The organism is Bradyrhizobium sp. 14AA, assembly GCF_054185205.1.
The window spans coordinates 1-56,612 of the sequence record NZ_JAVAYM010000005.1 but is presented as its reverse complement, the minus strand read 5'-3'; the positions used below and the strand labels follow the sequence as shown (position 1 = coordinate 56,612).

Here is a 56,612-nt window from a genome sequence, read left to right as displayed (position 1 = left end):
CGCCGGGAACGAAGAAACCGATCAGGGTCAGCAACGCGATCGACAGGATCAGCGCCGCGGGCACCCGACGCGCCACCAGCACGGGTGTGAGCAGGAGGCCGAACAGCGTCAGCAGCACCGCCGGGCTGCGCAGGGATCCCATGGCGATGTAGGTCGACGGATTCTGGACGACGAATCCGGCGCCTCGCAGCGCAATGAAGACGATGAGGGTCCCGACCGCCGCCTGGATGCCGATCTTCAGCGCTTCCGGCACGTCCTTCGCGACTTTCTCGCGCAGCTTAGACAGGCTGAGGATCAGGAACAGCACACCGGTGAAAGCGACCATGGCAAGCGCGCCCTGCCAGGGCATGCCCATCTGCTTGACGATGACATAGGTGAAGATGACATTCGAACCCATCGCGGGCGCAACCGCGAGCGGCAGATTGGCCCAGAGCCCCATCATCACCGAGCCGAGGATCGCGGCGAGTGCCGTGGCGCTGACGAGATCGGCACGATCCATTCCGGCGTTGGACATGATGGCCGGGTTCACGGCGATGATATAGGCCATCGCCGCGAACGTCGTCGCTCCGGCCATCATCTCGCGGCCGACGCTCGTGCCACGCTCGGTGAGGCGAAAGGTCCGGTCGAGCAGCCCCGTCGCTGCGTGCGGCGCCGGCTCTGTGGAGGCGGCCTGCGGCTTCGTCATCTCGTTCATCCCCAGTCCTCCCCTACCAGACCACCGGGTGCGCTTCGCCGGTCTGCACGTTGATGAAACCGAGCGGCGCCTGCTCGCACGGCGCCACCAGCACCCAGCTCCAGGGCGCGCAAGTCAGCGTTGCAAACATGAGCCGTTCCGGGAATCCCGGATACCAGCGCGGCCGGAACGTCGGCTCGTACATCCAGTCGACCTTGCGGCCTTCTGCATAAAGCGCCTGCATGTCGGCATCGAGCGCTTGCGCCGAGCGACAGCTCATCAGCCCGCCGACCTCGAAGCGCACGGTGGCGACGAGCTCGCCCTCGCGCACCAGCGCCCATCCGCCTTGAAGTTCGATCAGCGCATTCACCGCCTTTGCCATCGCCGCGTCGGACGATCCGACCACCCAGATGTTGTGCTTGTCGTGCGCCACCGAGCAGGCGACCGCCGTCTCCGGCGTGCGCGGTCCACAACCGCGCCAAAACATCTTTGCGACCCGCCCGTCGCCGGAAAAGCGGTCGACGATCGCGAATTTGGTGATGGCCTCGCTCTCGTCGCGCTGCACGGCACCGTCACGGACCGGCAATTCGAGGGTGTAGAACTCAGGATGCCAATGGAAGGGGCGGATCACCGCCGCCTTCATCGTGGCCCGGCCAGGCTCAGCCCCCAGCTCGAAATCCTCAGGCTTGATCGTGCGCTTGACGTTGACCGTCCTGGTCGCCCACTCCGGCCATTCGATCGCCGGCACTTCGCCGAGATAACGCTTGCCGTCGGAGACCTGCGCACCATCGGCCCACACTTCAGCGATCGTGAGCTTGGCAACATCCGACAGCAGCACGACGTCGCCGAAGCGCCCCGGAGACAGACTGCCGACGAACGGCGTGAGGCGCATGTGTCGCGCCGGATTGATGGTGAGACACTGGATTGCGATTTCCGGCGCGAGGCCGGCCTCGATCGCGACCCGCGCGTTGTGATCGCTGGCGCCGAGCTCCAGCGTATGGCTGGCGCTGCGGTCATCCGTGGTGAACGCGATCTGCGACCAGTCCTGAAGGCCCTTCGCGAGCAGCCATTTGACGATCTCGTCCATGGCATAGACGCGAAGCTCGACGAACAAGCCACGCGTGAGCTTGTCCCAGGTTTCCTCCGGAGTCTGCACTTCATGGTCGGATGCGAGCCCGGCCGCGGCAAAGGCGTTGATGGAGGGCAGATCCCGCAAGCCGGAGGCATGGCCTTCGACGACACCGCGCGCCGCGAACGTCGCCTCGATCATGCCCCAGAGCCGCTTGTACGACGGATTGTCGGGATTCCACACTGCCGGCCAGTCCATGACTTCGTCGAGGCCGGTGACCATCAGGCTTTCGCTCATGAAGCGCGCCTGCTCATCGCGGCCATACCAGCCGCCACCCCATTCATACGCGGTCGGCGGCACCGCCGAGCCGGGCTGCGGAAAGATCTTGAGCGGCGAGCCGCGTCGGCGTGCCTCGAACCAGAATTCGAGATTGCGGGCACCATCGACATTGGAGAATTCGTGGCTTGCCTCGCAAGTCCAGGTATTGCCATGCGGCAGCACCAGCGCCGCCTCCCATTCCGGCGTCAGATGCGAGCTTTCGATATGCTTGTGCACCTCGCCGAAGCCGGGGACGGCGGCAAGATCCGGCCGATGCGCACGCTCGCGGACCTCGCCGGGATAGCTTCCGGCCGGCCCTACCCACGCGATACGCCGGCCCTTGAAGACGATTTCCTGATCCTGGCTCCAGGTGCGGCTGTGCACGTCGAGCAACCTGCCGACCCGCAAGGCGCGATCGGCCGGGCGGCGACCGAGCGCCGTCAGCACCAGGTCCTGGCGAATGCGAACCTCGTCCGGCGCGTTGATCAGGAGATCGTCGGGGATCGCATTCATGGCCTGCCTCACCTATGCCGGTACTTTCGCAGCTGCAGTCCGCTTCCGCGGCGATTTACCAGCCTTGTTACCGGCCTTGCCGCTGCGCGCGGCGGCATCGCGCTGCCGAACGTCCTTCAGGAGGGTCGTGAGCGCCCACTCGATGGCATCGGCGATCTCGCTGCTCGTCATGCCGAAATCCTCGCGCATCGCGTTCCAGGCCAGCACGTTGTTGAGGTAGGAGGCCAGCGCCTCCGCCTGGCGGACGTCCTTCGCGGGGAGATGCCGCACCAGCGGCGCCATCGCCTTGCGATGCTGGTCGATCAGGTGTCGGCGGAAGCCGGCGCGCACCCGGCGGCCCGCCCGAGTCATCGCGATGGCGCGCGCCAGATGCGGATGTCGGTCGAACCGCTTGCACAGCTTGCGGAAGATCTCGGGCAGTTCGTCGGGCGAGGTGAAGGGAATGTAGCTGAAGACGTTGTCCTCGATCCATTCGCCGGCCGCCGCGAACAGCTCCGCGCGGGTCTTGAAGTGCCGATAGATGGTTCGCTCAGCCACCTTCGCACGCTTGGCCACCGCGGCCATGGAGATGTCGTCGACCGCCTCGTCCTCCAGAGCCTCGACAAACGCCGCAATGATGCGCTGCCGCGTCATCTCGGCATATTCGTCACGAAGGCTGGCGATATGTCGCTTCGCTGTACTCATGTCATAAGTCTGACATTGGGCGGATTGGAAGGTCAAGCCGAGACTTGAGGCACCCCGCGCCGCAACAATGGGCGTCGCCGTGCTCCTGGACGTCTGGCGAGACTCACGCGCACGGCTTTCGCCGGCCGCCTGAAAAATGGACTTTTGCACATCGCCAAAATCGGATTTGCTCTGCCGAGAACTGCGCGCAACGGCGCCGCGCGGACGGCAAGGGAGCGGATCATGAACGGGCTTGGCGGGCTGAACAAATCGCCTGAGGGCGTGGTCATCGGCCTGGTGCAGTTACAACTGCCCAATGTCGTGACCCGCGCCGATCTAGCCAAGCAGACCGAGCGCATCGTCTGGATGGTCGGCAAGGCCCGCCGCAATCTCTCCACCATGGATCTGGTGGTGTTCCCCGAATATTCGCTGCATGGCCTCTCGATGGACACCAACCCCGAGATCATGTGCCGGCTCGACGGGCCTGAGGTCGCAGCCTTCAAGAAGGCCTGCGCCGACAACAATATCTGGGGCTGTTTCTCCATCATGGAGTTCAACCCGCACGGCAATCCCTATAATTCCGGGCTGATCATCGACGACCACGGCGAGATCAAGCTCTATTACCGGAAACTCCATCCCTGGATTCCGGTCGAGCCGTGGGAGCCCGGCGACGTCGGCATCCCCGTGATCGAGGGGCCCAAGGGCGCCAAGATCGCATTGATCATCTGCCATGACGGCATGTTCCCGGAGATGGCGCGGGAATGCGCCTACAAGGGCGCGGAGATCATGATCCGCACCGCCGGCTACACTGCACCGATCCGCGAGGCATGGCGCTTCACCAACCAGGCCAATTCGTTCCAGAACCTGATGGTGACCGCGAACGTCTGCATGTGCGGCTCGGACGGCTCGTTCGATTCCATGGGCGAGGGCATGATCGTTAATTTCGACGGCACCGTGCTGGCGCATGGCACCACCGGCCGCGCCGACGAGATCATCACCGCCGAGGTCCGGCCGGACCTCGTACGCGAGGCCCGCATCAATTGGGGCGTCGAGAACAACATCTACCAGCTCTGGCACCGCGGCTATGTCGCGGTGAAGGGGGGCGCGATGGACTGCCCCTACACCTTCATGCAGGACATGGTCGCCGGCACCTATCGCCTCCCCTGGGAAGACCAGGTCAAGGTCACCGACGGCACATCGTGCGGCTTCCCGACGCCGACGCGGATGTTCGGCAAGACGGCGAAGGCGGCGGAATAGACCCTTTCCGGCGGGAACCGCGACATTCTGGCACGGTAGTTGCTCCTTTTTGGCGTCCAAGTCGCGTCAAACGGGGGATTCCACCATGTCGACCATCACTGCGGCACCTGCCGCCGAACCGAAGCCACTCTACACCTCGCTGTTCGTCCAGGTCCTGGCCGCGCTGGTGCTTGGCGTCATCCTGGGGATGGCCGCTCCGGACTTCGCCATCGGGCTCAAGATTCTCAGCGACGCCTTCCTCAAGCTGATCTCGATGATCGTGGCGCCGATCGTGTTCTGCGTCGTCGTGCACGGCATTGCCGGTGCCGGCGATCTCAAGAAGGTCGGCCGGGTCGGCGTCAAGGCGCTGCTCTATTTCGAGGTCATGACGACCGTCGCACTCGTCGTCGGACTGCTGCTCGCCTACCTTTTCGGTCCCGGCCATGGCATGAACATCGATCCCTCGACGCTGGATGCCAAGGCGCTCAACACCTACGCCGACAACGCCCACAAGCTGTCGGGCGGCGGCATCGGCGCCTTCCTGATGAACGTGATCCCGACCACCTCCTTCGACGCGCTGTCGCGCAACGACGTACTTCAGGTGCTGTTCTTCGCTGTCCTGTTCGGCGTCGGCCTTGCGCTGGTCGGCGGCGAGAAGGGCAAGCTCGTCACCAGCATGATCGATGCCGCCTCCACCGTGCTGTTCCGCGTCATGGGCCTGATCGTCCGCGTTGCACCGCTCGGCGTGCTCGGCGCGGTCGCCTATACCGTCGGCAAATACGGCGTCGGCTCGCTGAAGCAGCTCGTGTCGCTGGTGATGCTGTTCTACGTCTCGGTCGGCATCTTCGTGCTGGGCGTGCTCGGCGGCGTGATGGCGCTCGCCGGAATCAACATCCTCAAATTCCTTGCTTACCTGCGCGAAGAACTCACGATCGTGCTCGCCACCGCCTCCTCCGACGCCGTGCTGCCGCAGATCATGAAGAAGCTGGAGCGGATGGGCGTCAAGGATTCCGTGGTCGGCCTCGTCATTCCGACCGGCTACTCCTTCAACCTCGACGCCTTCTCGATCTACCTGACGCTCGCCGTCGTCTTCATCGCACAGGCGACCAACACGCCGCTGTCCTTCGGCGACCTCCTGCTCGTCCTCGGCGTCTCGCTGATCACCTCGAAGGGCGCGCATGGCGTGCCCGGTTCGGCGATTGTGATCCTGGCGGCAACGCTCAACGCGGTGCCGAGCATCCCCGCGATCGGCCTCGTGCTGGTGCTGTCGGTCGACTGGTTCATCGGCATGGCCCGCGCACTCGGCAACCTCGTCGGCAACTGCGTGGCGACGGTCGTGGTGGCGGCCTGGGAAGGCGATCTCGACCGCGCCAAGGCGGCCAAGGTGCTCGAAGGCGGCGAACTGGTGGATGTGACCGCGGGATAGCGCGGGTCAGTCGTTCCACTGGAGGAGCGGCGTTCCGTACGCCCTCCTCCAGACCGACAGGAAGCGCGGAAACCAGGAGTGCGCCACGGCGCCCTTGTATGCCCAGGTGCGATATTTCAGGCCCTGCTCCGAGATCAGTTCCTGATAGCCGCCGTGGACCTCGGTCGCGGTGCGAATGTCCTTCAGAATTCCCTGAGCGCAGGCCCGGTAGGTATCGCTCCCTGAGGACTCATCAAAATCCAGCATGCGATCCGCGAACTCGACATTGAACGTCGGCCAGGAAGAGCGTCCCTGATAGGCGGGCGCCGCGATCTTGTGGATCATCTTGTTGCGCGGATTATCCGCGGAGACCAGGAAGTGGAAGGTGCTGGGGATGCGGAAGCGCGGCTCGGCGATGATCAGATCCGCCGTGGCCGCGAACAGCGCGCGTTCGCCGGCATCGGTCATGTCCCAAAAGCCGCGATGCACGCTGACGAAATCCAGCGCGACCGCGGACACCGGCGAGCCCGCCGGGCCGTCCAGCGAATGCCTGATATAGCCGTCCTTGCCGAACAGACGGAGCAGATCCCTCTTGTACTGCGCGAGGTCGCGTCCCAGCAGCAGCTTCAGCTCGTTCTCATCGACCACGCCAAGCTGCACGCCCCACGCGAAGGTCGTGTAGACGCAGGCATTGGTGACGAAACGCCGGCGCTCCGCACGCGTGTCGGTTGCGGCTGAGCGGGGCCCGCTGGCGTCGCACAGCAAATATCCGGTGCCGTCGGCGTCGAACGGCTCCAGCTCGCTCGCGAGCTTGAGGATCGCGCGCTTCAGGTCGCCACCATACTCGGCCAGCAGCAGGCGGCCGGCATGCGCGCATTGCGACATCGCCAGATGGGACGACGCCCGCTCCTCGGCTGAGAGCATCTGCTGGAGACCGGCTAAAATGCCGAGCAGCGTATCCGAGGGGCGCGAGAAATAGTTGACGCCGAGATACCGGCGGCTGCCGGCCGGTACGATGGTCGTGGTGACGACGTCGGCGCGAACCGCCTCCAGCAGCAGGCGGACGCTCTTCTCGAGCAGGCGCACCCGTCGCACCGCGTCCTGCGAATCCATGATGGTCTCGGGGTCGAGGACATCAGGGTAGAACCAGGCGAAGTCACGCGGATAATAGGCGGAGGCGTGCGGCGCGCCCGTGACGAGGAAAGCCTCGGTCACCGAAAAGGCGCTGTCCATCGAGTGCCGGTAAAGGTCCTCGATGGCCGACAACGAATGCTGCGGCTTCCTCAGGAATCGATCACCGAGAAAATTCACTGCCTGAAGAGCGTTGGCGACAAAGGTCGCCGCCATGCCCTGGTAAAACCTGTTTCCGCGATGTGACGGCAAGGAAATATCGCTGCTCATATGCGCCTGGTATCTCGTGATCTCCGGCAATGGCCGGTCACCATTCCAAGCGTGACTGATTCGTGTCTCACCCCGATGACGGGCGGGCCCCTGGCGGTCAGTTCGCGCCGGCACGGCCCTCCCGCGGCCTGAAATTCTCGATCAGCCGCAGCAGCACGCGCGCGCCTGCGTCGGCATCGGCCAGCTCGACATGCTCGTCCGGGTGATGGCTGATGCCGCCGCGGCAGCGGACGAAGATCATGCCGACATCGGCAATGTCGATCATGGCCATGCCATCGTGCCCCGCCCCGCTCGGCAGCTCGAACACGGAAAAGCCCTCTGCCTGGATCGCCTGCGCGATCTGGTCCTTCAGCCAGGGCGCACAAGGCGCGGTGCGGTTCTCGTGGGTGACGTCAAGCTGAAGTGCCAATTGCCGCCGCTTCGCGATGGCCTCGATCTGGCGGACGATGTCGGCGACCGCGCGCTTGCGGTGCATGTCGGTCGGCGCACGCATATCGATGGTGAAGGATACCTCGCCCGGAATGACATTGGTCGCGCCGGGCCGCGCCTGGATGTAGCCGACGGTGCCGACCAGGCCGGCCTCGTCGGTGCGGCAGAACTGCTCGATCGCACCGATGCATTCGGCAGCACCCGTGAGCGCGTCGCGGCGCAGCGCCATCGGCACCGTGCCGGCGTGCCCCGCCATGCCGGTCAGCCGCGCGGCAAGCCGCGTCGCGCCCGCAATCGCCGTGACGACGCCGACGGGCAGGTTCTGGGCCTCCAGCACGGGCCCTTGCTCGATGTGCAGCTCGAGATAGGCAAGCAGCTCGCGCCGCGCCCGCGCCGCCGCGCCGATATGATTGGGATCGAGCCCGAACGTGACGAGCGCATCACGCATCGAAACGCCGTCGCGATCGCGCGTGTTCAGGACGCTCTCGTCGAACGTGCCGGCCACGGCGCGGCTGCCGAGCAGCGTCGAGGCAAAGCGCACGCCTTCTTCATCCGCAAATCCGACGATCTCGACTGCGAACGGCAGGCGCTTGCCGCGGCGATTGAGATCGGCGATGCAGGAGATCGCCGTGATCACGCCCAGCGGCCCATCCCATTTGCCGGCATCGCGCACCGTATCGTAGTGGGAGCCGAGCATCAGGCAGGGCGCCCCCGGCCGCTCGCCCTCATAGCGCCCGCAGACATTGCCGATCGCGTCGAGATGCGCGCTCATGCCGGCGTCACGCATCCAGTCCAGGATGACGTCGGCGGCCTGGCGCAGCTCCTTGCTGAGATAGATTCGGGTGAGTTTGCCTGGCTCCTCCGAGATCGCACCAAGCTCGTTGATGCGGCTCACGATCTCTTCGCCGAGTGATGCATCCTGAACAGCGTGACCAGCACCCATCTCGGCGAGCTTTCTCTTCTCTGGACCGCGGCGGCGGCGGTCCTGGCAACAATCGATACAAGTTCGGTGCCAGCGAAATCACGCTGCCGACCGTCGTTCCAAGCAGCGCGTGGTTAGCATGAATGCAGGCTGCGGCAGACCCGTCCAGGCCTCGTCATACACACGCCGAATCCGGTTAGGACTGCTCAACTCCATTGCATACAATGATAAATTAGTGCTCATAATTTCATCTGCGATTTCCTGACCAAGTCTGCGACATACTAAATAATTTATATTTTTCAATACCTTGAATGGAATTGACCGCCGACTGACCTCTGGCACAAAGCTTGCGACAACTTATCCCGGCGCCGCCAAGACCGGCGGTCGCCGCGCGATCAGGGCGGGGCATCCGCCAAGGGGAGCAAGCAATGGATTTTGGCAGGATTTCACGACGTCATTTGTTGCAGGGCGGCGCGGCCCTCACCCTCGGTGCGGCAGCGGGTCTCCGCCCGGCCTTCGCGGCCGAGACGACCATCGGCTTCATCTATGTCGGCTCGCGCGACGACTACGGCTACAACCAGGCCCACGCGCAGGGCGCCGCGGCGCTGAAGAAGATTCCCGGACTGAAGGTCGTCGAGGAAGAGAAGGTGCCGGAGACAGACGCGGTCGAGAAGACGATCGAGTCCATGATCAATCTCGACGGCGCCACGCTGCTCTTCCCGACGTCGTTCGGCTACTACAATCCGCACATGATCAAGATGGCCAACAAATTCCCGAAGCTGCACTTCGAGCATTGCGGCGGCCTGTGGAGCGACAAGGATCCGAAGAACGCCGGCAGCTACTTTGGCTATATCGACGAAGCCCAGTACATCTCGGGCATCGTCGCCGGCTACACGTCCAAGAGCGGCAAGCTCGGCTTCGTCGCGGCAAAGCCGATCCCGCAGGTGCTGCGCAACATCAATGCGTTCGCGCTCGGCGCCAGGCTCGCCAATCCAAAGGCCACCACCCAGGTGATCTTCACTGGCGACTGGTCGATGCCCGTGAAGGAAGCCGAGGCCACCAACAGCCTGATCGACCAGGGCGTGGACGTGCTCACCTGCCACGTCGATGGTCCGAAGACCATGGTCGAGAACGCGGCGCGCCGCGGCGCCTTCGTTTGCGGCTATCACACCAACCAGTCCCCGCTCGCGCCGAAGGCCTATCTCACGGGCGCCGAGTGGAACTGGGAGGCGCTCTATCCCAAGTTCGTCAAGATGATCGCCGCCGGCGAGAGCATCCCGAACTTCTATCGCGGCGGCCTCAAGGAAGAGATCGTCAAGACCTCACCCTATGGCGAGGCTGTCTCCGCCGAAGCGCGCAAGCATGCCGACGAGGTCAAGGCAAAATTCCTGTCCGCCGACGGCTACGCCATCTTCAAAGGCGGGCTGGTCGACAACAAGGGCAAGACGGTCATCCCGGCCGGCACCGATCGCGGCCAGAAGGATCCTGAGCTCGAGAAGATGGACTATCTCGTCGAAGGCGTGCTCGGAGCGACTTCGTGACGGCGGAAACGGCGGATCCCACTGAGGCGGCCGGGACAATTGCCCCGGCCGCCGATCCCGGCTTCCTCCAGCGCCACGGCGGCACGATCGAATATGTCCTGATCCCGGGCGCGGCGCTCGCCGGCGCGCTCGCGGTCTTCGGCGTCTTCGTCGCGATGTTCGGCAAGAACCCGCTCGACCTCTATTTCTACATGTATTACGGCGCGTTCGGCACCTGGTTCTCCTGGCAGAACACGCTGACGCGCGCGGCGCCATTGATCCTCACCGCACTCTGCACGGCGCTGCCGGCGCAACTCGGCATGGTCATCATCGGCGGCGAAGGCGCGCTGCTGATCGGCGCGCTGTCGGCAACCAGCGCCGCGCTCGCGCTTCAGGGCCTGCCGCCGCTCGTCGTGCAGACCGCCATGGTTTGCGCCGGCGTGATCGGCGGCGGCTTGTGGATCATGCTGTCGGGCGGCTTGCGGCAATACCGCGGCGTCAACGAAACGATTTCGAGCCTCCTGCTCGTCTACATTGGCCTTGCGATCCTCAACCATCTCGTCGAAGGCGCGATGCGCGATCCCGCCAGCCTCAACAAGCCGTCGACCCGCGAAATCGGCGCCGCCAACATGATCGGCTCCATTCCCGGCACCGACGTGCATTGGGGTCTCGTCTTCGGGCTAATCGCCGCGATCGCCTCTTACATCTTAATCTATCACACCGTGTTCGGCTTCGCTGCGCGGGTGGCCGGCGGCAACATCCGCGCGGCGAAGATCGTCGGCCTCGGCGTCAGCAAGCTGATCCTGACCGTGTGCTTTCTCGCCGGCGGCGCGGCCGGGCTTGCCGGCATGGTCGAGGTCGCCGCCGTGCAGGGACGCACCAACGCCAATCTCGCGGCGGGCTACGGCTTCACCGGCATCCTCGTCGCCTTCCTCGCGCGGCAGAATCCGCTCGCCATCATTCCCGTCGCGATCTTGCTCGGCGGCATCAGCGCGAGCGGCGGCCTGCTGCAGCGCCGCCTCGGATTGCCCGATGCATCGGTGCAGGTGTTGCAAGGCATCATCTTCGTCTTCGTGCTGGCCAGCGATGCGCTCTACGGCCGCATCGGCTTCCTGAAGGGAAACTCCTGATGGCAGACGGATCGATCGGACTCTGGACCGTCCCGCTCGCCGTGCTCGGCGGCGCCATCCGCGTCTCCACGCCGTTCCTGTTCGTGAGCCTGGGGGAATGCATCACCGAGCGCTCCGGCCGCATCAATCTCGGCCTTGAAGGCACGCTGGTGATGGGCGCGATGAGCGCCTACGGCATCTCCTATCTCACGGGATCCCCGTGGCTCGGCGTGCTCGCCGCCGGGATCACCGGCGCGCTGCTCGGCGCGCTGCACGCCGGCATCTGCTCGCTGCCGCGCGTCAACGACGTCGCGGTCGGCATCGCCCTGATGCTGTTCGGCACCGGCCTTGCGTTCTATCTCGGCAAGCCGCTGATCGAGCCCACCGCGCCGCGCCTGCCCGCGATCGATTTCGGCTGGTGGAGCGACATCCCGCAGGTGCGCGCCGCATTGCGCATCAACGTGCTGTTCCTGATCGGCGTCGCGCTCGCGCCGATTCTCTATTGGGCCTTCCGCACCACGCGCTGGGGCCTTCTGATCCGGACCGCCGGCGAGAGCTCGGATGCCGCCCGCGCGATGGGCCATTCGGTGCTGTTGATCCGTCTGCGCGCCACCATGGTCGGCGGTTTCCTCGCGGGCATCGGCGGCTCGTTCCTGTCGCTGTTCTATCCCGGAAGCTGGAACGAGGGCCTCTCCTCGGGCCAGGGCATCACCGCCGTCGCACTGGTGATCTTCGCGCGCTGGGATCCCCTGCTCTGCCTGTGGGCCTCGCTCGCCTTCGGCGGCGCCGCGGCGCTGGGACCGGCGCTGCAATCGGTCGGCGTCACCTCCGGCTATCATCTCTTCAACGCCGCGCCCTACATCCTGACGCTGGCGATCATGATCATCACCTGCTCGCCGAAACGCACGCTGACCGGAGCCCCGGCCGAATTGTCGATCACCCGCTAGAGAGCAAAGCCATGCCCGAGCGCACCATCAAGTCCGAGCCCTACGCCTGGCCTTACAACGGCGATCTCCGCCCCGAGAATACCGCGCTCATCATCATCGACATGCAGACCGATTTCTGCGGCATCGGCGGCTATGTCGACAAGATGGGCTATGACCTCTCGCTGACGCGGGCGCCGATCGAGCCGATCAAGCGGCTGCTCGCGGCGATGCGCAGCCAACGCTTTCACATCATCCATACCCGCGAAGGGCATCGCCCCGATCTCTCCGATCTTCCCGCCAACAAGCGCTGGCGCTCGCGCCAGATCGGCGCCGGCATCGGCGATCCCGGCCCCTGCGGCCGTATCCTGGTGCGCGGCGAGCCCGGCTGGGACATCATCCCTGAACTCGCGCCGCTGCCGGGCGAACCCATCATCGACAAGCCCGGCAAGGGCTCGTTCTGCGCGACCGACCTGGAGCTGATCCTGCGCGTGCGCGGCATCGAGAACATCGTGCTGACAGGCATCACCACCGACGTCTGCGTCCACACCACCATGCGCGAGGCCAACGACCGCGGCTTCGAATGCGTGCTGCTGCATGATTGCTGCGGCGCGACCGACAAGAGCAACCACGACCACGCGCTCAAGATGATCAAGATGCAGGGCGGCGTGTTCGGCGCGGTCTCGACCTCCGACGCCTTCATCGGAGCGATTTCGTGATCATCGGCGAAACGCCACCGCCGTCAGGCGCCTTCGGCGTCGACGCCATCGCCATGACCATGCGCTTCGGCGATTTCCTGGCGCTCGACAATGTCGAGCTGAAGGTGCGGCCGGGCTCGTTCCATGCGCTGCTCGGCGAGAACGGCGCCGGCAAGTCGACCCTCGTCAAATGCATCATGGGCTATTACCACGCGACAGAGGGCGACATCATCGTCGGCGGCCGCGAGCAGGCGATCGCCAATCCGAAGGACGCTCACGCGCTCGGCCTCGGCATGGTCTACCAGCACTTTACGCTGGTGCCGGCGATGACGGTTGCGGAAAACCTCGTGCTGGCGCGCGACAATGTGCCGGCCGTGGTGAATTGGCCAAAGGAGATGAAGGAGCTCGAGGCCTTCCTGGCGCGCATGCCCTTCAAGGTGCCGCTCTCAGCAAGGGTCTCCGACATTTCCGCCGGCGAACGGCAAAAGTGCGAAATCCTCAAGCAGCTCTATCTGAAGCGCCGCTTCCTGATCCTGGACGAGCCGACCTCGGTGCTGACGCCGGCGGAAGCCGACGAGGTGCTTGGCATGCTCCGCGGCATGGTGGTCAACGGCGACCTGACCATCCTGATGATCACGCACAAATTCCGCGAGGTCATGGCCTTCGCCGACGACGTCACCATCCTGCGCCGCGGCAAGCTCGCCGGTCATGGCAAGGTCGCCGAGCTCACGCCGGACGCGATGGCGCGCACCATGATCGGCGCCGAGGAGTTGACGGTGCAGCCGCCGCGCACCGGCGAAGCCGGCCAGACCCGGCTCGAGCTCGCAAAGGTGCGTGCGCTCGACGATGCCGGCGCCATCGCCGTGCATGACGTCTCGCTGACCGTGCGTGCCGGCGAGATCGTCGGCATTGCCGGCGTCTCCGGCAACGGCCAGCGCCAGCTCGTCGAGGTGCTGGCCGGACAGCGCGAGGCCGAGAGCGGCGAGATCCGCGTCGCCGGCGATCCCTATCACGCCAGCCGCGAGGAGATGCGGCGCCACAGGATGTCGCTGCTGCCGGAGGAGCCGCTGAAGAACGCCTGCGTCGGCGGCATGAGCGTCGCCGACAACATCGCCTTCCGCGAGTTCGACCGTGCGCCCTTCGCCAGCGGCGGCTGGTGGCTCAACCGCGGCGCCTTCCGCGACGACGCGAAGAAGAAGATCGCCCGGTACAAGATCAAGACCCGCACGCCCGATACGCCGATCTCGGCGCTATCGGGGGGCAACGTCCAGCGTGCCGTACTCGCACGCGAACTTGGCAGCGATGTCGAGGTCCTGATCGTGGCCAATCCCTGCTTCGGCCTCGATTTCGCGGCGGTGGCGCAGATCCATGCCGAGATCATGGCCGCGCGCAACCGCGGCGCGGCGGTGCTGCTCGTCAGCGAGGACCTCGACGAGCTGCTGGAACTGTCCGATCGGCTGGTGGTGATGTTCCACGGCGAATTCGTGTATGAAGCACGGACCAGCGAGGCCGACCTTACCGTCGTCGGCCGGCACATGGCAGGCCATTAGCCGCGGAGCATTGATGGGCAGCACCTCGGAACGCGACGAGCACTTCCTGCGCTTGTCCTTTGCGGTCGCTCGCCGCTCCCTCACCCATGGCAATCATCCCTTCGGCTGCATCGTCGTCGATGCCGACGGCAAGGTGCTGATCGAGAGCGAGAACGGCTACATGCCGGACCATGACGGCACCGCGCATGCCGAGCGCCTCGCAGCCACCCAGGCCTGCCGCACACTCGACCTCGACGTGCTGGCCAAAGCCACGCTCTATTCCTCGGCCGAGCCCTGCGCGATGTGCGCCGGCGCAATCTACTGGGCCGGCATCGGCCGCGTCGTCTATGGCCTCAGCGAGCATCGCCTGCGCGGCGTCACCGGCAACCACCCGGAGAACCCGACGCTCGACCTGCCCTGCCGCGAGGTGTTTGCCAGCGGCCAGCGACCGACGGAGGTCGTGGGACCGCTGCTGGAGGACGAAGCCGAAGCGCTGCACGACGGGGTTTGGGCGAAGTAGGTACTCAGCAAACACTCCCGTAGGGTGGGCAAAGGCGCCCTTGCGCCGTGCCCACGGTTCGCATGCAATAAGCCACAAATGGTGGGCACGCTCCGCTTTGCCCACCCTACGGCACCTAATCCACCCTACGTTCTTTCCTCAAACGAAGATGACGCCGCGGAGGTTTGACGCGGCGCCATCTCCTTCACCTGCAGAGTGCCAGGTGATCAGAACTTCACGGTGATACCCGAGTAGAGCGAGGACTCCGTGCAGGAGCCAGTGCTCACCCTCGCCCCGCCGACCAGCGTGGTACAGGCAACGGCGTTGTTGTGATCGAGGCCGAACTTGTTCTGCCAGTAGCGATAGGCCACCCAGACGTCCACGAAGTGCGAGTACTTGTCACCCCAGAGCGCCTTTGAGGCATCCATCGTCAGACGGATCGGCTCCGAGTTGAACTCGACCTTGGTGGGATAGACGCCGTTGACGACGCTGGCCGGAAGCGGCTCGGTGTCCGTTCCCTTCTTGCCGTACCAGGCCGCGCGACCGCTGATGGAGAAGTACTGCATGTTCGCCGGCAGGAAGCCGAGGTCCATGTAGTAGTTGGTCTCGATCGCCCAGGTCGGCTTGAACGAGGTGTTGCCGTCGGTCAGACACGGGGCCATCCAGCCCGCGCCGCACTGCGAGAAGGAGTTGTGGTTGGCGAACTCCCAGTAAACCAGGGGAGCGACGTTGAAATAGCCCTTGTAGGGAAGGTCGAAGGCAAACTGCAGACCGGCGACGACGTCGCGCTTGGCGGCGCCGAAGTAGCGGTTCTCGGTGTTGGCATCCATGCCAACCTCGAACGAGATGTTGTGCAGCGGGCCCTGCGTGAAGGCCTTGGTGTTGAAGATCTCGTTCCAGCCGAAGGTCGAGCGGAACAGGCCGTAGATTTCAGTCGCGCCGGCGCAGCTCGCCGGCGTGAACGCGAAGCCCGCCGCCGGCGAAACGATACCGCCGGTCTGCGTGCAGGGACCGGCCGGGTCGTTGTGATCCGACTTGAACATCGAGATCGTGAAGAAGTTGGTGCCGTAGGCCCAGGCGTCGAAATGGGTGAAGGAGTAGACCTGCTTGGTGGTCTTGGAGTTGATCACGCCGTTGGTGTTGGTGAACGCGCCGGGCTGGCTGGCGTCGAAGATGTAGGAGAAGGTGACGCGGTCGTCGATCACCAGGAAGAACGGAAGGTCCGGCGCCTTCTTGGCGGCCTTGACCGGCAGGTCCGCAGCCTGAGCCCAGCCACCGGTGGCGAGCGTAGCAAGTGACAGCGCCGTTGCTGCAATTGCCTTGAAACGAAACGACATCCTGAATACCCCCAAGTTTGGACACGTAAAAATGAACGTCCCTTGGGTGCGACACTTGCGCCGATCTCCCGAAGTGAGAAGCCTCAACTTTTTTCAAGGCATGCCGCATGTTTCAGCAGCCACGATTGCTCGCGCGCAGAATTCTGCGGTGTTTTGCGCGCGGCCATCACGCGCGTGCGGCCCCGCTAGAACTCCCCTTGCCGAACATTCCCGACTGATTTTGTTTGGCTTTTTTGTCGGCCGGATAGCGCAGGCCTGATCGTCGGCTGCGAGCCTCGTCTTGATCGGCCATTGCATACTTGCGCTGGCGCGTTTTTGCTCAGTCACGCCAAACCTGCACAGCGGGTTCCGATTTCGTTTGGATCGTCACAAATTTGCAACAGGCGTCACGCGGCGAGAGCGCTCCCGAATACCGGCGACGGATCATCGTCGGCCGGCGGGAGGAGATACTTGCCGACAGCCGGCCGCCTGCCGAAGCGTTGAGCAAGGGATGACGCTTTTTCACACCTTACGCGGCGGTTCAAACTAGCCCACTATTGAGGCACTTCACCCCATGCAAGCGCATCAGCGAATGTTAGATCCAACGCCTAACGGCCTGCATTCCGGCGAGTCCCCGCTGCTTCAGACGGTCGGGCTCACCAAACGCTATGGGGATTTCCTCGCCAACGACTCCATCGATATCGACATCTGGCCGAAGGAGATCCACGCACTGCTCGGGGAGAACGGGGCCGGCAAATCGACGCTGGTGAAGGCGATCTACGGGCTGATCCAGCCCAGCGCCGGCGAGATGCGCTGGCAGGGCGAACGAATCGTACTGTCGGGCCCGTCGGAAGCGCGCAGCCGCGGCATCGGCATGGTGTTCCAGCATTTCTCGCTGTTCGACAATCTCACCGTCGCCGAGAACGTCGCGCTCGGCCTCGACGGCAAGGAATCCTTCAAGGACATGTCGGCGCGGCTGGAGCAGGTCTCGAAGACCTACGGACTGCCTCTCGATCCCAAGCGCGAAGTCTGGCAACTCTCCGTCGGCGAGCGCCAGCGCATCGAGATCGTCCGCGCCCTGATGCAGGATCCGAAATTCCTGATCCTGGACGAACCCACCGCGGTGCTGACGCCGCAGGAGGCCGATCAGCTCTTCATCGTGCTGGAGCGGCTCAAGGCCGAAGGCCGCGCGATCCTCTATATCAGCCATAAGCTGGAGGAGGTGAAGCGCCTCTGCGACACCGCCACGATCCTGCGCGGCGGCAAGAAGGTCGAGACCTGCAATCCCAGGCTCGAGACCGCCGCCTCGCTTGCGCGCATGATGGTCGGCGGCGAGATCAAGGAAGTGAAGGCGGCGGCCGGCCGGAAGACCACCGTACCGCGGCTTGTCGTCAATGATCTTTCGCTGGCGCCGGGCGAGTCGCATGGCGTGCGGCTCGAGCACATCTCATTCGAATTGAAGGGCGGCGAGATCCTCGGCATCGCCGGCGTCGCCGGCAACGGCCAGGACGAGCTCTTCGCCGCGCTGTCCGGCGAACGTCTCGCGAAGGACCCGGGCACGGTGGTGATCGAAGGCATCGCCGCCGGCCACCTGTCGATCACGCAGCGGCGCAAGCTGGGCGCGGCCTTCGTTCCGGAGGAGCGGCTCGGTCATGGCACCGCGCCGCGCATGAAGCTGTCGGAGAACGCGCTGCTCACCGGCCACGCGGCCAGCGGCATGGTCAACCACGGCTTCATCGACACCGCCGCCACGCTGAAGACGGTCGATCGCGCCACCGAGACGTTCGACGTCCGCAAGGCCAAGCGCGATCCGGAAGCAGCATCCCTCTCCGGCGGCAATCTGCAGAAATTCATCGTGGGGCGCGAGATCCTGCGTAACCCCGCGGTGCTGGTGGTGAGCCAGCCGACCTGGGGCGTCGATGCCGGCGCCGCCGCCGTGATCCGTCAGGCCCTGCTCGATCTCGCGACCGCAGGCGCTGCCGTTCTCGTGACCAGCCAGGACCTCGACGAGCTCGCCGAGATCGCCGACCGCATCGCCGTGATGTTCCACGGCCGGCTCTCCGCGCCGCTCGCAACAAGTGAAGCGAGCCGCGAAAAGCTCGGCCTTCTCATGGGCGGCAGCAGCCTCGAGCCAAAGGAGATCGCGCATGCAGTTGGTGCTTGAGAAGCGCGCCGAGCGCTCCAATACGATCGCGCTGGTCTCTCCCTTGATCGCGATCGGCCTCACGATCGTGACCATGGTCATCCTGTTCGCGATCCTCGGCAAGAATCCTCTGCTGGCCCTGCACGCCTATTTCATCGCGCCTCTGACCGACGGTTATTCGCTGCAGGAGATCGCGGTGAAGGCGACGCCGCTGGTGATGATCGCGATCGGCCTGTCGCTCTGCTATCTCGCCAATGCCTGGAACATCGGCGCCGAGGGGCAATTCCTGATCGGCGCAGTCGCCGGCAGCTGGATCGCGGTGAAGACGCAGGGCACCGACGCCGGCGTCTGGGTGCTGCCGGCCATGTTCGTGCTCGCGGCCGCCGCGGGCGCGCTCTATGCAATGATCCCGGCGATCTGCAAGGTGAAGTTCGGTGCCAGCGAGATCCTGACCAGCCTGATGCTGGTCTATGTCGCGGATCTCTTCCTCGACTATCTCGTGCGCGGACCCTGGCGCGACCCACACGGCTTCAATTTCCCGACCACGGCCGAGTTCGATCCAGTGGCGACCGTGCCGCTCTTGATCGAAGGCGGCCGGCTGCACCTCGGCTCGATCATCGCCCTGCTCGTCGTCGCTGCGGCAGCGATCCTGCTCGGGCGAACCATCAAGGGTTTCGAGATCCGCGTGGTCGGCGCCGCGCCGCGCGCGGCACGGTTCGGCGGCTTCAACGCCAACCAGCTGATCATCTTGACCTTTGCGGTCTCAGGTGCGCTCGCGGGCCTTGCCGGCATCATCGAGGTCGCCGGTCCCGTCGGACATCTCCAGCCCGGCATCTCGCCGGGCTACGGCTTTACCGCGATCATCGTCGCCTTCCTCGGCCGACTTAACCCGCTTGGAATATTAATTGCAGGCCTTTTCCTCGCATTGACCTTTATCGGCGGCGAGCAGGCGCAGATCGCGATGAAGATCCCGTTGGATGTCACCAAGGTTTTTCAGGGCATTCTGTTGTTCTACGTGCTCGCCTGCGATTCCCTCATTCTCTACCGCTTCAAGCTGGTCTTCCCGAACCGACAGGTGGCCAGTGGAACTCGTTGAAGCCATCATCCTGGCAGTGCTCGCTGCATCGACGCCGCTGCTGATCGCGGCGACCGGCGAACTCGTGACCGAGCGCTCGGGCGTACTCAATCTCGGCGTCGAGGGCATGATGATCGTCGGCGCGGCCTGCGGCTTTGGCGGCGCATGGCTGACCGGCTCGATCTTCATCGGCGCGCTGTTCGGCATCGTCGCGGGAATGCTGATGTCGCTGGTGTTCGCGTTGATGGCGCTCGGGCTCGCCGTCAACCAGGTCGCAACCGGCCTTGCGCTGACCATCCTCGGCATCGGGCTCTCCGGCCTGATCGGCGCCGGCTTTGTCGGCGAGCGCATCACGCCGGCAGTGCATCTCCACATCCCCGGCCTCACCGATATTCCCCTGATCGGCCGCGTGCTGTTCGGCGAGGATGGCTTCGTCTATTTCTCCATCGCGCTGATCATCGGCGTCTGGTGGTTCCTGTACCGCACAAGGGCGGGGTTGATCCTGCGCGCCTGCGGCGACAACCACGTCTCTGCGCATGCGCTCGGCTATCCCGTGCTGCGCATCCGCACCTTCGCCGTGATGTTCGGCGGCGCCTGCGCCGGGCTTGCGGGCGCCTATCTGCCGCTCGCCTATACGCCGTTCTTCATTCCCGGCATGACCGCGGGCCGCGGCTGGATCGCGCTGGCGCTGGTGGTGTTCTCGTCCTGGCGGCCGGGCCGGCTCGTGGTCGGCGCCTATCTGTTCGGCGCGGTGACGATCCTGCAACTGCACGCGCAAGGCTGGGGCGTCGGCATTCCCTCGCAGTTCATGTCGGCGCTGCCTTACCTTGCGACCGTCATCGTCCTGGTCCTGCTCTCCCGCGCGCGCACCGGCGGATCGACCGCCCCGGCCGCGCTCGGCACCGTGTTCGTGCCTGATCGCTGAGTTTTCATTTCCGCGGCATGCGCGATGGGGCGCGTACGTCGTGGATCGTGGCTTTCCCCTGATGTTTGGAGATTGATGATGAGGAAATCACTTCTTGCGCTGGCTGCCGGCTTTCTGCTTGCCGGGAGCGTCAGCGCAGCCTCCGCCGCCGACAAGCTGAAAGTCGGCTTCATCTATTTGGGTCCGATCGGAGACCTCGGCTGGACCTACCAGCACGACGTCGGCCGACAGGCGCTGGTGAAGGAATTGGGCGACAAGATCGAGACCACCTATCTCGAAAACGTGCCTGAGGGTCCCGACGCCGAGCGCGCCATCGAACAGCTCGTCCGCGCCGGCAACAAGCTGATCTTCACGACCTCGTTCGGCTACATGGATCCGACGCTGAAGGTCGCCAAGAAGTATCCGAACGTGCATTTCGAGCACTCGACCGGCTACAAGCGCGACAAGAACATGTCGACCTATTCGGCCAAATGGTACCAGGGCCGCTACATCCAGGGCCTGATCGCGGCCAAGATGTCGAAGTCCGGCGTGCTCGGCTATATCGGCTCGTTCCCGATTCCGGAGGTCGTCTCCGGCATCAACGCGACGATCCTGGCGGCGCAGACCATCAACCCGAACATCAAGGTCAAGATCATCTGGGCCAACACCTGGTTCGATCCGGGCAAGGAAGCCGACGCCGCCAAGGCGCTGATCGACCAGGGCGCCGACGTCATCATGCAGCACACGGACTCGCCGGCGGCGATGCAGATCGCCAGCGAACGCGGCAAGCTCGCCTTCGGCCAGGATTCCGAGATGATCAAGTTCGGGCCGAAGACCCAGCTGACGTCGATCCTCGACACCTGGGGCCCCTACTACATCGAGCGCGTCAAGGCCGAGCTCGCCGGAACCTGGAAGTCCGAAGACACCTGGGGCGGCCTCGACAGCCACATGTTCGCGATGGCGCCCTACACCAACATGCCCGACGACGTGAAGAAGATGGCCGAGGATGCCCAGGCCGCAATCACCGCGGGCAAGCTGCATCCGTTCAAATGCCCGGTGATTGGGCAGGACGGCAAGGAGGTCGAGTGCAAGGGCGGCGCCAATCTCGCTGACGGCCAGATCCTCGGCATGAATTTCTACGTCAAGGGCATCGACGACAAGCTGCCGGGCAAGTAGCACGCTTCTTGCATTGTCCTAATCACCTGCTCCTCCCGGAGGAGGTTCGGAGGGGGTGGCCAGAAGCACCCGGCACTTGTGGTCGCCCCCTCTTTTTATTTTGCCTGGATTATCCCGCCTGCATCGCCCGCGCCGTGGAGCTATGGCGGCGAATGAGATCGGCGACGTCCAGTCCCGGGATCGCGCCATCGATCACCGCCCATTTTCCCGCCACCATGACCCGGTCGGCCCGGTGCGCCCCGCAGAGGACCACCGCGGCCAGCGGATCGCCGTGGCCTGAGAAGCGCAGCTCGTCCAACTTGAACAGCGCAAGATCGGCCGCCTTGCCGACGGCGATTTCCCCGAGTTCCGGCCGGCCAACACACGCCGCCGATCCCTTGGTGGCCCAGCGTAGCGCGTCCTTGTGGCTGACCTTCGCCACACCGTAGCGTGCCCGTTGCAACAGGAAGGCGGCGCGCACCTCCTGCATCAGGTTCGATCCGTCGTTCGAGGCCGAGCCGTCGACACCGATGCCGATCCCCACGCCGGCCTCCTCCATCTCGCACACCGGGCAACAGCCGGACGCCAGCAGCTGGTTGCTGCACGCGCAATGGCTGATCGTCGTCCTGGCCTTGCCGAGCCGCTTCATCTCGTCCGCGTTGAAGAAGATTCCATGGGCGAGCCAGGTCCGCGCATTGAGCCAGCCGCATTGCTCGAGATAGTCGAGCGGACGGCAGCCATACATCTCTTGGCAGAATTTGTTTTCGTCCTCGGTCTCGGCGAGATGGGTGTGCAGGCGCACGTCGAGCTTTTCGGCGAGATCGGCGGTGGCGCGCATCAACGACGTCGTCACCGAGAACGGCGAGCATGGCGCCAGCGCGATCTGCACCATCGCATCCGCCCCGCGCTGATGATGCTTTGCGACCACGCGCGCGCTGTCGGCGAGGATCGTGTCCTCGTCCTGGACGACGCTGTCCGGCGGCAGGCCGCCGTCGCGCTGCGACAGGTTCATCGAGCCGCGCGTGAGCAGCACCCGCGCGCCAAGTCGCTTTGCGACGCCAACCTCGATATCGACCGACTCTTCAAGTCCCGCCGGAAACACGTAGTGATGATCCGTCGTGGTGGTGCAGCCCGACAGCAGCAGCTCGGACATCGCCACGGTGACGCCGAGCTCGAGCGCTTCCGGCGTCAGCTTCGCCCACACCGGGTAGAGCGCCTGGAGCCAGGGAAACAGCTCGCGGTCCATCGCCGCCGGCAGCGCCCGCGTCAGCGTCTGGTAAAAATGGTGGTGGGTGTTGATGAGGCCGGGCAGCACGACATGTTCTGCCGCATCGAACACCGTAACATCCGCGGTCACAGGCGTTCCGCCGGCCGGCACGAGCTCGATGATCCGGCCATCCTTCACCACGACCCCGCGCTCGGCGCCGTCGGCGAGGATCGCCAGCGGATCCCTGATCCAGATCGGTTTTGCGACGCTCATGATCCCGCTTCTCCTCACATCCGCCGAGGACAGGCCTGCAAGGCAGAGGCCAGCCCGATCGCGTTCTTGCCGCGACTTGTTGTTGCGACTTGTTGTTGCCACTTGGCTCCGGTCTTGCAACACTTTCTCTCGTACGATTCACCCGGCGGAAGCGTTGGCGCAGCCATGGACTTGAATACCATCACAGCGGTCGCCCATCCACAAACGCGCGCGCAGCTGCCCGTTTGGACGCCAGGTGATGCTTGGCTCGCAGGCGGCACCTGGCTGTTCTCGGAACCGCAAACGCACCTGACACGGCTGATCGATCTCGCCGATCTGAAATGGCCGGCGCTGACGATCACCGAAAGCCATCTCGGCATCGCCGCCACCTGCACCATCGCGCAACTCGATGGTCTCGCCTGCCCCTCCGACTGGCTCGCGGCACCGCTGATCAACCAGTGCTGCCGCGCCTTCCTTGCCTCGTTCAAGATCTGGAAGACCGCGACCGTCGGCGGCAATCTCTGCATGTCGCTGCCGGCGGGACCGATGATCTCGCTCACCGCGGCGCTCGATGGCGTCTGCACCATCTGGAAGGCCGGCGGGGGTGAACAGAAGATTCCGGTGATCGACTTCGTCATCGGGAACCAGCGCAACCACCTGACGCCCGGCGACCTGCTGCGGCAGATCGACATCCCGATTGCCGCACTGAAGCGCCGCTCCGCGTTTCGCCAGATCTCGCTGGCGCCGGTCGGCCGCTCGGCGGCGCTTCTGATCGGCAGTCTCGATGCCGATGACACGCTGACGCTCACGGTCACTGCATCGACGGTGCGGCCGATCCGGCTATCCTTTCCCAAGGCCCCGGACGCGAGCGCGCTGCGCGCGGCGATCATGCAGCAGATCAGCGATAATCTGTACCACACCGACATCCACGGCAAGCCGCTCTGGCGCAAGCACATGACGCTGCGGCTCGCCGAAGAGATTCGCGACGAACTCCTGGGAGCGCGGCCGTCATGAGCTTCGAGGTCAACGGCAAGGCGTTTCCGCAGGAGCCGCGCGCCGGGCAATGCCTGCGCACGTTCCTGCGCGAGCTCGGCCATTTCGGCGTGAAGAAGGGTTGCGATGCCGGCGATTGCGGCGCCTGCACCGTGCTGCTCGACGGCGAGCCGGTGCATAGCTGCCTGATCCCGGCGTTCCGCGCCGAGGGACGCGCTGTGACCACGATCGAAGGCCTTGGCCGCGACCACGGCGCGCATCCGATGCAGCAGGCCTTCCTCGACGCACAAGGCTTCCAATGCGGCTTTTGCACCGCCGGCATGATCCTGACCTGCGCCTCGCTGAACCAGGCGCAGCGCACCGATCTCGGCGCGGCACTGAAGGGCAACATCTGCCGCTGCACCGGCTATCGTTCGATCGAGGATGCGCTGCTCGGCAAGTCCAATGTCGAGGAGAGCGTCGAGGCTGGCGCCGCATTCGGCCGCAGCCTGCCGGCGCCCGCCGGCCCCGACGTGGTCCGCGGCAAGGCCCGCTACACGTTCGACACTGAGATCGAGGGCCTGCTGCACATCAAGCTGCTGCGCTCGCCTCACGCCCACGCGAAGATCGTCGCGATCGACAAGTCGGACGCGCTGAACGTTCCGGGCGTGCACGCGGCGCTGACGCATGAAGACGCACCATCGGTCCTGATCTCGACCGCGCGGCATGAGAAGGACTGGATGGACCCGGAGGATACCCGCATCCTCGACGACGTCGTCCGCTTCATCGGCCAGAAGGTCGCCGCCGTCGTCGCCGAGAGCGAAGCCGCCGCCGAGGAGGCCTGCCGCCGGCTGAAGGTGAGCTATGAGGTTCTGCCAGCACTGATCGATCCGGAGCAGGCGATGGCGCCGGGCGCGCCCCTCGTTCATCCAGACCGCACCATCGAAAATCGCGTCGCTGACGCCCAGCGCAACCTCGTCGCGGAGACGCATGGCGAATTCGGCGACGTCGCGGCGGCACTCGCCACGTCCGCCGTCACCTACGAGGCCACCTTCCACAGCCATCGCGTGCAACATGCGGCGCTCGAGACCCATGGCGGCCTTGCCTGGCTCGATGCCGCAGGTGTGCTGAATGTCCGCACCTCGACGCAAGTGCCGTTCCTGACCCGGCGCGCGCTGTCGGACATCTTCGAGCTTCCCATGGACAAGGTCCGCGTGTTCTGCGAGCGAGTCGGAGGCGGCTTTGGCGGCAAGCAGGAGATGTTCGTCGAGGACATCCTGGCGCTCGCCGCGCTGAAGACCGGACGGCCGGTGAAGCTGGAGCTGACCCGCGAGGAGCAGTTCATCGCGACCTCGACGCGGCACCCGATGCGGGTCCACATCAAGGCCGGCGCCGATGCCGATGGCAAGCTCACCGCGCTCCAGCTCGACGTGCTCTCCAACACCGGCGCCTATGGCAATCACGCCGGCCCCGTGATGTTCCACTCGCTGTCGGAGTCGATCGCCGTCTACAATTGCCCGAACAAGCGGGTCGACGGCTACGCCGTCTACACCAACACGGTGCCGGCGGGCGCGTTTCGCGGCTATGGCCTGCCGCAGACACAGATCGCGATCGAGGCCGCGATCGACGAGCTGGCGCGGCAGCTCGGCATCAGCCCTTACGAGATGCGCCGGCGCAACGTCGTCAAGACAGGCGACCCCATGCTGTCGCCGCCGCCGTCCGAATTTCACGACGTGCTCTACGGCTCCTACGGGCTCGACCAATGCCTCGACCTCGTCGAGCGCGCGATGCAGGCCGATGGGCCGCAGCCGGACTTGTCGCCGGAATGGCTGATCGGTGACGGCGTCGCGCTGACCATGATCGACACCGTGCCGCCGGCCGGCCACATCGCCGACGCGATGATCGCGCTCAACGAGGACGGCGGATTCGATCTCACCGTGGGCACGGCGGAGTTCGGCAACGGCACCAGCACCGTGCACCGCCAGATCGCGGCGACGACGCTCGCGACCACCGTCGATCGCATCCATCTGCGCCAGTCCGACACCGCCCATGGCGGCCACGACACCGGCGCGTATGGTAGCGCGGGCACCTTCGTCGCCGGCAAGGCGACGCATGCGGCGGCCATGCAGCTTGAGACCGAATTGAAGGTCGCCGCCGCCGGCGCGTGGCTCTGTGACGTAGGATCCTGCGTGCTCGAAGACAATGCCGTTGTCAGCGGCGTCCGGCGCATGCCGTTTGCCGAGCTGGCAAAGCTCGCGCGCGAACGCGGCGAGCCGTTCGCAGGCCACGGCAATTCCGAGGGAACGCCGCGCTCGGTCGGCTTCAACGTGCAGGGGTTTCGCGTCGCCGTGAACAAGGGCACCGGCGAGCTCAGGATCCTCAAGAGCGTGCAGGCGGCGGACGCTGGCGTCGTCGCCAATCCCATGCAGTGCCGCGGCCAGGTCGAGGGCGGCGTGGCGCAGGCGCTCGGGGCGGCGCTCTACGAGGAGATGGTGATCGATGCGACCGGGCGCGTCACCAACCCGAAATTCCGCGACTACCATTTGCCTTCCTTCGCAGACGTCCCGCGCACCGAGGTGTTCTTCGCCGAGACGTCCGACACGATCGGACCGCTGGGCGCGAAGTCGATGAGCGAGAGTCCGTACAATCCGGTCGCCGCCGCGCTCGGCAACGCGATTGCGGATGCCACCGGCATCCGCTTCACCGCACCGCCCTTCAAGCCGGACCGGCTGTTTCCGGCGCTGTTCGAGAAGTTCGGCTAGGCACATGTCTTGGGGGGCTCCATCCATGACCAGCGAAGTTCATCCCGTCGACGAGGTCTTGCCGGTCCCGCGCCTGTTGGCGCTGGGCCTGCAGCACGTGCTGGTGATGTATGCCGGCGCGGTCGCGGTGCCCCTGATCATCGGGCGGGCGCTGAAGCTGCCGCCGGAGGACGTCGCCTTCCTGATCAGCGCCGATCTGTTCGCCTGCGGACTGGCGACGCTGGTGCAGTGCCTCGGCTTCCCCGGCGTCGGCATCCGCCTGCCGGTGATGATGGGCGTGACGTTCGCCTCCGTCGGTCCGATGCTGTCGATGGCGGCTGCGCCCGACATCGGCCTGCTCGGCATCTATGGCTCCGTCATCGCCGCCGGCTTGTTCGGCATCATCGCAGCGCCGTTCGTCAGTCGGCTGCTGCCGTTGTTTCCGCCCGTCGTCACCGGCAGCATCATTCTCATCATCGGCATCTCCCTGATGCGGGTCGGCATCAACTGGGCCGGCGGCGGCCTGCCGACGCTGACGAAGATGGTCGACGGCATTCCCGGCAGCTTTCCCAATCCGGCCTATGGGCAATTACAAGGCCTCGGCATCTCGCTGTTCGTGCTGCTGTTCATCCTCGGCCTGATCAAATGGGGCTCCGGCTTCCTCGCCAACGTCTCGGTGCTGCTCGGCATCATCGCCGGCGCCGTGCTCGCGAGCATTCTGGGCGTCATGCATTTCGACAAGGTCGCGGCGGCCTCCTGGGGCGCGATCGTGATCCCCTTCCGCTTCGGCATGCCGCAATTCCATCTGGTACCCGTCATCACCATGTGCGTCGTCATGATCGTGGTGATGATCGAGTCGCTCGGCATGTTCCTCGCGCTCGGCGACATCACCGGCAAGGCGGTCGACCGCGAGGCCCTGAGCCGGGGCTTGCGCGCCGACGGCGTCGGCACGCTGCTCGGCGGCATCTTCAATACGTTTCCCTACACTTCGTTCTCGCAGAATGTCGGCCTCGTCTCGGTCACCGGCGTGCGTTCGCGCTGGGTCACCGTGACGGGCGGCTGTATCATGCTGGTGCTCGGCCTCCTGCCCAAGCTCGCCGCGCTGGTCGAGGCGGTGCCGCTGGTCGTGCTCGGCGGCGCGGGCCTCGTGATGTTCGGCATGGTTGCGGCAACGGGCGCGCGCATCCTCACCTCGGTCGACTTTCGCAACAACCGCTACAATCTCTTCATCGTCGCGATCTCGATCGGCTTCGGCCTGATCCCGCTCGCCGCGCCCGGCTTCTTCCGGAATCTGCCGCACGACCTCCAGCCACTGCTGGAATCGGGCATCCTGCTCTGCGCCATTGTCTCGGTGCTGCTCAACGCCTTCTTCAACGGACTGAGCGGCGGCGCTGCGGCGGAGACCGATGCAGCCTCAGCGGCAGCGTCGGCGCAGCATGTTTAGCTGCCGCGATAGGTCGAATAGCTCCACGGCGTGACCAGCAGCGGCACGTGATAGTGGCCTTCCGGCTCGCTGATCGCGAAGCGCAACGGGATCTCGTCGAGGAACGGCGGGTCTGACAGCGGCACGTTGCGCTCGGCGTAATACTTGCCGATGCTGAATCTGAGCTCGTAGCGGCCGATCGGCAGCGGCCGGCCGCCGATCAACGGCTGGTCGGTGCGGCCGTCGTCGTTGGTGACGGCGCGCGCGATCACGCGGCTCTCGCCGAGATTTGCGAGCTCGACAAGCTCGACCGGGATGCCCGCCGCAGGCTTGCCGGCATGGTTGTCCAGCACGTGCGTCGAGAGCCGGCCGTGCACTTTCAGCCTGTCGTCGGCGACGACGAGCTGATCGAGCCGCAGCGCGGAGATGCGGCCGATCTCCTCGATCGCGCGCCGCGTCTCGGTCTTGGCGATATTGCGTAACCGCGTCTCGAAGTCGCGCAGCACGGAATCCTTGGTGTGACGGCGCACGCAGACGATATAGGGGAAGCCGAACTTCTCACGATACGCGTTGTTGACGCGCTCGAAGGTGGCGTATTCGGCGCCCGACAGCCGGTCGAGGCCGGCGCTGTTCTGCTCGTCGGTCGATTCCGCCGTCAGGCCCGCGGCGCGCTGGGTCTTGTTGGCGAGATCCGGATGCGCCCGGATCAGCGCGAGCTGCACGTCGGGCTCGGCACTTTGGATCGCTGCCATCAGCGCGGCATGCAGTTGGTTGACGCCGGCGAATGGCCGCTGGTCCGCGAGTTTCTCAGCAATCCAGGGCGAATATTCGACGACGTTGGCGAGCGCGGCAACGAAATCGGCTTTGCTTGCGGCGTTGAGAGCGGACAGCGAAATCTGCGACATCACACCTTCACCCGATCTCGAATGCACCGGCCGCAAGATGCGCGTGCTTGTCGTGCCAGTGCTGCGCGATCTGAAGCCGCGTCGGCACCCAGACGCGCTCGTGCTTGCCGATATAGTCGAGGAAGCGGATCAGCCCCGCGGCGCGGCCGGGACGGCCGGCGAGACGGCAGTGCAGGCCGACCGACATCATCTTCGGCGCCGTTTCGCCCTCCGCATAGAGCACGTCGAAGGCGTCCTTCAGATAGGTGAAGAACTGCTCGCCTTCGGCAAACCCCTGCGGGTTGATGAAGCGCATGTCGTTGGCATCGAGCGTGTAGGGAATGATCAGCTGCTTGCCGGTCGCGCCCTTGACCCAATAAGGCAGATCGTCGGCATAGGAGTCGCAGAGATAGAGGAAGCCGCCCTCCTCCATCAGCAGACGATTGGTGTTGATCGAGGAGCGCCCGGTGTACCAGCCGAGCGGCCGCGAACCGGTCGCCTCGGTGTGGACGCGGATCGCTTCCGCGATCTCCGTGCGCTCCTGCGCCTCGGTCATGTCCTTGTGCTCGATCCACTTCAGGCTGTGGCTCGCGATGTCCCAGCCCGCCTCCTTCATCGCCGCGACGATGTCGGGATTGCGCTCGAGCGCCGTGGCGACGCCGAACACGGTGGCCGGCCATTTCCGTTCGCCGAACATCCGCCACAGCCGCCAGAAGCCGGCGCGCGAGCCATATTCGAACATGGATTCGATATTGGCGTGACGCTGGCCCGGCCAGGGCTGCGCGCCGAGCACGTCGGACAAGAAGGCTTCGGAGGCGCGATCGCCGTGCAGGATGTTGTTCTCGCCGCCCTCCTCGAAATTGACGACGAACTGCACCGCGACCCGCGCATTATCAGGCCATTGCGGGTGCGGCGGGTTGCGGCCGTAACCGCGGAGATCGCGCGGGTAGCGGGGTTCGGTCACTCAGACTTCCTCGAAGCGGATCGGCAGCGCGCCCTTCCACAGCACGCTCTTGCCCAGCGCCGCCAGATTCTCCAGGCCCGAGGTCAGCGTGATGAAGTGGTTGCCGGCGAGCTGGCCCATCTTGCTCGCGAAGTGCACGCCACCATAGGCCAGCAGGATCTCGGTCTCGCTGATGCCGCCGGGATAGAGGATGATCTGGCCGGGGGCGGGATAGCTGGTGTGGTTCTCGTAGCCGACGCCGAAGTCGAGGTCGCCGAGCGGCATCCACACCGCTTCGCCGCTCCAGCGCACATGGATGATGTGGCTTTCGAACGGCAGGGCCTTGCGGAACGCGGCAACGGTCTTGGGCGCGGCTTGCTCCTCGAAACGGGCATCGAAGGTGAAATCGCCGGCGCGGATAACGAGTTTGCTCATCTCATCTCTCTGGATCGGGGGCCAAAGGCCCCACGGGGAACTTCTGGGGCAAAAAGCATTCCATCGGGCTTCGCGCAAGGGGCGCGGCCGCATCACCTGCGGTCGTAGGACCAGCCGAAAATGCCGCTCCGCCGGGTTTCCGGCTCCGGCTCGGCGGCAGGGGCCGGGGCTTCCTTCAGTTCCGCCTGCGGCGGCGGGGGCGGTGCGGGCAGATTCTCGCACTTCATGGAATAGACCAGCTTGCCGTCCGCGGTGCGCCCGATCGGCGCGCAGGGATCGGGATGCGCCGCCGACGTTTTGGGAGCCAATTTGACCTGCGCCGCAGCCGGCGAGGCCATCAGGAGAAGCACCAGCAGATATCTCGACATCGTTGTCGCCTGAGAAAGCAATTCGCGGCATTGAACCGGATTGCAACGGGCAAGTCCATCGGCGTCGCGGGCGAGAGTGCCGAATATTTAGACGCTCGTGCCATACGATTTTCGGGATCGCGGCCGTGATCAGGACGACCTGGACAAGCACCGCTGCTTCAGGCCGTCATTGCGAGGAGCCCTTGCGACGAAGCAATCCAGAGTGCCTCCGCGGAGGGATTCTGGATTGCTTCGCTTCGCTCGCAATGACGGAGTATGAGGCATGGTCTGGTTCGCCGAATGACGATGTCATTCCCCGCGCAGGCGGGGAAACCAGTAATCACCGCCGTCTCGATTCCATCACAACCGCCGCGGCGTACTGATCGCCCGCCTTCGCGGGCGATGACAGTGAGTATGTGGTTAGCAAACACGCCTTCGCACCCTCGCGGCGCATTTCGCCCGAGCTTTGCTTCATCTCTCACCCTCCAAAACCAAGAGGGCGCAGGGAAGGCCGGGTGCCGGCTGGCACCCGCGGTCCGCTGCGCGAATAATGCGCAAAGGAGACCGCACAGCAGCATACAGGTGTAGCCAATCACTCGGCCTTCCCTGCGCGATGGTCGGACGGCTTATGCCGTGCTCTCCCGGGAGCCGAGTTCCTTCTGGCCTCCCTCGCCCCTGCGAAAGTCGCCGACACCGCGCCGGTTGACGCGACTGCCGCATTCGCCAGGGCTTGACCGTAGCAACGACGGCCAGGACCACACGGTTTTGCCGTACGCGCGACCCGCCATTTCGCCGCAGTTTTCCCGACCCTGTCGACAGAGCCGGAAACTTACAGACGAGACGAACCTGACAGCGCCGCTCATCCGCACGAAGCCTCGGGCTCACGGAGAGCAATCCGCCCTGCCCTTAGCCTCTCGCGCCCGACACTGCCGCGTCCACCGCAAGCCCGGCTCGCGAAAATGACGACCACAAGATCGCCCCTCAAGGATGAGCCGGGATGGGCGACACATACGCCATTTCCGAATTTCGGTAAAGTGGAATATTTTCGAACGGGCGGATTGACACCCTTCGAGGTGTTTTGCCCGTCGGGCAGTCACACCTGTAGCCCGGATGGAGCGAAGCGCAATCCGGGGACTTACCGCAAGCTACGGCGGTCCCGGATTTCGTTTCGCTCCATCCGGGCTACGACACGCCAGTTATCAATAGCGCGGATCGCCCCAGACGCGCGGATCCTGGCGATAGGCCGGGGTCCAGCCGCCGGCATAAGGCTGCCGGTAGCCGCCGCCGTAATACGCGTTGCCGCCATAATACGGGCCGCCGCGATCGTAGTAGTATTGGTTCTCGTAGTAGTCGCGGCGCCGGCTTTCGGCGATGGCTCCGATGGCGAGACCTGTCGCCGCGCCCATGATGGCGAGGGCTGCACCGTTCGGTCCGCGGCGATAGTAGCGGCGCTTGGCGGCGCTGAAGTCGGTGACGCCGGGTACGGCCTGCCCCGCGACGGCCGCCTTCGGGATCGGCGTGGCCGAAGCGGCAGCCGACGGCGATGCGGAGGCCGCGACCAGGGCGAGGCTTGCGAATGCGGCCACCAACGTGGTGCGGCCGGATGCGGAATTCATGGGTCTAACACTCATCTTGACCATCCTCTGTTCTCGCCCAAAAGGACATAAGCAAACGCTCAATAACGCGCAAACCACTGAAAAGGTTTCATGATCGCGGCGATCTGCCACGCTTTGAACGATTGTAAACCGAACGACCTGATCCACCTTGCGCCACTCAACCTGAGCGGTTAATGAACAGCCGCGCCGTTTTTCGGTCGCGTAAGCGTTTGACGTGAACCAACGCATCAACCGACGTCGTCGGGATCGATGCCATTTTAGGGTTCACCGTGATCGACGCGTCCTTTTCCTCGAAAGAAATCAGATGATTGCGGTTCGCAAACTGCCGGCGCGCTACGCGCCGATCGTGATGCCATTCGTGCTGTCCATCCTCATGACGGCCGTGGTGTCGGTCATTTCGACGCTGCGAAGCCTCGGCGCAACGCCGGCGTTTCTGGCGACATGGCCGGGCGCCTGGGCGCTGTCATGGCCGGTCGCGTTTCCAACGCTGCTGATGGTGCTGCCACTGGTCCGCCGGATCGTGGCCTGCCTCGTCGCTTCTCCAGCTCAACCAGGCCGATAGCCGGTGCGGACGGCGGCGCACGGAGCCGCCGCCGTCATGGCTGATCTTACGACAACGCGCCGAGCACGCCGCGCGTCGCCTTGTCGATCTCCTCGACATAGCGGCGGCGGGCGAAGGTCTCGGTGAGGAAGCCGACCACCTTGCGGCTGTCGGTGGAATCGACCACCGCCAGCATCTCGGCTTCCGCCTCGTCGAACACCGCCATCGCCGACTTCACGTTCATTTCCGGGATCAGCACGATGTCGATCAGGCGGGCGAGCTCGATCACCTGGATGTCGTCGGCGATGGTGTCGAGATCGCTGGAGAACAAATCGGGCAGCAGGACGAGGCCTATATATTCGTCCGCATTGTTGACGATGACGATTCCCGGCCGCGATCCCAGCGCGAATTCGCTGCGGACCGCGGCGATCGTCGTGGTCGACGGCACCTTGCCGACGTCGGAGCGCATCAGCCGCTCGACGGTGAGGTTGCGCAGCCAGCCGACGTCGTTGGCGCTGCGGATGGTCTCGCCGCGCAGATGCAGGCGCCAGGTCGAGAAGGAGTGGCCGAACATGAAGCGGACGCAGATCGAGGTGACGATGCAGCCGGCCAGCACCACGGCGGTGACGTCGACATTGCGGGTCATCTCGAGCACGAGGAACGACATCGTCAGGGGGCCGCCGACGATGGCGACGCCGAGCGTCGCCATGCCCGTCAGCATCGACACCAGCGGATCGATCGCGAAGTTCGGGCTGATGAGCAACAGCACCGCGGCAAAGAACTTTCCGATCAGGCTGCCGACGAACAGCGAGGCGAAGAACAGTCCGCCGCGGAAACCCGAGGCGAGCGAGATCAGGCACGCCGTCACCTTCAAGGCGATGATCAGCGCGATCAGGCCGATCGTCATGTCGTGGAAGAGATCGAGCACCATGGCGCCGTGGCCGGCGGCCAGCACCTGCGGCGTGAGAATCGCAAAACCGCCGACGATGAGGCCGCCAAACACCGGGCGGAGCCAGATCGGCAGCCAGGCGAACAGGCGCTCGAACATCGGCGACGACCGCATCACGGCGATGCCGACGCCGCTGGTGACGAGAGCGAGCCCGATCAGGGCCAGGTACTGCTCGACGCCGACGGCGCTGACCTTGGGAATTTCCAGCGAATAAGGCGCGCCGCCGAGCCATTGCGCAGTCAGGGCGCCCGCCAGCGAAGCCGCCAGGATCGGCGCGGCGCTGCCGACCGAATAGACGCCGACGATGAGCTCGCAGGCGTAGAAGGCGCCGGTGATCGGCGCACCGAACGCCGCCGCGATCGCCGCGGCAGCGCCGCAGCCGACCATCAGGCGCAGATCGTTGCGGCGCAGGTTGAAGAACTTGCCGAGCAGCGAGGCGATGCCCGAGCCGATCTGGGTATAGCCGGCCTCGAGGCCGACCGAGGCGCCGCAGCCGTTCGAGATCAGCGTCTGGCTCGACACCACCAAGCTGTCGCGCATCGACAGATTGCCGCCGCGCAGCGCGTTGGCCTCGATCGGATCGACCGCGTTCGAGATCTTCATCCGCCGCCGCGACCATTCCATGATGCCGAGCGCCAGTCCGCCGAGCGCGGGCGCGAGCAGCGCCGCCCAGGGACTGACGCGGGCATTGGCCGACAGGCGAACGTCGACGGGGATGCCGTAGATCACCATATGGGCGATCTGCGCGATCTCGGCCATCAGCGTCACGATGGCGCCGGCCAGCGTGCCGATCACCAGAGCCAGCGGGATCAGGTAGAACTCGTTGCTGCGCAGCAGTGCGCGCAGCCGAACCATGGTGCGGTTCGATCCCTTGCGATCGACGAGATGTCTGATCCGCACGAACACCTTCTGCCCGCCCTATCCGTCCGACAGGCCGTAGCCGGCCATGCGCTGGCGGACCCGTTCGATCTCGTCGCTCGGCAGCAGCGGCGGCTGTCCGATCTGGAGGCAGCCGTGATATTGCCGCGCCAGCGTCTCGACCTCGACGGCGAGCCACATCGCCTTGTCCAGCGTCTTGCCGATCGCGATCATGCCGTGATGGTCGAGCAGGCAGGCAAGCCGACCCTCCAGCGCCCGCACCGCATGTTCGGACAATTCCTCCGTTCCGAAGGTGGCATAGGGCGCGCAGCGGATGCTGTCGCCGCCGGCGGCCGCGATCATGTAATGCACGGGCGGAATTGCCATGCCCATGATCGCCAGGATGGTGCAATAGGCCGGATGGGCGTGCACGACGGCGTTGACGTCGGGCCGCGACTTGAGGATGTCGCGGTGGAAGCGCCATTCGCTGGACGGCCTTTGATGCGGCGCATGCGCGCCGTCCATCGCCATGAACACGATCTGGTCGGGCGTCATGGCGTCATAGGGCACGCTGGTCGGCGTGACCAGGAGCCCGTCATTATGACGCAGGCTGATATTGCCCGAGGTGCCCTGGTTGATGCCGAGCGCATTCATGCGGCGGCAGGCGTCGATGATGGCCTGTCTCTTGGCGAGCTCGTCCGCTGTCATCGACATCTCGATATCACCTCGGCCTTCTGGCGATGGGCGTTTGTTAGACCGGGAGTACGTCAAAGCAACATGGCAGTGCAAGCGAAAGCGACCGGATCATGAGCCGTCTTGCCGGCGGCTCCGCCGAGCCACGAAATATGACCTGAAATCAACAAATTAACAGATTGTCGCAGTCCTACGGCAGGCTCGCCCGGACGGCCGTTATGCCGTTGATCACGAACTGCACCGAATAGGCCGCGAGCAGCATGCCGAGCACACGCGAGAGCACGGCATTTCCGGTGCGCCCGAGGGTGCGCGCGATCAGGCTAGCTGAGACGAAGCACAGCATGCAGAGCAGGCAGACGGAGAGGACGACCGCGATGATGATCGCGAGCCTCGCCCCGTAACCGGCATCGCCCGCCAGCAGCAGCGTGGTCGCGATCGCGCCGGGGCCGGCCATCATCGGGATGGCCAGGGGGAACACCGCAACATCGGAGGCGTGCTCCGAGGTCGCCTTGTCGGCCTCGCGAGCCTCGCGATGCGGACGGTCGCCGAAGATCATCTGGTAGGACACGCCGAACAGCAGCAGCCCACCGGCGATCTGGAAGGCGGGGATGCCGATCCCGAGCTGGCGGAGCAGCCAGTTTCCGACCAGCGCGATCACCACCAGGATCGAAGCCGCGATCAGCGGCGCGCGCAGCGCGATCGTTCGCTTGACCTTGTCGGGCATGCCTCCGGTCGCGGCCAGGAAGGCGGGCGCAAGGCCGACCGGATCGACCACCAGCAGCAGCGTCACGAAGGCGGACAGGGCGAAGTCGAGCATGGAGGGCATCTCGGGCAGGCGTGGTTCAGGCGTTCAGCCATAGCGGCTCGCGAGGGCCTTCGCGAGGAACATTTGCCGCCCCCGACTCTTGTCGCGAGAGGATTGAGGAAGGGCATGCCTTCCCGTGTCGCCTCAAGAGGAGGACCAATGGCCAAACGAGCAAAGAAACGTGCGAACAGGAAAAAGACCTCGGCGCGCCGCGCGCGTCAGGCGCCTAAGATGCTGAGCGACCTGTTCCTGGAGACGCTGAAGGACATCTACTTCGCCGAGAACAAGATCATCAAGACACTGCCGAAGATGGCCAAGGCGGCGCATTCGAAGGATCTGGCGGCAGCCTTCAACAAGCACCTGCGCGAGACGCAGGGCCAGGTCAAACGTCTCGACCAGATTTTCAAGATGCTGGGCAAGCCGGCGCGCGGCAAGCCCTGCGAAGCGATCAACGGCATTACCGACGAGGGCGCCGAGATCATGAAGGATTTCAAGAACGCCCCTGCCCTCGACGCCGGCCTGCTCGCCGCGGCGCAGTCCGTCGAGCACTACGAGATTTCCCGCTACGGCACGCTGCGGACCTGGGCCGAGGAGCTCGGCATGCCGGACGCGGCAAGGCTGCTCCAGGAGACGCTGGACGAGGAAGAGGCAACCGATCACGCGCTGACGGAGCTCGCCGTCTCGGTGATCAATCTCGAAGCGGAGGACGAGTACCGCGCCGCAGCCTGATCGGCGCGTCGCGCCCGACGATTGCCGACGCCGCGGAACTTCTTCGCGGCGTCGAAGCGTTTGACCGCAAGGGTCTCCTCGTGTTCGAGGGGACAGGCATGCTCCGGACGCGCGATGCTGGAATTTTGGGGAACCATCCCCATATCCTCGTTTTCCAATCGCAGCGCCTCCCCGAGTTTTTGCCATGCAACCCAAAAATCCCCTCGACTGGATGCTGTCCGAAGCGCTGGACCAGCTGACCCGCGCCGAACGGCTGCGCCAGCAGTTCGGCCGCCAGGACGCCTGCTGGGAGCCGCCGATCGACGTGCTCGAAACCGAGCATGAACTCCTGATCCTGGTCGCGCTTCCCGGCGTCAACCCGGACAACGTCGAGACGGTGATCCATGACGGCGTGCTCGTCGTCTCCGGCCAGCGCACGCTGCCGCCGGAGCTTCGCAACGCCCGCATCCACCGGCTCGAGCTGCCGCAGGGGCGTTTTGAGCGCCGGATTGCATTGCCCCTTGGCCGCTACGCCATCAGCCGCTTCGTGATGGACGGCTGCGTCGCACTGCGCCTCGCCAAATCCTGAGGTCGATCATGGCCACCGAACAGATGAATAACACCGAGACTAATTCTGACGTGAATATCCCCGAAGACGCACTGATCATCATCGCCGTCCGCGACATGGTGCTGTTCCCCGGCGCTATCGGGCCGATCGCGATCGCGCGGCCGAAATCGATCGCGGCGGCGCAACAGGCGCTCCGCGAGCAGCGGCCGATCGGCATCGTCCTGCAGCGCAATCCCGAGGTCGACGATCCCATGCCGGACGACCTCTATCGGGTCGCGACCATCGCCAATATCGTGCGCTACATCACCGCGCCCGACGGCACGCACCACATCGTCTGCCAGGGCGTGCAGCGCGCGCGCATCCTCGACTTCCTGCCGGGGACGCCGTTCCCGGCTGCGCGCATCCAGCAGATTCCCGAGCCGGCCACGACCTCGCCGGAGATCGAGGCGCGCGCACTGAACCTGCAGCGCCAGGCGATCGAGGCGGTCGAGCTGCTGCCGCAGGCCCCGCCCGAGCTGGTCGCAATGTTCCAGGGCACCACGGCGCCCGGCGCGCTGGCGGATCTCGCAACCTCGTTCATGGACATCAAGCCGCAGGACAAGCAGGAGGTGCTGGAGACCATCGACCTCGCCTTGCGCGTGGAGAAGGTGTCGAAGCATCTGGCCGAACGGCTGGAGGTGCTGCGCATCAGCAATGAAATCGGCCAGAAGACCCGCGCCACGTTCGACGAGCGGCAGCGCGAGGCGATCCTGCGCGAGCAGATGGCGACCATCCAGCGCCAGCTCGGCGAAGGCGACGGCAAGGCGGCCGAGGTCGCCGAGCTGACGGCTGCCATCGCCAAGGCCAACATGCCGCCTGAGGCGGACGCGCACGCCAGGAAGGAGCTGCGTCGCTACGAGCGCATGCCGGAAGCGGCCGGCGAAGCCGGCATGGTCCGCACCTACCTGGACTGGCTGATCGAGCTGCCCTGGGCGCTGCCTGCGGAGAAGCCGATCGACATCAAGGAGGCGCGCCGCATCCTCGACGCCGATCACTTTGGCCTAGAGAAGATCAAGAGCCGGATCATCGAATATCTGGCGGTGCGCAAGCTCGCCCCGCAGGGCAAGGCGCCGATCCTGTGCTTCGTCGGCCCGCCCGGCGTCGGCAAGACCTCGCTCGGCCAATCCATCGCACGCGCGATGGATCGCCCCTTCGTGCGCGTCAGTCTGGGCGGCGTGCATGACGAGGCCGAGATCCGCGGTCACCGCCGCACCTATATCGGCGCGCTGCCCGGCAACATCATCCAGGGCATCAAGAAGGCGGGCAGCCGCAACTGCGTCATGATGCTGGACGAGATCGACAAGATGGGTCGCGGCGTGCAGGGCGATCCCTCGGCTGCCATGCTGGAGGTGCTCGACCCCGAGCAGAACGGGACGTTCCGGGACAATTATCTGGGCGTGCCCTTCGACCTGTCGCGCGTGGTGTTCATCGCGACCGCCAACATGCTGGACCAGATTCCGGGTCCGCTCTTGGACCGCATGGAGCTGATCAGCCTGGCCGGGTACACCGAAGAGGAAAAGCTGGAGATCGCGAAGCGCTATCTGGTGCGGCGGCAGCTGGAGGCCAACGGCCTGACGGCCGAGCAGGCCGAGATCGAGCCGGAGGCGCTGAAGCTGGTCGTCAAGGGCTACACCCGCGAGGCCGGCGTGCGTAACCTCGAGCGCGAGATCGGCAAGGTGTTCCGGCATGCGGCGGTGCAGGTCGCCGAAGGCACGGCTACGAAGGTCGTGGTCGGGGTGAAGGACATCGGCATCGTGCTCGGCCAGCCGCGCTTCGAGGGCGAGATCGCACAGCGCACCAGCATTCCGGGCGTGGCCACCGGCCTTGCCTGGACGCCGGTCGGCGGCGACATCCTGTTCATCGAGGCTTCGCGCGTGCCGGGCCGCGGCGGGATGATCCTGACCGGCCAGCTCGGCGACGTCATGCGCGAGAGCGTGCAGGCGGCGATGACGCTGGTGAAGAGCAGAGCCACGCAGCTCGGCATCGATCCCCAGCTGTTCGAGAAGAGCGACATCCACGTCCACGTCCCCGCGGGCGCAACCCCGAAGGACGGACCGAGCGCGGGCGTCGCGATGTTCACGGCGCTGACGTCCCTGCTCACCCATCGCACGGTGCGCAGCGACACCGCGATGACCGGCGAGATCTCGCTGCGCGGCCTGGTGCTGCCGGTCGGCGGCATCAAGGAGAAGGTGGTGGCGGCGGCCGCAGCCGGGTTGAAGCGGGTGATGCTGCCGGCGCGCAACAAGCGGGACTACGACGACATCCCGCAGAGCGCGCGGGACAACCTCGAGTTCATCTGGCTGGAGCACGTCGACGAAGCCATCGCCGCGGCGCTCGAGCCGGTCGCGGCCAAGGTCGAAGCGGCGGAGTGACGACGATGAAGAAACTGCTGGAAAAAGCCAGGAGATCGCGGAAGACGCAGCGGCTGCGCCAGCTGCTCGATCGCGCCATCGACGGTGTCCGCGATGCGCTCGCAGCACCGGGGCCGCGGCTTCAGCCCGTTACGGTCCGGGTGAAGCGCCGCAAGGGTTGAGCCCTCCGTCTCAAGTCCTCGCGGCTGCCCCAAATAAAAGGCCCCCTCCAATCGAGGGGGCCTTTGCGTTGTTAGCCCACGGCGTCCTTGGCCGCCTTGACCGGGCGGGCGCGGACGATCTTGCGGGCCGGCTTGGCCTTGAACATCATCTCTTCACCCGTGAACGGGTTGGTGCCCTTGCGAGCCTTGGTCGCGGGCTTCTTGATGACCACGAACTTGGCGAAGCCCGGCACCAGGAACAGGCCGTTCTTCTTGAGCTCCTTGTGGCCGACGTCGGTCAGCGTCTCCATGACGTTCTTGACGTCGCGCTTGGAAAGCTCGGTGGTGGTCGCAATCTTTTCGATCAGCTGCGATTTCGACATTTGGGTTGCCATCGTGTCTCCTCTGATTCGTTGACGGCTGCATATTAGACCAACCGGCGAAGGCCTATAGCCTTCTGCACAGTTTTGTCGCGGTTTTACGGGCTTTTTGGCCCCCTGTGGCAAAAAACCCTGCTTTTTAGCTACTTCCTGAGCGGGAGAAGCCTCGGGCAGCGGATTTTGCCTTGTTTCAAAGGCCCGCACGCAACCTTGCTAAAGCTGATTCGCCGCTTTCGACAAGCGACGACCGAACGACCGCACGCGATTCACCCTGAAAAATAAGGGTTGGATCGCACCACAGCCGCTTTTTCTCCCCGTTTTTGCGGGGAGAGGTGAAGAGAAGGCAGCTAGACGCGCTCGATGATGACGGCCGGCGCCATGCCGCCGGCGGCACACATGGTGACGAGGCCGCGCCTCAAGTCGCGGCGTTCGAGCTCGTCGAGCACGGTGCCGATCAGGATCGAGCCGGTCGCGCCGATGGGATGGCCGAGCGCGATCGAGCCGCCATTGACGTTGACCTTGGCGCGGTCGAGCTTGAGATCGCGGATGTATCTTTCCGCAACGACCGCAAAGGCCTCGTTGATCTCGAACAGGTCGATGTCGTCGACAGTCAACCCCGCCTTCGCCAGCACCTTGCGCGTCGCCGGCACCGGCGCGTTCAGCATCAGGGTCGGCGAGTCACCCATGTTCGCCATCGCCACCACGCGGGCGCGCGGCTTCAGGCCATGCGCCCTGGCGTAAGCGGGCGAGGCCAGCAGGATCGCGGCGGCACCGTCGACGACGCCGGAGGAATTGCCGGCGTGGTGCATGAAGTCGATATTCAGGTCCGGATATTTTTGCAGGATCAGGCCGCGATAGGTCGTGCCCTTGTCGTCGAGCGCATAGTCGGCGATGGCGGGAAATGCAGGCTTGAGGGCGCTGAGGCCCTCCATCGTGGTCTGCGGCCGCGGATACTCCTCGTGGTCGAGCGCGAGGCTGCCGTCCTCGCGATGGACGGGCACGAGGCTCTTCTTGAAATGGCCGTTCGCGATCGCATGCGCGGCGCGCTTCTGGCTCTCCAGCCCGAGCGCATCGACGTCCCCACGCGTGATGCCTTCCAGCGTCGCGATCGCGTCGGCGCAGACGCCCTGATGCGACTGCGGATGCCGCGCGCGCAGGCGCAGATTGCCGCCGTCCATCATCATCGGACCGCCGCCGCGGCGTCCCTCCATCGACATCATCTCGCAGCCGCCGGCGATGACGAGGTCCTCGGCGCCCGCCATGATCGAGCTCGCCGCCATGTTGACGCTGGTGATGCCGGAGCCGCAGAAGCGGTCGAGCGTCACGGCGCTGGCGCGCACGTCGTAGCCGGCATCGAGCGCCGACATGCGGCCGAGATCGCCGCTTTGCGTCGCGACCTGCGCGCTGCAGCCCCAGACGATGTCGTCGACGTCGGCGGTATTGATGCCGGTGCGATCAGCGAGTGCGCGCAGCACCGTTGCGCCCAGCTGCTGCGGATGGATGCCCGAGAGTGCTCCCTTGCCGGCCTTGCCGACACCCCGCGGGGTCCGGCAGGCATCGATGATCAGCGCGTCAGCCATTGGCGTTGTCCTCTTGTTATGGGTGTTGAGGACGGTTTTGAATCAGGGGGAGAAGGGAGTCAATCGGTGTGCCGAAAAGCGCTTATCAAAAGGCTCATACTGCCGGCAGCATCATTCCGACCAGGCCGTCAAAGTGTCCCTGGCAGCCGTCGAAATTTCCGTCATACGGATAGTTGGCACGACGAATGACACGACCACTCGGATCTGCGCGGACCAGCCCTTAAGGATAAGGACTGATGCTCCAGCTTCACGAGCAGCAAGTCTGAATTGAAGTCTAAATTGTGGAGCTATGGTGCAGTCCAGCACTGTCACCGCAACGCTGTCACCGTAACGCAAGCAAATATGTCGCGCCATTGTATGACCCTGCCGGGGGCCCCAACTCTAACAGTGCGGCGGCGGGTGCCATCCTCAGCTCTGGCGGAAAAAATCCCACCCATTCTCGGTTGGAATTTTGGGACACCGGGGATTATGTATCACCGTACCCGACCATACCCATGAGACGACAATGCGAACCTTTGGCATCTTATATCGAGAGGTCTGCGCAGGAGCGAGATTTCTGGTCCTGTCGATGACCATACTATGGCCGTCCGGGGCAATTGGGGGGGGGAAATGAGTTTGACGTGTGTCTATGAGATTATGACGTCTGCCCGAGAGGCCATGGTTCTTTGTGAAGACACGCTCGATCGCAAGAGTGAGCATACTTATCAGGAATTCCGCGCGACCTTGAAACGATTCATCAACGAAAACACAAAATTGGACAACGAAAAAATCGCCGCCGACTATGATCAAGTTCGGAGCCTGCGTGCACGAGAGGAAGTCGCGAAGGGGTTTTGTAAGCTGCCAGAGTACCTCGTTTTGAAGGGGATGTTGCAGGAACTCCTGCAGAGAGAAGCAACGTTCCGCGAACGGCTTGAAAGATCTGTGGATCCGACGAAGGGAGAATGCCTCTAGTCTTTCTGACGATCCAGTTGGCGCCCCACGCGGCCCCTCACCCGATCCTCTCCCCGTAAGAAACGGGGAGAGGGAGAATTGTCCGATCACGCCCCTGCCGCGTTCTTCGCGATGACGTTGCGGTAGAAGCTGGCGCTGAGCTTTGGCGTGCGGACCTGGGTGTCGAAATTGACGTGGTAGAGCCCAAAGCGCTTGTTGAGCCCGAACACCCATTCGAAATTGTCCATCAGGCTCCAGAGGAAGTAGCCGCGCACCGGCACGCCCTCGGCGGTGGCGCGCTGGAGCTGTGACAGATAGTTGCGCAAATACATGATGCGGTCGGTGTCGTAGATCTTGCCGTCGGGCGTGACGACGTCGTCGCCGGACGTGCCGTTCTCGCTGATATAGATTGCGTCCGTCTTCCAGATCTTCGCAGCGAGCTTCGGCACCCAGTACATCGTCTCGGGACCGATGCGCAGCCAGTCCGAATTCATGTGCGGGAACGATTTCGGGATCGGCAGCGGCATGAAGCCCGCGCCGTGGTCGGAGGCCACCACGTAGTTCTGCGGCGCGTAGATGTTGAGGCCGAGGAAATCGACCGGCGAGGAGATGATCTTCAACTCCGCATCGGTGTATTTCGGCGCCTTGCTCCCCGCAAATTTCAGGAAGGCGTCGGTGTACTGGCCCGTCATGATGACGTTGAGATAGCCGGCATTCATCTCGCGCAGTGCGATCTCGGCGGCACGGACGTTCTCCGGCGTGTCGATCGCGGGCGCGCAGGCATCGATGTTCTCCGCCGGCCCCACCCTGGTGCCGCGGCGGCCATGGGCGCGCACCGCCTGCACCGCGAGCCCGTGCGCGAGCGCGCTGTTGTGCCTGATCTGGTTGACCTCCGCTTGCGGCAGCGTCACGCCCGGCGCGTCGATGCCGATGCCGTAGCCGAAATGGACGAAGCGGCCGCTCTCGTTCAGCGTGAACACGTTCTTGACGCGATCGGTCAGGCGCTCGGCGACATAGGCCGCATAGTCGCCAAAGATCTTACAGGTCTCCGTCGAGCGCCAGCCACCAAAACGGTCCTGGAGCGATTGCGGCAGGTCCCAGTGATAGAGCGTCAGCCACGGCTCGATGCCATTCTTCAGCAGTTCGTCCACGAGGCGGTTGTAGAAGTCGAGCCCCTTCGGGTTCGGCTTGCCGTCACCATCAGGAAACACCCGCGGCCAGGCCACCGAGAAGCGGTACGCCTTGCAGCCGAGCTCCTTGATGAGTCCGATGTCCTCCTTGTAGCGATGATAATGCTCATTGGCGCGGTCGCCATTGGTGCCGTCCTCGATCTTGCCGGGGATGCGCACGAACTTGTCCCAGATCGAGGCCCCTCGCCCGTCCTCGTTGACCGCGCCCTCGACCTGGTAGGACGAGGTCGCCGTGCCCCAGACAAAGCCCGTGGGAAAGCCGCTTCCGCCGCGCGGCGCCGATACCGGCTTGGCCTCGGCTGCATCGAGCGGCCCCGTCAGCCCGGCTGCGGACAGCCCCGCGAGTTTCGCAAACTGGCGACGCGAGACCTTGTCCGACATTGATGCTTCTCCGCTTCCGGCCCTGTTGCGGGCGCACAATGGCGAGTCGCGGGCCGTTTGAAAAGCGGGCGAGCCGAGGGCTGAGGATGCAGAATTGCCGGAGGCGGCAGCTTTGCGATCGAGACCATGCACCGGCTCGGCCGGCCCGGCCGATGGGCGAACTGCCGGTCCGCGTCACCGACAAGGAAGGCGGCAAGGGGCTGTCGATCGTCTCCAGCCATGCGCTCTCCGAGGATTGCCTCGCACACATGGCAAGGCCGACGCCGGCAGCACGCTGAGTGGCTCGCTGACGTGCCGTGACCACGCTTCACGGAGACGATTCTAGTTTTGATCGATGGCGGAGGTTTGCTGGAATTCGGGACAGAGTTTGATCGCGACAAGTTTCGTTGCATCGCGCGGCGAAACTCGTCATTGCGCAGTCGCAATCGCGATGCCGCCCCCCTGCGGACCTGGAAGGTCTCGGGCGCGGGCCAGGTTCGTCGCCGGCAGGATGCCAGCTCGAGACGAGCGGCGGACCGGCGCCGCTTCCGCGATCAGCGCGAGCGCTTCGGCAACTTTGGCAGCTTTTCGGGATTGAACGCCGGCATCTGCTCGGTCTGTTCCGGCCCTGGCGGCTGCTGTTCCGTCAGAATGAGCGTGCCATAGAGGATCATTCCCGGCACTTGTTGGGCCGTCGCCGTGTAGGTCGCGATCTTGCCGGGGCAGTTTCCCTCGATATCCAGCGTCAGCTCGTCATCGACGCCGAACACCGTTGCACGTCCATCGGTATGACGCTTCGTCGAGACGGTGGCGGTGAAGCGGTCTCCATCGACCTTGCAGGAACCGTGATACGTCATCAGGCTGTCACGGCCCCAGATCTGGCCGTCCGCGACATGGACGATCCCGGTACCTTGGTCGAGCGGCGTGTTGTACCACGCCGCATATGTGCCGTCCTTCAGCATGGGAGCAATCTCCCCTGAGAGTCCCTCGCGAATGATTGGCATCAATAGCGCCAAGAAAGGGTTAATCGCGCGGCCCGTGCCAACCCGGTCTTTCCCTGCGCAATTCGGCCTCGAGTTCCTCGATGATGCTGTGAAGCAGACATGCGGCAAGCGGGTCGGTCACTTCCCGCTCCAAATGCCGATAACGCGCGATCCGGAATTCCTGCTCTCTCAACTGGTGCTCTGTCATCGGACTGGCCCTCCGACAAACCGACGCGCAGAGGGCCAAGCAGTTTCGTTAAAATTTTCGGATCATTTGCTATGGTTGCCGGTCGGTTAAGGAAACGCCGCGCCAAGCTTTGCCCGCGCGCGCAAATGCATCCGCTTGCGGCGAGGCACCCCGGTGCCGCCGATCGCCGTCATCCGCAGACAAGCCTTTTACCGCCGCACGCCAACGCGATTGACACCGCCATTCAGATTGGTCCCGCTCGCCGTGCCGGCCCGGACCGCAGCGCGCGCCACGGGACGTGGGCGGAGCACCACGCCGGCCCTGGCCACGCAACTCGGGGGATAGTCGACGTACTGACAATACACCACCGCCTCGGCCGGGGTCGGGCTGAGCGCGACGCTTGCAAATCCCAGCAGGGCGCTGGCCGCAAGCCCTGCAAATGTCACGGACTTGATTGAAAGACGCATGATGATCCTCCCCATGGCGCTTGCGAGCCGAGAGGCAGCGGAAACCGCCCCAGGCCGCCCCGACATGACGTGATCACCAGAGGATGGCGACGTTGACATAGATCAACGGTGGATACGGACCTCGTTCGCTGTCCCCTCTCATCAGGGACGGCATGTCAGCCTCGCCTCTAAGAGGACAGACGAAGCCAGACGTCCTTGCTCGCCAGCGTGCCGTCCGGGGTCGCAATCTCCATGTCCACGACATGCAGGGAACCGGGCTCCTCTCCATAGATGTATCTGAGGTGCCACATCAGACCGAGGTCGGGAGAGATGACAAAATCGTCCAACCCGTCGGTCATCGCCCGAACGGCCTCGCGATGCGTCATGGGCGCGGAAAACATCGCGTCGATCAGGTTGGCGAGACTCATGCCTTCGACCAGCATCAGTCGCGCGACCTCGTCACCGTAGACGTGCCGAAGCGCCGCAACGATAGAAGCGACTGCGTCCGGATTTTTGAATGACACAGTAAAGCGAGCCTCCGGGGCCATCATGCCGGAGGCGGGATACCTTGTGCAAGGTGTCCGGGATATCGGCGACGCGAACCATTTTACCGGATTCCATTCCTCTCGCGGCCCTCTCCGTTCAGTCGCCCGACAACTCGGCGCGCCCCCGTCGTGCGTTTGTGAAACCGCGCGCCTGCCCGGAGCAGGATCGGGCAAAGCAGAGCCGGTTCAGGCAAGACGCTGCGCCATTGCGCCCGCATAGAACCCGCGCCGGCCCGTACAATCACGGGCAACCCATCTGAAGCTTGAGGCGATCAGAAGGAGCCACGCAATGATCGGGAGCACCGCACTCATGCGCAATCCCTCGCACAAGGGCCTGCCACCCGTCCCTGGCGCACAGCCGGACGACAACATCTCGACCGCCGAGCGGCGCGCCGCCGAAGCGGAGATGGCGCGGGTGCTCAGAACCGAACCTACCCGCTTGGCATTGGATTCCTCCGGCGCAGGGATTGCGCACTGGAACCATGACCCATTGCACGATGTCGTCGAGCCCATGAGCCACCACGTGATCATGGCGTATAACGGCGTCATGCAGCGCATGGAGCGCCGCTCGGGAAAATCGGTTGCGATCGGCACGTTTCGTCGCGGAGTCGTGATCATCATTCCGGAAGGATCGAGCTCCCGATGGGACATTCCGAAGCCTGTCGATGTCGTTCAACTCTATCTTCCGAATGCGACGCTCAAACGCGTTGCTGACGAAGCCGGCACAAGCAAACCGAGCGAGCTCCTGGAGCGGACGGCGCATCCCGACCTCATCACGTCCAGACTGCTCCTGAGCGCGGCGGATACGATGGAGGGCAATGGAGCGCTGGATACGCTGTTCCGGCATCAACTGACAGATTTGCTGGCCACGCGCGTGCTGGCTGCGCACACGGGTTCACCGACCATGTTCCAGCCTACCCTGGGCGGGCTGTCGCCGAAGGTCCTGCTCCGTGCGATCGAACGGTTGCGTTCGGACAGCGATGCGGACGTCTCCCTCGACGCGCTGGCGTCCGACGCCGGCCTGTCGCGCTTCCACTTCTGCCGCGCCTTCAAGGAAAGCACCGGGCTTTCGCCGCATGCCTGGCTGCGCCAGCACCGGCTCGAGCAAGCCATGAAGATGCTGCGCGACGACGATGAGTCGGTCATCTCGATCGCCGTGGCGCTCGGCTATTCCTCGCAGACCGCCTTCGCCGCGGCGTTCAGGAAGCTGACGGGCGAAACGCCGAGCGATTGGCGCAGGCGCATGCGTTAGCAGCAATCTCGCGACAGGGACGGCAATCGCTATGGGGCAGTCGACGATCCGGCTCGCTAAACATCGCAGTGTCACCATACGGACGGAGGCAACGATGAACTGGAAACAGCGTGCAATTGCACCGAGGCGGAAAGCCGTCGCGTCGGCGCTCGTGTACGGGCTCTCACTGACGGTGCGCTTCACCTCGCCGACAGCCGAAGAAGCGCCGGCACAAACCGCGCAAAGCGCGCCCCCCATCACATCAATCCTGATCAGACAGGGTTGGCCCAGGCAACCGACGGTGCCGACGGCCCTGCGCGGCTGGCCATTGGGTCAGAGAAGCTGCCAGACAGCATGTGAGGGCCCCGCGCTGTTGTCCTCGCTGCCGAACTGCACCGCGCCATAAGGCATCGACGGTCTCCGCTTCACCTCTTCGACCCATCGCCAAACCGCAACAGGCTCCGCCGACATCGCGCGGCGACGGCGACGCGCGTGCGTCCCGAACGAGCCGAACCCAAAATCGAACACAGGAGTCAACCACATGCGACTGCTCATCATTGGCGCCGGCTTCGCCGGCATGTACGCCGCCCTCTCCGCCGCCCGCCTGCGCGACATCCAGGGCGTTTCGCCGGAAGAGCTCGAGATCGCGCTCATCGCACCCGAGCCGACGCTGGTGGTCCGCCCTCGGCTCTACGAGCCGAAGCCGGAAACGCTGACCGCGTCGCTGCTCGACGTGCTCAAGGCGATCGACGTCGACTACATCCAGGGCAGCGCCGAGACAATCGACAGCAGGATTCAAACGGTGCAGATCGCTGCGGCGAAGGGCACGCGAAAGACCCTGTCCTACGACCGTCTCGTCGTGGCCACCGGCAGCCGCCTGTTCCGCCCCAACATTCCCGGGCTTGCCGAGCACGGCTTCAGCGTCGATACGCTCGGTGACGCGATCGCGCTCGACAAGCACCTGCATGGCCTCGCCAAACGGCCGCCTTCGAACGGGCGCGACACGGTCGTCGTCGCCGGCGGCGGCTTCACCGGCATCGAGGCGGCCACCGAAATGCCGGCGCGCCTTCGCAAAATCCTCGGCGCCAGTGCCAAGACACGGATCATCATCGTCGAGCGCAACAGCGCGGTCGCGCCCGACATGGGCGCGGGTCCCAGGCCCATCATCGAAAGTGCCCTTCAAAAGCTCGGCGTGGAAACCCGCCTCGGCGCCGGCGTCGCTGCGCTCGACGAATCCGGCGTCACCCTGTCCACCGGTGAACACATTGAAGCCGAGACCGTGGTCTGGGCAGCGGGCATTCGTGCGGCTCCCTTGACGACGCAGATACCCGCCGAGCGCGACAATTTCGGCCGATTGCTGGTCGATCGCTGCCTGCGGGTGCCAGGCATTCAGGGTGTCTTCGCGACCGGCGATGCGGCGCGGGCCGCCTGCGACGACGAGGGCAATTACGCGCTGATGTCGTGCCAGCACGCCACGCGCATGGGCGCCTTTGCCGGCAACAATGCCGCCGCCGACCTGCTCGGCATTCCGACCAGGCCCTATCACCAGAAGGCTTACGTCACCTGCCTCGACCTCGGCGAAGCCGGCGCGCTGTTCACGCGCGGCTGGGAACGCAAGGTCGAGATGGTCGGCGAAACCGCCAAGAAGACCAAGCAGGAGATCAACACGGTCTGGATCTACCCGCCCCGCGCGGAGCGTGCCGCGGCGCTCGCCTCGGCCGATCCGGAACGCGTGACCAGCCTCTGACGCACGGAACGACGACGGCCGCGCGCCGGTTGCGCGGCCCGCTCGAACCAGAACGAACCGGGAGCCTCTGACATGAAACAGGAGACGGACATGAACCTGCACAACACCTCATATCCCGCGACATCGAAACCCGAAGAGCTCGTGCCGTCACGCTACGCCGTGAGGATCGGCGACATCGACGTGCTGGTGGTCAGCGACGGCGTGCTGCCGCTGCCGACCACCATGCTGGCGCACAACGCCGACCCGGCCGTCCGGGCGGCCTGGCTGCATGACATGTTCCTGCCGCCGGACGCTTTCGACTGGGCGCTGAATGCGGTCATGGTCCGCAGCGGCGACAAGACCATCCTCATCGACGCTGGCCTGGGGTCCGACCCGAACCTGCACCTGCCGCGGGCCGGGCAGTTGAGCAGGCGACTGGAGGCCGCCGGCATCGATCTTGCGTCCGTGACCGATCTGGTGCTGACCCACCTGCACATGGACCACATCGGCGGGCTGCTCGTCGACGGGGTGAAGGAGCGGTTGCGTAAAGACCTGCGGATCCACGTCGCGGCCGCCGAGGTCAAATTCTGGGAGGCGCCTGATTTCTCCCACACCGCCATGCCGCCGGGATTTCCGGACGCACTTCGATCGGCCGCCAGGCGGTTCGTGAACGAGTACCGCGATCACCTGCGGCAATTCGATCAGGAGCACGAGGTTGCGCCCGGCGTCGTGGTCCGCCGCACCGGCGGTCACACCCCCGGACACAGCGTGGTTCGCGTGGCGTCGGGCGACGACGCGCTGACATTTGCCGGCGACGCCGTGTTTGCGGTCGGGTTCGAGCAGCCCGATTGGCACAACGGTTTCGAGCACGACCCGGAGGAAGCCGCGCGCGTTCGCATCCGTCTTTTGCGGGAGCTTGCCAAGACCGGCGAGATGCTGGTGGCCACACACCTGCCGTTCCCGTCGGTCGGCCGCGTCGCGGTCGACGGCGATGCCTTCCGCTGGGTGCCGGTGTTCTGGGACTATTGAGCCGAGCGCGCGCTACGCTTCCTTCTCCTCTTGTGGGAGAAGGAAGCGTCAGCACTTAGCGCAACTCAAAACGTCACCCGCATGCCTGCATAGAACGCGCGCGGCCTTGCCGGGCTCAGCGAGCGCGGGTCGGTGAACTCCGCGCCGCCGTTGGTGAAGTTCGGCACGGCCTCGCGGTCGAAGAACTGTCCGTAGGTCGCATAGCGCTTGTCGAAAATGTTGTCGACCTTGCCGTAGAGCTGAACGTTCTTGGTCACCTGGTAGGAGGTGTGGAGATTGAACACGGTGTAGGACGGCAGCTTCGCAAACTGGTTGGACTCGTCGCCGACGAGGTATTGGCTGGAGACGAACAGCGCATTGCCGCCGACCTTCCAGACGTCGGTCACGGCATAGTCCACGCCGACCTTGACGCGGTGGCGCGGGATCGCGGGGAGCTGGTTGCCGGGCGAGACCTGGATGTTGCCGTCGGCATCGGCGAACGGGCTGTTCGAGCCGATGGTCAATGCGTCGAGGAAGCGCGCGTCGACGAAGGCGTAGCTCGCCTGGAATTGCAGCGTCGGCGACTTGATATTCACTTCGGCCTCGAGCCCCTGCCGCCTGGTACGCCCGACATTGGAGAAATAGCCGAAGCCGGTGCGCCCGGGGACCGGGATGGCGACGATGTCGTCGTAATTGGTGGCGCGGAAGCCGCCGATCTTCCAGCCGAGCGTGCCGATGTTCAGCTCCTTCGTGCCGCGGAAGCCCGCCTCCACGGTCTTGGACACGACCTGCTTGAGCGGCGGATCGGAGACGAGAAACGCCGCGATGAGACAGGGACGGGCCGGATCGGAGCAGCCGAGCTCGAGCGGCGTCGGCACGCGGTTGGCCTCGGAATAGCCGGCATAGGCGGTCAGCTCGGGCGTGATCTTGTAGGTGCCGCCGATCACCGGATTGAAGCGGGTGAAGGTGTGATCGCCGTTGAGTGCGGTGCCGAGCTGATCCTCCAGCGTGATGCGCGCCACGTTGAAACGGCCGCCGCCAGTGACGGCGAAGGCCTCTGTGACGTTGAACGTATCCATCGCGTACAGGCCGTTATACTGGTTGACAGTCCGCAGCGAGACGGGACCGGCCACGGGGTCCGGTGTGCCGGTTGGGCCCAAGAAGAGACCGCTGCCGCTGACGACGTAATTTTCTCCGATCGAGCCGATTTCAGCGGTGGCGTTGTAGCGCGTCACGCTGGCGTCGTAGCTCGCCCCCACCACGAAGCGGTTGTCGTGTCCGAACAACTGATCGGTGTTGGTGGCCTGCCCCGATACGCCGAAGGTGGTCGAACGTATCGAGCTCCGGTCGATCTCGCCGAGGATGGTCCCCGGAGCAAAAGGATTGGCGAGCTGCACGCCGTTCGTGCCATTCGCCGGCGTCGTATCGTCACCAAAGCACAAGAGCCCGGCAATGGCGCACTCTTGCGTATCGGTCGGATTGCCGTCGACGAGCTTCTGCTCGTACCGGCGCACATGGGCGGTGCCTTCGAGCGTCCAGGTCGGCGTCGCGTCCACCTTTCCGGTCAGGTTGAGATAGCCGACGCGGTTGGAGGTGGTCTGCGGCGTGGTGTAGGTCGCGCCCCAATATTTGTCGAGCAGCTCGGCCGGAACGGTGGCGCTGGCGCCAAAATCGTTCTTGGCGACGCCCATGTTGGCATGGAATTCACTGTCCCCGGCCTTGTAGCCGACGTCGCTGTAGAAGCGCCGCACGGTCGATTGGGAAAAATTGCGGAAACCGTTGTCACGCAGGCCTTCGAGCGCGGCATAGACGCCGTAGTTCTTGTCGACCTGCTTGCCCCATTGCGCCGACCCCTGGACGCGGCCGAACGAGCCGCCCATCATGTCGATCTCGGCGCCCTGATAGGTGAAGCCGTCCTTCATTTGCAGGTTGATGGCGCCGCCGAGTGCGTTGAGGCCGAAGACGGGATTGTTGGTCACCAGCGTCACCGACCTGATCGCGGCGGTCGGGATCAGGTCCCAGTTGACGGCATCCGAGAAGGCTTCGTTGATGCGAACGCCGTTCTGGTACACCGCAAGGCCCTGCGGCGTGCCCGTCACCGGCGAGGCGACAAACCCGCGGAATTCGACATCCGGCTGGAATGGATTGCCGGTGACTTCGCTGATGTTGACGCCGGCAATGTTGTCACGCAGTGCGTCGGTGACGTTCAGCGAGCCGGTGCGCTTGATCTGGCTGGCATCGACCGCGTTGACCGATGAGGGAACCTTGTCGACGTCGAGGCCTCTGCCGATGCCCGGCGCCGTCGGGTAGACGTAAATGCGCGTCTTGGGGCGGGACGAGGGTGCTCCCGCCACGCGCGCGACCGGCCGCGATGGCGCGATGCGCCTCGCCGTCGACGGCGGCGCCGTCACCTCGACCGGCGGCAGGTTCTGGACGTTGGTCTCCTCGTCCTGCGCGGCCCCGGCGGGGGTCGCGAAGACCAGTCCAGACACCAGCCCGGTCGAAACCGAGGCCATCATCAAACGACGCTTGAATAAGAAGCGCTTGCCCAAAAGACCCTTGCCCATCCCCTGCCTTCCCAACCACGACCGCCGGCTGTTTTGATTTTCGCCGTTCGATCGAGACGAGTGTAATCGGCAGAAGCTCGCGCGCCAGCCACAAAAGGTCGGGCAATATCCGCTCCCGTTTTCCCGACGAAATCGGGAATTATTCCCGATCCACCTTCCCGCGATCAGGCCGACGCCGTCGGAACCAACGCCTCCACGGTCACGCCGCCGTCGCCGGAGACCACGTTGAGCGTGCCGCCCAACGCCAATATCCGCTCGCGCATGCCGACGAGGCCGAAGCCGAGCTTCCGGCCCGGCTCCATGCCGCGGCCATTGTCGCTGATCCGCACCCGGGCGCAGAGGCGGCCGTCGCGCGCCGCCTCCCCCGCCGGTTCGATGACGACATTGACCGAGGTCGCACCGGCGTGGCGGAACACGTTGGTGAGCGCCTCCTGCACGATGCGGTAGATGGTGAGGTCGGCGGTCTCGCCTGTGACGCCAAGCGCGGGCGAGATCACGGTTTCGATGGCGACGTCGGGATGCGACTCCCGCCACAGCCGCGACAGCGATTCGAGCGCCTGGCGCAGGCCGAGCTCGGCAAGGCCGACGGGCCGGAGGCGCTCCAGCACGCGGCGATTGAACTGCTGGAGCGCGTTGATCTGCTCGAGCATGGCGCTGCCGTGTTTCCGCACGGCGTCCGCGTTCGGGACGCGCCCATCCGCCTGCTTCGCCAGCGCGCTCGCATGGGCGCGCAGCGAGAACAGATACGGCCCGAACTCGTCATGGAGCTCGCGTGCGATCTCCTTGCGCTCGACGTCCTGGAGCGACACCGCGCGCTCCGCAAGGCGCCGCTTGTCCTCGACCGCCGCACCAAGGGTCGCGGCGAGATGGTTGAGCTTGGTGCAGATCGCGGCAAGCTCCGGCGCGCCGCCCGGCGTGACGCGGGCCTGATAGCGCCCGTCTTCGAGCTCGGCCATCACGTCCGCCAGGGACTGCAGCGGCGCCAGCGCCCGGCCGACCACGTTCATCATCACCAGGAACAGCGCGAGCGCGACCACCGAGCCGACCTCGAGCTGGGTCACGATACCGTCCCAGATCTCGGCGATCTCGTCGTCGGGATGCGAGGTGATCAGGAGCGAGCCGGGCTTGCCGTGGATCGAGACCGGCACGCTGACCGCGGTCTGCTCGGGATGAACCAGGCTGACGAACCAGACCGGCGGCCCGCGCGTGTCGCCATCGGCATCGGCCCTGGGCGGCGTCAGCGGATTGCCGCCGGCGTCCCGAAGCGTAATGCCGACGTGGCGCAGACGGCTGAGATCGCGCACGATCTGGTTCAATCTCGCATCCGGATCGGGCGCCTCGTTGAGATCGGCAACGATCGTCCCGATGAATTCGCGCGCGAGCCGGATCACGCTCTGGTCCTCGGCCTGCACGCGCGGCCCGGCCTCCGCGACCTGGCGGCCGATGTTGACGGCGAGGCCCAGCGCCAGCAGCAGCGCCAGCAGCAGGTTGATGCGCCCGCGCAAGGATAGATTCTGCCACATTGGTGTCGCCTGTGCCCCGCGAAGGTTTTGCCGGTGCCTGTCCCACGACGTTGACAGACCCAAAGCGCCCGATATCTAATCGAAAGCGTACAGCAATCCCGGCCGGGCGCGAAACAGGCCGGCGCTGTCCCGAGGAAACGCCTATGCGCATTCTGATCGTCGACGATCATCCCATCGTGGCTTCCGGCTGCCGTGCCGTGCTGGCCGACGAGGGCGAGATCGAGATTTTGGAGGCCGCCGACGCCGAGGACGGCGAATGCGTCTTCATCGTCGAGCGCCCCGACCTCTCGATCATCGACATCAACCTGCCGACCGTCTCCGGCTTCGAGCTGGCGCGCCGCATCCTCGAGCGCGCGCCCGAGGCCCGTATCATCATGTTCAGCATGAACGACGACCCTGCTTTCGCCGCACGCGCGATCGAATGCGGCGCCAAGGGCTACGTCTCCAAGACCGGCGACCCCGACGACCTCGTCGAGGCGATCCGCACCGTCGGCAGCGGCGGCACCTATCTGCCGAGCGCGATCGCGCGCAGCATCGCCTTCGCCGGGCCGGCGCTGGCGCAAAGCCCGCTGTCGAAGCTGAACGCGCGCGAGATCGAGATCCTGCGGCTGCTCAGCGCCGGCAAGAGCCTGTCCGAGATCGCATGGCTGGTGCAGTCGTCCTACAAGACGGTGGCCAACACCTCCTCGATCATGCGCCAGAAGCTCGGGGTGAAAACCTCGGTCGAGCTGGTGCGGCTGGCGATCGACAGCGGCGTCGCCTGACGCGCGGTCAGCCGCCACGAATTCGGTCACACAAGCGTTGCAATGTTGATGTGGTTAGATGCCACTGGAGCTTAAGGCATGACGATTCAGACTGTCTCGACCAACAAATCCTACGGCGGCGTGCAGGGCGTCTATCGCCATGCGAGCCAGGCGACCGGAACCGACATGGTGTTCTCGGTCTATGTTCCCCCGCATGCGGATGGCGCGAAGCTGCCCGTGGTCTGGTACCTCTCCGGGCTGACCTGCACCCATGCCAACGTCACCGAGAAGGGCGAATTCCGCAAAGCCTGCGCCGAGCTCGGCCTGATCTTCGTCGCACCCGACACCTCACCGCGCGGGCCCGACGTGCCCGGCGATGCCAACAACGCCTATGATTTCGGCCTCGGCGCCGGCTTCTATGTCGACGCGACGCAAGAGCCGTTCGCGCGCAACTACCGCATGTGGAGCTATGTCACCGACGAGCTGCCCAAGCTCGTGGCGGGAAATTTTCCCGTCGATGCAAAGCGGCAATCGGTGATGGGCCATTCGATGGGCGGCCACGGTGCGCTGACCGTAGCGCTACGCAACCCGCACCGCTATCGCGCGGCCAGTGCCTTCGCGCCGATCGTGGCGCCGTCTCAGGTGCCCTGGGGCACCAAGGCGCTGACCGGCTATCTCGGCCCGAACAAGGATGCGTGGCGCAGCCACGACACCGTGGCGCTGATCGAGGACGGTGCGAAGTATTCAGGCTTCCTGGTCGACGTCGGCGAGGCCGATAATTTCCTGAAGGAGCAGCTCAAGCCGGAGCTGCTGCAAGCCGCCTGCACCAAGGCCAACATCCCGCTGACCCTGCGGCGGCAACCGGGCTACGACCACAGCTATTATTTCATCTCGACCTTCATGGGCGATCATCTGCACTGGCATGCGGAGAGATTGAAGGGGTGATCTTTCTTCCTTCTCCCCTTGTGGGAGAAGGTGGCGCGAAGCGCCGGATGAGGGGTATCTCACAGCGAGATCAAGTGAGAGTTGGACGCGCGGAGAGAGACCCCTCACCCGTCTCGCCGCTACGCGGCGAGCCACCCTCTCCCACAAGGGGCCTGTTGCGTAATCCGCCAGTTGTGATTCCCTAGGGCAAAGCCTTGGGGGAATGACGATGGCGGTGAAGCGGACAGGACAGCCGAGCTTTGTGGAAGCGCTGATGCCGAAGGGCGCCGGCGCCA

The 56,612-nt window shown here is 65.0% G+C and carries 51 protein-coding genes (1 of these 51 running past the window's edge); 27 read left to right on the top strand and 24 right to left on the bottom strand.

What is annotated here, in order from left to right:
- The 3 genes in view from RAD15_RS11900 to RAD15_RS11890 are tightly spaced (at most 13 nt apart) and all read right to left on the bottom strand, a layout consistent with a single transcriptional unit that may run on beyond the window.
- A protein-coding gene (locus RAD15_RS11900) for an NCS2 family permease (protein ID WP_458177511.1) crosses the window boundary here: on the bottom strand, nt 1–694 show its beginning. 698 nt of this gene lie to the left of the window's left edge; the window shows 694 of its 1,392 coding nt (coding positions 1–694); the start codon lies at nt 692–694; the stop codon falls past the left edge of the window.
- Nucleotides 695–707: 13 nt separating this feature from the next.
- A complete protein-coding gene (locus RAD15_RS11895; RefSeq protein WP_458177509.1) occupies nt 708–2,573 on the bottom strand; it encodes an adenine deaminase in 1,866 nt (621 codons plus the stop codon).
- A 12-nt stretch (nt 2,574–2,585) separates the two neighbouring features.
- The gene (locus RAD15_RS11890; protein WP_458177507.1) at nt 2,586–3,257 is read right to left on the bottom strand and encodes a TetR/AcrR family transcriptional regulator; all 672 of its coding nucleotides are present in this window, start codon (nt 3,255–3,257) and stop codon (nt 2,586–2,588) included.
- A gap of 222 nt (nt 3,258–3,479) precedes the next feature.
- Between RAD15_RS11890 and RAD15_RS11885 the strand changes: the two genes are divergently transcribed.
- The gene (locus RAD15_RS11885; protein ID WP_458177505.1) at nt 3,480–4,493 is read left to right on the top strand and encodes a formamidase; all 1,014 of its coding nucleotides are present in this window, start codon (nt 3,480–3,482) and stop codon (nt 4,491–4,493) included.
- 85 nt (nt 4,494–4,578) lie between these two features.
- Nucleotides 4,579–5,898 carry a dicarboxylate/amino acid:cation symporter gene (locus RAD15_RS11880; protein WP_458177503.1) on the top strand — a complete coding sequence of 440 codons (1,320 nt, stop codon included), beginning with the start codon at nt 4,579–4,581 and terminating at the stop codon, nt 5,896–5,898.
- A 6-nt stretch (nt 5,899–5,904) separates the two neighbouring features.
- Here the strand turns inward: RAD15_RS11880 and RAD15_RS11875 are convergent, their stop codons facing one another.
- Together RAD15_RS11875 and RAD15_RS11870 are read right to left on the bottom strand one after the other, a co-directional pair.
- Entirely contained in the window at nt 5,905–7,278 is a 1,374-nt protein-coding gene (locus tag RAD15_RS11875; RefSeq protein ID WP_458177501.1) for a hypothetical protein, read from the bottom strand.
- 97 nt (nt 7,279–7,375) lie between these two features.
- A complete protein-coding gene (locus tag RAD15_RS11870; protein WP_458177499.1) occupies nt 7,376–8,650 on the bottom strand; it encodes an allantoate amidohydrolase in 1,275 nt (424 codons plus the stop codon).
- A gap of 407 nt (nt 8,651–9,057) precedes the next feature.
- On the opposite strand from RAD15_RS11870, the gene RAD15_RS11865 reads away from it, so the two are divergent.
- The 6 genes from RAD15_RS11865 to RAD15_RS11840 are packed head-to-tail and all read left to right on the top strand — an operon-like array spanning nt 9,058 to nt 14,928.
- Nucleotides 9,058–10,170 (top strand): BMP family ABC transporter substrate-binding protein, encoded by a 1,113-nt coding sequence (locus RAD15_RS11865; RefSeq protein ID WP_458177497.1) that lies wholly within the window; start codon nt 9,058–9,060, stop codon nt 10,168–10,170.
- Nucleotides 10,167–11,279, top strand: a complete 1,113-nt coding sequence (locus tag RAD15_RS11860; RefSeq protein WP_458177495.1) for an ABC transporter permease — start codon at nt 10,167–10,169, stop codon at nt 11,277–11,279. The genes RAD15_RS11865 and RAD15_RS11860 overlap by 4 nt, the downstream gene beginning before the upstream one ends.
- Nucleotides 11,279–12,205, top strand: a complete 927-nt coding sequence (locus RAD15_RS11855) for an ABC transporter permease (protein ID WP_145661734.1) — start codon at nt 11,279–11,281, stop codon at nt 12,203–12,205. Before RAD15_RS11860 ends, RAD15_RS11855 begins: the two co-directional genes overlap by 1 nt.
- Nucleotides 12,206–12,216: 11 nt before the next feature.
- Nucleotides 12,217–12,900 (top strand): biuret amidohydrolase, encoded by a 684-nt coding sequence (biuH, locus tag RAD15_RS11850; RefSeq protein WP_458177493.1) that lies wholly within the window; start codon nt 12,217–12,219, stop codon nt 12,898–12,900.
- Nucleotides 12,897–14,429, top strand: a complete 1,533-nt coding sequence (locus RAD15_RS11845; RefSeq protein WP_458177491.1) for an ABC transporter ATP-binding protein — start codon at nt 12,897–12,899, stop codon at nt 14,427–14,429. Before biuH ends, RAD15_RS11845 begins: the two co-directional genes overlap by 4 nt.
- A gap of 13 nt (nt 14,430–14,442) precedes the next feature.
- A complete protein-coding gene (locus tag RAD15_RS11840; protein ID WP_458177489.1) occupies nt 14,443–14,928 on the top strand; it encodes a nucleoside deaminase in 486 nt (161 codons plus the stop codon).
- A 206-nt stretch (nt 14,929–15,134) separates the two neighbouring features.
- Here RAD15_RS11840 and RAD15_RS11835 read toward each other — a convergent pair whose 3' ends face one another.
- Nucleotides 15,135–16,244 (bottom strand): hypothetical protein, encoded by a 1,110-nt coding sequence (locus RAD15_RS11835; RefSeq protein WP_458177486.1) that lies wholly within the window; start codon nt 16,242–16,244, stop codon nt 15,135–15,137.
- 571 nt (nt 16,245–16,815) lie between these two features.
- Here RAD15_RS11835 and RAD15_RS11830 point away from each other — a divergent pair.
- The 4 genes from RAD15_RS11830 to RAD15_RS11815 all read left to right on the top strand — a co-directional run bounded on the left by RAD15_RS11830 (nt 16,816) and on the right by RAD15_RS11815 (nt 21,521).
- Nucleotides 16,816–18,387, top strand: a complete 1,572-nt coding sequence (locus RAD15_RS11830) for an ABC transporter ATP-binding protein (RefSeq protein ID WP_458177484.1) — start codon at nt 16,816–16,818, stop codon at nt 18,385–18,387.
- Nucleotides 18,371–19,462 carry an ABC transporter permease gene (locus RAD15_RS11825; RefSeq protein WP_458177482.1) on the top strand — a complete coding sequence of 364 codons (1,092 nt, stop codon included), beginning with the start codon at nt 18,371–18,373 and terminating at the stop codon, nt 19,460–19,462. The genes RAD15_RS11830 and RAD15_RS11825 overlap by 17 nt, the downstream gene beginning before the upstream one ends.
- Nucleotides 19,449–20,366, top strand: a complete 918-nt coding sequence (locus tag RAD15_RS11820) for an ABC transporter permease (RefSeq protein ID WP_458177480.1) — start codon at nt 19,449–19,451, stop codon at nt 20,364–20,366. The genes RAD15_RS11825 and RAD15_RS11820 overlap by 14 nt, the downstream gene beginning before the upstream one ends.
- Nucleotides 20,367–20,444: 78 nt before the next feature.
- Nucleotides 20,445–21,521 (top strand): BMP family ABC transporter substrate-binding protein, encoded by a 1,077-nt coding sequence (locus RAD15_RS11815; RefSeq protein WP_458177478.1) that lies wholly within the window; start codon nt 20,445–20,447, stop codon nt 21,519–21,521.
- A 109-nt stretch (nt 21,522–21,630) separates the two neighbouring features.
- Here RAD15_RS11815 and RAD15_RS11810 read toward each other — a convergent pair whose 3' ends face one another.
- Nucleotides 21,631–22,980, bottom strand: a complete 1,350-nt coding sequence (locus RAD15_RS11810) for an 8-oxoguanine deaminase (protein WP_458177476.1) — start codon at nt 22,978–22,980, stop codon at nt 21,631–21,633.
- A gap of 165 nt (nt 22,981–23,145) precedes the next feature.
- On the opposite strand from RAD15_RS11810, the gene RAD15_RS11805 reads away from it, so the two are divergent.
- The 3 genes from RAD15_RS11805 to RAD15_RS11795 are packed head-to-tail and all read left to right on the top strand — an operon-like array spanning nt 23,146 to nt 28,116.
- On the top strand, nt 23,146–23,973 hold the full coding sequence (locus RAD15_RS11805; RefSeq protein ID WP_458177474.1) for an FAD binding domain-containing protein: 828 nt from the start codon (nt 23,146–23,148) through the stop codon (nt 23,971–23,973).
- A complete protein-coding gene (locus tag RAD15_RS11800) occupies nt 23,970–26,693 on the top strand; it encodes a molybdopterin-dependent oxidoreductase (RefSeq protein WP_458177472.1) in 2,724 nt (907 codons plus the stop codon). Before RAD15_RS11805 ends, RAD15_RS11800 begins: the two co-directional genes overlap by 4 nt.
- Before the next feature lie 25 nt (nt 26,694–26,718).
- Complete coding sequence (locus tag RAD15_RS11795) at nt 26,719–28,116, top strand: nucleobase:cation symporter-2 family protein (protein ID WP_458177470.1); 1,398 nt, start codon at nt 26,719–26,721, stop codon at nt 28,114–28,116.
- Here RAD15_RS11795 and uraD read toward each other — a convergent pair.
- From uraD to RAD15_RS11770, 5 genes are all read right to left on the bottom strand, one after another.
- Nucleotides 28,113–29,000 (bottom strand): 2-oxo-4-hydroxy-4-carboxy-5-ureidoimidazoline decarboxylase, encoded by an 888-nt coding sequence (gene uraD, locus RAD15_RS11790; protein ID WP_458177468.1) that lies wholly within the window; start codon nt 28,998–29,000, stop codon nt 28,113–28,115. The two genes, RAD15_RS11795 and uraD, sit on opposite strands and share 4 nt — an antisense overlap.
- 7 nt (nt 29,001–29,007) lie before the next feature.
- Complete coding sequence (gene puuE / locus RAD15_RS11785; RefSeq protein WP_458177466.1) at nt 29,008–29,943, bottom strand: allantoinase PuuE; 936 nt, start codon at nt 29,941–29,943, stop codon at nt 29,008–29,010.
- Complete coding sequence (locus RAD15_RS11780; RefSeq protein WP_458177464.1) at nt 29,944–30,357, bottom strand: DUF3830 family protein; 414 nt, start codon at nt 30,355–30,357, stop codon at nt 29,944–29,946.
- A 92-nt stretch (nt 30,358–30,449) separates the two neighbouring features.
- Nucleotides 30,450–30,725 (bottom strand): hypothetical protein, encoded by a 276-nt coding sequence (locus RAD15_RS11775; protein WP_458177462.1) that lies wholly within the window; start codon nt 30,723–30,725, stop codon nt 30,450–30,452.
- A gap of 1,178 nt (nt 30,726–31,903) precedes the next feature.
- Complete coding sequence (locus tag RAD15_RS11770; protein WP_458177460.1) at nt 31,904–32,335, bottom strand: hypothetical protein; 432 nt, start codon at nt 32,333–32,335, stop codon at nt 31,904–31,906.
- A gap of 289 nt (nt 32,336–32,624) precedes the next feature.
- Here RAD15_RS11770 and RAD15_RS11765 point away from each other — a divergent pair, with 289 nt between their 5' ends.
- A complete protein-coding gene (locus tag RAD15_RS11765; RefSeq protein WP_458177458.1) occupies nt 32,625–32,882 on the top strand; it encodes a DUF2798 domain-containing protein in 258 nt (85 codons plus the stop codon).
- 46 nt (nt 32,883–32,928) lie between these two features.
- Here RAD15_RS11765 and RAD15_RS11760 read toward each other — a convergent pair whose 3' ends face one another.
- From RAD15_RS11760 to RAD15_RS11750, 3 genes are all read right to left on the bottom strand, one after another.
- Nucleotides 32,929–34,716 carry a chloride channel protein gene (locus RAD15_RS11760; protein WP_458177456.1) on the bottom strand — a complete coding sequence of 596 codons (1,788 nt, stop codon included), beginning with the start codon at nt 34,714–34,716 and terminating at the stop codon, nt 32,929–32,931.
- 12 nt (nt 34,717–34,728) lie between these two features.
- Nucleotides 34,729–35,382 carry an L-fuculose-phosphate aldolase gene (locus RAD15_RS11755; protein WP_458177454.1) on the bottom strand — a complete coding sequence of 218 codons (654 nt, stop codon included), beginning with the start codon at nt 35,380–35,382 and terminating at the stop codon, nt 34,729–34,731.
- 169 nt (nt 35,383–35,551) lie between these two features.
- Nucleotides 35,552–36,178: a MarC family protein gene (locus tag RAD15_RS11750; RefSeq protein ID WP_458177452.1), complete on the bottom strand. Its 627-nt coding sequence runs from the start codon at nt 36,176–36,178 to the stop codon at nt 35,552–35,554.
- A gap of 147 nt (nt 36,179–36,325) precedes the next feature.
- On the opposite strand from RAD15_RS11750, the gene RAD15_RS11745 reads away from it, so the two are divergent.
- The 4 genes from RAD15_RS11745 to RAD15_RS11730 all read left to right on the top strand — a co-directional run bounded on the left by RAD15_RS11745 (nt 36,326) and on the right by RAD15_RS11730 (nt 40,014).
- Nucleotides 36,326–36,895: a YciE/YciF ferroxidase family protein gene (locus RAD15_RS11745; RefSeq protein ID WP_458177450.1), complete on the top strand. Its 570-nt coding sequence runs from the start codon at nt 36,326–36,328 to the stop codon at nt 36,893–36,895.
- A 184-nt stretch (nt 36,896–37,079) separates the two neighbouring features.
- Complete coding sequence (locus tag RAD15_RS11740; protein WP_092261795.1) at nt 37,080–37,463, top strand: Hsp20/alpha crystallin family protein; 384 nt, start codon at nt 37,080–37,082, stop codon at nt 37,461–37,463.
- An 8-nt stretch (nt 37,464–37,471) separates the two neighbouring features.
- Complete coding sequence (gene lon / locus RAD15_RS11735) at nt 37,472–39,853, top strand: endopeptidase La (protein ID WP_458177448.1); 2,382 nt, start codon at nt 37,472–37,474, stop codon at nt 39,851–39,853.
- Between the two features lie 5 nt (nt 39,854–39,858).
- A complete protein-coding gene (locus RAD15_RS11730; protein WP_458177446.1) occupies nt 39,859–40,014 on the top strand; it encodes a hypothetical protein in 156 nt (51 codons plus the stop codon).
- A 71-nt stretch (nt 40,015–40,085) separates the two neighbouring features.
- On the opposite strand, the gene RAD15_RS11725 is transcribed toward RAD15_RS11730, so the two are convergent.
- On the bottom strand, nt 40,086–40,388 hold the full coding sequence (locus tag RAD15_RS11725; protein ID WP_458177444.1) for an HU family DNA-binding protein: 303 nt from the start codon (nt 40,386–40,388) through the stop codon (nt 40,086–40,088).
- A gap of 332 nt (nt 40,389–40,720) precedes the next feature.
- Nucleotides 40,721–41,953 (bottom strand): acetyl-CoA C-acetyltransferase, encoded by a 1,233-nt coding sequence (locus tag RAD15_RS11720; RefSeq protein WP_458177442.1) that lies wholly within the window; start codon nt 41,951–41,953, stop codon nt 40,721–40,723.
- A gap of 657 nt (nt 41,954–42,610) precedes the next feature.
- On the opposite strand from RAD15_RS11720, the gene RAD15_RS11715 reads away from it, so the two are divergent.
- The gene (locus RAD15_RS11715; RefSeq protein WP_458177440.1) at nt 42,611–42,904 is read left to right on the top strand and encodes a hypothetical protein; all 294 of its coding nucleotides are present in this window, start codon (nt 42,611–42,613) and stop codon (nt 42,902–42,904) included.
- Nucleotides 42,905–42,990: 86 nt separating this feature from the next.
- Here the strand turns inward: RAD15_RS11715 and RAD15_RS11710 are convergent, their stop codons facing one another.
- On the bottom strand, nt 42,991–44,454 hold the full coding sequence (locus RAD15_RS11710; RefSeq protein WP_458177438.1) for a GH1 family beta-glucosidase: 1,464 nt from the start codon (nt 44,452–44,454) through the stop codon (nt 42,991–42,993).
- Nucleotides 44,455–44,606: 152 nt separating this feature from the next.
- Between RAD15_RS11710 and RAD15_RS11705 the strand changes: the two genes are divergently transcribed.
- A complete protein-coding gene (locus tag RAD15_RS11705; protein WP_458177436.1) occupies nt 44,607–44,732 on the top strand; it encodes a hypothetical protein in 126 nt (41 codons plus the stop codon).
- Nucleotides 44,733–44,987: 255 nt separating this feature from the next.
- On the opposite strand, the gene RAD15_RS11700 is transcribed toward RAD15_RS11705, so the two are convergent.
- From RAD15_RS11700 to RAD15_RS11685, 4 genes are all read right to left on the bottom strand, one after another.
- Nucleotides 44,988–45,395, bottom strand: coding sequence for a hypothetical protein (locus RAD15_RS11700; protein WP_458177434.1), 408 nt, complete (start codon nt 45,393–45,395; stop codon nt 44,988–44,990).
- 61 nt (nt 45,396–45,456) lie between these two features.
- Nucleotides 45,457–45,624, bottom strand: a complete 168-nt coding sequence (locus RAD15_RS11695) for a hypothetical protein (protein ID WP_458177432.1) — start codon at nt 45,622–45,624, stop codon at nt 45,457–45,459.
- A 188-nt stretch (nt 45,625–45,812) separates the two neighbouring features.
- Nucleotides 45,813–46,070, bottom strand: coding sequence for a hypothetical protein (locus tag RAD15_RS11690; protein WP_458177430.1), 258 nt, complete (start codon nt 46,068–46,070; stop codon nt 45,813–45,815).
- Nucleotides 46,071–46,237: 167 nt separating this feature from the next.
- Nucleotides 46,238–46,600: a hypothetical protein gene (locus RAD15_RS11685; protein ID WP_458177428.1), complete on the bottom strand. Its 363-nt coding sequence runs from the start codon at nt 46,598–46,600 to the stop codon at nt 46,238–46,240.
- 304 nt (nt 46,601–46,904) lie between these two features.
- On the opposite strand from RAD15_RS11685, the gene RAD15_RS11680 reads away from it, so the two are divergent.
- The 3 genes from RAD15_RS11680 to RAD15_RS11670 all read left to right on the top strand — a co-directional run bounded on the left by RAD15_RS11680 (nt 46,905) and on the right by RAD15_RS11670 (nt 50,580).
- Nucleotides 46,905–47,846, top strand: coding sequence for a helix-turn-helix transcriptional regulator (locus RAD15_RS11680; protein ID WP_458177426.1), 942 nt, complete (start codon nt 46,905–46,907; stop codon nt 47,844–47,846).
- 520 nt (nt 47,847–48,366) lie between these two features.
- A complete protein-coding gene (locus tag RAD15_RS11675; RefSeq protein WP_458177424.1) occupies nt 48,367–49,572 on the top strand; it encodes an NAD(P)/FAD-dependent oxidoreductase in 1,206 nt (401 codons plus the stop codon).
- 90 nt (nt 49,573–49,662) lie between these two features.
- Nucleotides 49,663–50,580, top strand: coding sequence for an MBL fold metallo-hydrolase (locus RAD15_RS11670; protein ID WP_458177422.1), 918 nt, complete (start codon nt 49,663–49,665; stop codon nt 50,578–50,580).
- Nucleotides 50,581–50,645: 65 nt separating this feature from the next.
- Here the strand turns inward: RAD15_RS11670 and RAD15_RS11665 are convergent, their stop codons facing one another.
- Nucleotides 50,646–53,126, bottom strand: coding sequence for a TonB-dependent receptor (locus RAD15_RS11665; RefSeq protein WP_458177420.1), 2,481 nt, complete (start codon nt 53,124–53,126; stop codon nt 50,646–50,648).
- 164 nt (nt 53,127–53,290) lie between these two features.
- Nucleotides 53,291–54,649, bottom strand: coding sequence for a histidine kinase (locus RAD15_RS11660; RefSeq protein WP_458177418.1), 1,359 nt, complete (start codon nt 54,647–54,649; stop codon nt 53,291–53,293).
- 143 nt (nt 54,650–54,792) lie between these two features.
- Here RAD15_RS11660 and RAD15_RS11655 point away from each other — a divergent pair, with 143 nt between their 5' ends.
- Together RAD15_RS11655 and fghA are read left to right on the top strand one after the other, a co-directional pair.
- Nucleotides 54,793–55,413, top strand: coding sequence for a response regulator (locus RAD15_RS11655; RefSeq protein ID WP_458177416.1), 621 nt, complete (start codon nt 54,793–54,795; stop codon nt 55,411–55,413).
- A gap of 78 nt (nt 55,414–55,491) precedes the next feature.
- On the top strand, nt 55,492–56,337 hold the full coding sequence (gene fghA, locus RAD15_RS11650; protein WP_458177414.1) for an S-formylglutathione hydrolase: 846 nt from the start codon (nt 55,492–55,494) through the stop codon (nt 56,335–56,337).
- Nucleotides 56,338–56,612: the final 275 nt, after the last annotated feature.

Excerpts from the sequence above, each read along its gene's own strand:
- RAD15_RS11895 (WP_458177509.1), bottom strand. The coding sequence starts at position 2,573 with ATGAATGCGATCCCCGACGATCTCCTGATCAACGCGCCGGACGAGGTT.
- RAD15_RS11890 (WP_458177507.1), bottom strand. The coding sequence starts at position 3,257 with ATGAGTACAGCGAAGCGACATATCGCCAGCCTTCGTGACGAATATGCC.
- RAD15_RS11885 (WP_458177505.1), top strand. The coding sequence starts at position 3,480 with ATGAACGGGCTTGGCGGGCTGAACAAATCGCCTGAGGGCGTGGTCATC.
- RAD15_RS11880 (WP_458177503.1), top strand. The coding sequence starts at position 4,579 with ATGTCGACCATCACTGCGGCACCTGCCGCCGAACCGAAGCCACTCTAC.
- RAD15_RS11875 (WP_458177501.1), bottom strand. The coding sequence starts at position 7,278 with ATGAGCAGCGATATTTCCTTGCCGTCACATCGCGGAAACAGGTTTTAC.
- RAD15_RS11870 (WP_458177499.1), bottom strand. The coding sequence starts at position 8,650 with ATGGGTGCTGGTCACGCTGTTCAGGATGCATCACTCGGCGAAGAGATC.
- RAD15_RS11865 (WP_458177497.1), top strand. The coding sequence starts at position 9,058 with ATGGATTTTGGCAGGATTTCACGACGTCATTTGTTGCAGGGCGGCGCG.
- RAD15_RS11855 (WP_145661734.1), top strand. The coding sequence starts at position 11,279 with ATGGCAGACGGATCGATCGGACTCTGGACCGTCCCGCTCGCCGTGCTC.
- biuH (WP_458177493.1), top strand. The coding sequence starts at position 12,217 with ATGCCCGAGCGCACCATCAAGTCCGAGCCCTACGCCTGGCCTTACAAC.
- RAD15_RS11840 (WP_458177489.1), top strand. The coding sequence starts at position 14,443 with ATGGGCAGCACCTCGGAACGCGACGAGCACTTCCTGCGCTTGTCCTTT.
- RAD15_RS11835 (WP_458177486.1), bottom strand. The coding sequence starts at position 16,244 with ATGTCGTTTCGTTTCAAGGCAATTGCAGCAACGGCGCTGTCACTTGCT.
- RAD15_RS11830 (WP_458177484.1), top strand. The coding sequence starts at position 16,816 with ATGTTAGATCCAACGCCTAACGGCCTGCATTCCGGCGAGTCCCCGCTG.
- RAD15_RS11825 (WP_458177482.1), top strand. The coding sequence starts at position 18,371 with ATGCAGTTGGTGCTTGAGAAGCGCGCCGAGCGCTCCAATACGATCGCG.
- RAD15_RS11815 (WP_458177478.1), top strand. The coding sequence starts at position 20,445 with ATGAGGAAATCACTTCTTGCGCTGGCTGCCGGCTTTCTGCTTGCCGGG.
- RAD15_RS11810 (WP_458177476.1), bottom strand. The coding sequence starts at position 22,980 with ATGAGCGTCGCAAAACCGATCTGGATCAGGGATCCGCTGGCGATCCTC.
- RAD15_RS11805 (WP_458177474.1), top strand. The coding sequence starts at position 23,146 with ATGGACTTGAATACCATCACAGCGGTCGCCCATCCACAAACGCGCGCG.
- RAD15_RS11800 (WP_458177472.1), top strand. The coding sequence starts at position 23,970 with ATGAGCTTCGAGGTCAACGGCAAGGCGTTTCCGCAGGAGCCGCGCGCC.
- RAD15_RS11795 (WP_458177470.1), top strand. The coding sequence starts at position 26,719 with ATGACCAGCGAAGTTCATCCCGTCGACGAGGTCTTGCCGGTCCCGCGC.
- uraD (WP_458177468.1), bottom strand. The coding sequence starts at position 29,000 with ATGTCGCAGATTTCGCTGTCCGCTCTCAACGCCGCAAGCAAAGCCGAT.
- RAD15_RS11780 (WP_458177464.1), bottom strand. The coding sequence starts at position 30,357 with ATGAGCAAACTCGTTATCCGCGCCGGCGATTTCACCTTCGATGCCCGT.
- RAD15_RS11775 (WP_458177462.1), bottom strand. The coding sequence starts at position 30,725 with ATGTCGAGATATCTGCTGGTGCTTCTCCTGATGGCCTCGCCGGCTGCG.
- RAD15_RS11770 (WP_458177460.1), bottom strand. The coding sequence starts at position 32,335 with ATGAGTGTTAGACCCATGAATTCCGCATCCGGCCGCACCACGTTGGTG.
- RAD15_RS11765 (WP_458177458.1), top strand. The coding sequence starts at position 32,625 with ATGATTGCGGTTCGCAAACTGCCGGCGCGCTACGCGCCGATCGTGATG.
- RAD15_RS11755 (WP_458177454.1), bottom strand. The coding sequence starts at position 35,382 with ATGTCGATGACAGCGGACGAGCTCGCCAAGAGACAGGCCATCATCGAC.
- RAD15_RS11750 (WP_458177452.1), bottom strand. The coding sequence starts at position 36,178 with ATGCTCGACTTCGCCCTGTCCGCCTTCGTGACGCTGCTGCTGGTGGTC.
- RAD15_RS11745 (WP_458177450.1), top strand. The coding sequence starts at position 36,326 with ATGGCCAAACGAGCAAAGAAACGTGCGAACAGGAAAAAGACCTCGGCG.
- RAD15_RS11740 (WP_092261795.1), top strand. The coding sequence starts at position 37,080 with ATGCAACCCAAAAATCCCCTCGACTGGATGCTGTCCGAAGCGCTGGAC.
- lon (WP_458177448.1), top strand. The coding sequence starts at position 37,472 with ATGGCCACCGAACAGATGAATAACACCGAGACTAATTCTGACGTGAAT.
- RAD15_RS11730 (WP_458177446.1), top strand. The coding sequence starts at position 39,859 with ATGAAGAAACTGCTGGAAAAAGCCAGGAGATCGCGGAAGACGCAGCGG.
- RAD15_RS11725 (WP_458177444.1), bottom strand. The coding sequence starts at position 40,388 with ATGGCAACCCAAATGTCGAAATCGCAGCTGATCGAAAAGATTGCGACC.
- RAD15_RS11720 (WP_458177442.1), bottom strand. The coding sequence starts at position 41,953 with ATGGCTGACGCGCTGATCATCGATGCCTGCCGGACCCCGCGGGGTGTC.
- RAD15_RS11715 (WP_458177440.1), top strand. The coding sequence starts at position 42,611 with ATGGTTCTTTGTGAAGACACGCTCGATCGCAAGAGTGAGCATACTTAT.
- RAD15_RS11710 (WP_458177438.1), bottom strand. The coding sequence starts at position 44,454 with ATGTCGGACAAGGTCTCGCGTCGCCAGTTTGCGAAACTCGCGGGGCTG.
- RAD15_RS11705 (WP_458177436.1), top strand. The coding sequence starts at position 44,607 with ATGGGCGAACTGCCGGTCCGCGTCACCGACAAGGAAGGCGGCAAGGGG.
- RAD15_RS11700 (WP_458177434.1), bottom strand. The coding sequence starts at position 45,395 with ATGCTGAAGGACGGCACATATGCGGCGTGGTACAACACGCCGCTCGAC.
- RAD15_RS11695 (WP_458177432.1), bottom strand. The coding sequence starts at position 45,624 with ATGACAGAGCACCAGTTGAGAGAGCAGGAATTCCGGATCGCGCGTTAT.
- RAD15_RS11690 (WP_458177430.1), bottom strand. The coding sequence starts at position 46,070 with ATGCGTCTTTCAATCAAGTCCGTGACATTTGCAGGGCTTGCGGCCAGC.
- RAD15_RS11685 (WP_458177428.1), bottom strand. The coding sequence starts at position 46,600 with ATGATGGCCCCGGAGGCTCGCTTTACTGTGTCATTCAAAAATCCGGAC.
- RAD15_RS11680 (WP_458177426.1), top strand. The coding sequence starts at position 46,905 with ATGCGCAATCCCTCGCACAAGGGCCTGCCACCCGTCCCTGGCGCACAG.
- RAD15_RS11675 (WP_458177424.1), top strand. The coding sequence starts at position 48,367 with ATGCGACTGCTCATCATTGGCGCCGGCTTCGCCGGCATGTACGCCGCC.
- RAD15_RS11670 (WP_458177422.1), top strand. The coding sequence starts at position 49,663 with ATGAACCTGCACAACACCTCATATCCCGCGACATCGAAACCCGAAGAG.
- RAD15_RS11665 (WP_458177420.1), bottom strand. The coding sequence starts at position 53,126 with ATGGGCAAGGGTCTTTTGGGCAAGCGCTTCTTATTCAAGCGTCGTTTG.
- RAD15_RS11660 (WP_458177418.1), bottom strand. The coding sequence starts at position 54,649 with ATGTGGCAGAATCTATCCTTGCGCGGGCGCATCAACCTGCTGCTGGCG.
- RAD15_RS11655 (WP_458177416.1), top strand. The coding sequence starts at position 54,793 with ATGCGCATTCTGATCGTCGACGATCATCCCATCGTGGCTTCCGGCTGC.
- fghA (WP_458177414.1), top strand. The coding sequence starts at position 55,492 with ATGACGATTCAGACTGTCTCGACCAACAAATCCTACGGCGGCGTGCAG.